Source organism: Sorangium sp. So ce394 (assembly GCF_051474665.1).
GTDB lineage: Bacteria > Myxococcota_A > Polyangia > Polyangiales > Polyangiaceae > Sorangium > Sorangium cellulosum_D.
Genome location: NZ_CP150339.1, coordinates 2479877 through 2535865, shown reverse-complemented (window position 1 = coordinate 2535865; position 55989 = coordinate 2479877). Strand labels below are relative to the sequence as shown.

At 72.5% G+C, this 55989-nt stretch carries 49 protein-coding genes (2 of these 49 only partly in view); 24 read left to right on the top strand and 25 right to left on the bottom strand.

Annotated elements, in window-relative coordinates:
• The 3 genes from WMF33_RS09420 to WMF33_RS09410 all read right to left on the bottom strand — a co-directional run.
• Positions 1-486: the 5' portion of a substrate-binding domain-containing protein gene (locus tag WMF33_RS09420; protein ID WP_437336835.1), read on the bottom strand. Its footprint begins 1626 nt before the window's first position; only the first 486 of its 2112 coding nucleotides appear in the window; it begins with the start codon at positions 484-486; its stop codon lies off the left edge, out of view.
• A 287-nt stretch (positions 487-773) separates the two neighbouring features.
• Entirely contained in the window at positions 774-1469 is a 696-nt protein-coding gene (locus WMF33_RS09415) for a hypothetical protein (RefSeq protein ID WP_437336834.1), read from the bottom strand.
• 102 nt (positions 1470-1571) lie between these two features.
• Complete coding sequence (locus tag WMF33_RS09410; protein WP_437336833.1) at positions 1572-2267, bottom strand: hypothetical protein; 696 nt, start codon at positions 2265-2267, stop codon at positions 1572-1574.
• Between the two features lie 114 nt (positions 2268-2381).
• Between WMF33_RS09410 and WMF33_RS09405 the strand changes: the two genes are divergently transcribed.
• The 4 genes from WMF33_RS09405 (at position 2382) to WMF33_RS09390 (ending at position 10850) form a co-directional block, all read left to right on the top strand.
• A complete protein-coding gene (locus WMF33_RS09405; RefSeq protein WP_437336832.1) occupies positions 2382-7346 on the top strand; it encodes a sigma 54-interacting transcriptional regulator in 4965 nt (1654 codons plus the stop codon).
• 91 nt (positions 7347-7437) lie between these two features.
• A complete protein-coding gene (locus tag WMF33_RS09400; RefSeq protein ID WP_437336831.1) occupies positions 7438-8025 on the top strand; it encodes a hypothetical protein in 588 nt (195 codons plus the stop codon).
• A 250-nt stretch (positions 8026-8275) separates the two neighbouring features.
• Positions 8276-10405 carry a substrate-binding domain-containing protein gene (locus tag WMF33_RS09395; protein WP_437336830.1) on the top strand — a complete coding sequence of 710 codons (2130 nt, stop codon included), beginning with the start codon at positions 8276-8278 and terminating at the stop codon, positions 10403-10405.
• Between the two features lie 151 nt (positions 10406-10556).
• A complete protein-coding gene (locus WMF33_RS09390; RefSeq protein WP_437336829.1) occupies positions 10557-10850 on the top strand; it encodes a hypothetical protein in 294 nt (97 codons plus the stop codon).
• A 15-nt stretch (positions 10851-10865) separates the two neighbouring features.
• Here the strand turns inward: WMF33_RS09390 and WMF33_RS09385 are convergent, their stop codons facing one another.
• Entirely contained in the window at positions 10866-11831 is a 966-nt protein-coding gene (locus WMF33_RS09385) for a LysR substrate-binding domain-containing protein (protein ID WP_061622859.1), read from the bottom strand.
• Between the two features lie 126 nt (positions 11832-11957).
• Between WMF33_RS09385 and WMF33_RS09380 the strand changes: the two genes are divergently transcribed.
• Complete coding sequence (locus tag WMF33_RS09380; protein WP_437339461.1) at positions 11958-15134, top strand: efflux RND transporter permease subunit; 3177 nt, start codon at positions 11958-11960, stop codon at positions 15132-15134.
• On the top strand, positions 15131-16381 hold the full coding sequence (locus WMF33_RS09375; RefSeq protein WP_437336828.1) for an efflux RND transporter periplasmic adaptor subunit: 1251 nt from the start codon (positions 15131-15133) through the stop codon (positions 16379-16381). Before WMF33_RS09380 ends, WMF33_RS09375 begins: the two co-directional genes overlap by 4 nt.
• Before the next feature lie 153 nt (positions 16382-16534).
• Here WMF33_RS09375 and WMF33_RS09370 read toward each other — a convergent pair whose 3' ends face one another.
• On the bottom strand, positions 16535-17128 hold the full coding sequence (locus tag WMF33_RS09370; RefSeq protein ID WP_437336827.1) for a hypothetical protein: 594 nt from the start codon (positions 17126-17128) through the stop codon (positions 16535-16537).
• Positions 17129-17412: 284 nt separating this feature from the next.
• Between WMF33_RS09370 and WMF33_RS09365 the strand changes: the two genes are divergently transcribed.
• Both WMF33_RS09365 and cynS read left to right on the top strand, forming a co-directional pair.
• Positions 17413-17568 (top strand): hypothetical protein, encoded by a 156-nt coding sequence (locus tag WMF33_RS09365; protein ID WP_437336826.1) that lies wholly within the window; start codon positions 17413-17415, stop codon positions 17566-17568.
• 79 nt (positions 17569-17647) lie between these two features.
• Positions 17648-18091: a cyanase gene (gene cynS, locus WMF33_RS09360; RefSeq protein ID WP_437336825.1), complete on the top strand. Its 444-nt coding sequence runs from the start codon at positions 17648-17650 to the stop codon at positions 18089-18091.
• A 27-nt stretch (positions 18092-18118) separates the two neighbouring features.
• On the opposite strand, the gene WMF33_RS09355 is transcribed toward cynS, so the two are convergent.
• Positions 18119-19183, bottom strand: coding sequence for an ABC transporter substrate-binding protein (locus tag WMF33_RS09355; RefSeq protein WP_437336824.1), 1065 nt, complete (start codon positions 19181-19183; stop codon positions 18119-18121).
• A 113-nt stretch (positions 19184-19296) separates the two neighbouring features.
• Entirely contained in the window at positions 19297-20544 is a 1248-nt protein-coding gene (locus WMF33_RS09350; protein WP_437336823.1) for an MFS transporter, read from the bottom strand.
• 261 nt (positions 20545-20805) lie between these two features.
• On the opposite strand from WMF33_RS09350, the gene WMF33_RS09345 reads away from it, so the two are divergent.
• Complete coding sequence (locus tag WMF33_RS09345) at positions 20806-21840, top strand: putative zinc-binding metallopeptidase (RefSeq protein WP_437336822.1); 1035 nt, start codon at positions 20806-20808, stop codon at positions 21838-21840.
• Here the strand turns inward: WMF33_RS09345 and WMF33_RS09340 are convergent.
• Positions 21828-22799 (bottom strand): D-alanine--D-alanine ligase family protein, encoded by a 972-nt coding sequence (locus WMF33_RS09340; RefSeq protein WP_437336821.1) that lies wholly within the window; start codon positions 22797-22799, stop codon positions 21828-21830. The genes WMF33_RS09345 and WMF33_RS09340 overlap by 13 nt on opposite strands.
• Positions 22800-23028: 229 nt before the next feature.
• Here WMF33_RS09340 and otsB point away from each other — a divergent pair, with 229 nt between their 5' ends.
• Entirely contained in the window at positions 23029-23835 is an 807-nt protein-coding gene (gene otsB / locus WMF33_RS09335) for a trehalose-phosphatase (RefSeq protein ID WP_437336820.1), read from the top strand.
• Positions 23836-23899: 64 nt separating this feature from the next.
• Complete coding sequence (locus tag WMF33_RS09330) at positions 23900-24745, top strand: PPK2 family polyphosphate kinase (protein WP_437336819.1); 846 nt, start codon at positions 23900-23902, stop codon at positions 24743-24745.
• A 9-nt stretch (positions 24746-24754) separates the two neighbouring features.
• Here WMF33_RS09330 and WMF33_RS09325 read toward each other — a convergent pair whose 3' ends face one another.
• Positions 24755-25225, bottom strand: coding sequence for a hypothetical protein (locus WMF33_RS09325; protein ID WP_437336818.1), 471 nt, complete (start codon positions 25223-25225; stop codon positions 24755-24757).
• A gap of 771 nt (positions 25226-25996) precedes the next feature.
• On the opposite strand from WMF33_RS09325, the gene WMF33_RS09320 reads away from it, so the two are divergent.
• From WMF33_RS09320 to WMF33_RS09310, 3 genes are all read left to right on the top strand, one after another.
• The gene (locus WMF33_RS09320) at positions 25997-26119 is read left to right on the top strand and encodes a hypothetical protein (RefSeq protein ID WP_437336817.1); all 123 of its coding nucleotides are present in this window, start codon (positions 25997-25999) and stop codon (positions 26117-26119) included.
• A gap of 99 nt (positions 26120-26218) precedes the next feature.
• Complete coding sequence (locus WMF33_RS09315; RefSeq protein ID WP_437336816.1) at positions 26219-27055, top strand: DUF692 domain-containing protein; 837 nt, start codon at positions 26219-26221, stop codon at positions 27053-27055.
• A 42-nt stretch (positions 27056-27097) separates the two neighbouring features.
• Positions 27098-28036, top strand: a complete 939-nt coding sequence (locus tag WMF33_RS09310) for a hypothetical protein (protein ID WP_437336815.1) — start codon at positions 27098-27100, stop codon at positions 28034-28036.
• On the opposite strand, the gene WMF33_RS09305 is transcribed toward WMF33_RS09310, so the two are convergent.
• The 3 genes from WMF33_RS09305 to WMF33_RS09295 form a co-directional block, all read right to left on the bottom strand.
• Positions 28033-28899, bottom strand: a complete 867-nt coding sequence (locus WMF33_RS09305) for an SDR family oxidoreductase (RefSeq protein ID WP_437336814.1) — start codon at positions 28897-28899, stop codon at positions 28033-28035. The two genes, WMF33_RS09310 and WMF33_RS09305, sit on opposite strands and share 4 nt — an antisense overlap.
• Positions 28900-29081: 182 nt before the next feature.
• Entirely contained in the window at positions 29082-29516 is a 435-nt protein-coding gene (locus tag WMF33_RS09300; RefSeq protein WP_061622845.1) for a GNAT family N-acetyltransferase, read from the bottom strand.
• Entirely contained in the window at positions 29516-29659 is a 144-nt protein-coding gene (locus WMF33_RS09295; RefSeq protein WP_437336813.1) for a hypothetical protein, read from the bottom strand. The genes WMF33_RS09300 and WMF33_RS09295 overlap by 1 nt, the downstream gene beginning before the upstream one ends.
• A 139-nt stretch (positions 29660-29798) precedes the next feature.
• Here WMF33_RS09295 and WMF33_RS09290 point away from each other — a divergent pair, with 139 nt between their 5' ends.
• From WMF33_RS09290 to ylqF, 5 genes are all read left to right on the top strand, one after another.
• Entirely contained in the window at positions 29799-30572 is a 774-nt protein-coding gene (locus WMF33_RS09290) for an endonuclease/exonuclease/phosphatase family protein (RefSeq protein ID WP_437339460.1), read from the top strand.
• A gap of 250 nt (positions 30573-30822) precedes the next feature.
• Positions 30823-32598 (top strand): protein kinase domain-containing protein, encoded by a 1776-nt coding sequence (locus tag WMF33_RS09285; RefSeq protein WP_437336812.1) that lies wholly within the window; start codon positions 30823-30825, stop codon positions 32596-32598.
• A 118-nt stretch (positions 32599-32716) separates the two neighbouring features.
• Complete coding sequence (locus WMF33_RS09280) at positions 32717-34414, top strand: rhomboid family intramembrane serine protease (protein ID WP_437336811.1); 1698 nt, start codon at positions 32717-32719, stop codon at positions 34412-34414.
• A 155-nt stretch (positions 34415-34569) separates the two neighbouring features.
• Positions 34570-35283, top strand: a complete 714-nt coding sequence (locus tag WMF33_RS09275; RefSeq protein WP_437336810.1) for a DsbA family oxidoreductase — start codon at positions 34570-34572, stop codon at positions 35281-35283.
• 32 nt (positions 35284-35315) lie between these two features.
• A complete protein-coding gene (gene ylqF / locus WMF33_RS09270; RefSeq protein WP_437336809.1) occupies positions 35316-36224 on the top strand; it encodes a ribosome biogenesis GTPase YlqF in 909 nt (302 codons plus the stop codon).
• A gap of 44 nt (positions 36225-36268) precedes the next feature.
• Here ylqF and WMF33_RS09265 read toward each other — a convergent pair whose 3' ends face one another.
• On the bottom strand, positions 36269-36841 hold the full coding sequence (locus tag WMF33_RS09265; protein ID WP_437336808.1) for an NADPH-dependent FMN reductase: 573 nt from the start codon (positions 36839-36841) through the stop codon (positions 36269-36271).
• Positions 36842-37188: 347 nt separating this feature from the next.
• Between WMF33_RS09265 and WMF33_RS09260 the strand changes: the two genes are divergently transcribed.
• Positions 37189-38112: a DUF808 domain-containing protein gene (locus tag WMF33_RS09260; protein WP_437336807.1), complete on the top strand. Its 924-nt coding sequence runs from the start codon at positions 37189-37191 to the stop codon at positions 38110-38112.
• Positions 38113-38193: 81 nt separating this feature from the next.
• Here WMF33_RS09260 and WMF33_RS09255 read toward each other — a convergent pair whose 3' ends face one another.
• The 6 genes from WMF33_RS09255 to WMF33_RS09230 all read right to left on the bottom strand — a co-directional run bounded on the left by WMF33_RS09255 (position 38194) and on the right by WMF33_RS09230 (position 44537).
• Positions 38194-38622: a DUF3037 domain-containing protein gene (locus WMF33_RS09255; RefSeq protein ID WP_437336806.1), complete on the bottom strand. Its 429-nt coding sequence runs from the start codon at positions 38620-38622 to the stop codon at positions 38194-38196.
• Positions 38603-39487, bottom strand: coding sequence for a HipA family kinase (locus tag WMF33_RS09250; protein ID WP_437336805.1), 885 nt, complete (start codon positions 39485-39487; stop codon positions 38603-38605). The genes WMF33_RS09255 and WMF33_RS09250 overlap by 20 nt, the downstream gene beginning before the upstream one ends.
• Before the next feature lie 676 nt (positions 39488-40163).
• Positions 40164-41363, bottom strand: coding sequence for a hypothetical protein (locus WMF33_RS09245; RefSeq protein WP_437336804.1), 1200 nt, complete (start codon positions 41361-41363; stop codon positions 40164-40166).
• A 311-nt stretch (positions 41364-41674) separates the two neighbouring features.
• On the bottom strand, positions 41675-42115 hold the full coding sequence (locus tag WMF33_RS09240) for a hypothetical protein (protein ID WP_437336803.1): 441 nt from the start codon (positions 42113-42115) through the stop codon (positions 41675-41677).
• Between the two features lie 383 nt (positions 42116-42498).
• The gene (locus WMF33_RS09235) at positions 42499-43680 is read right to left on the bottom strand and encodes a hypothetical protein (RefSeq protein WP_437336802.1); all 1182 of its coding nucleotides are present in this window, start codon (positions 43678-43680) and stop codon (positions 42499-42501) included.
• 386 nt (positions 43681-44066) lie between these two features.
• On the bottom strand, positions 44067-44537 hold the full coding sequence (locus WMF33_RS09230) for a hypothetical protein (protein WP_061625530.1): 471 nt from the start codon (positions 44535-44537) through the stop codon (positions 44067-44069).
• Positions 44538-44708: 171 nt separating this feature from the next.
• Here WMF33_RS09230 and WMF33_RS09225 point away from each other — a divergent pair, with 171 nt between their 5' ends.
• Positions 44709-45206, top strand: a complete 498-nt coding sequence (locus WMF33_RS09225; RefSeq protein WP_437336801.1) for a hypothetical protein — start codon at positions 44709-44711, stop codon at positions 45204-45206.
• Between the two features lie 39 nt (positions 45207-45245).
• Here the strand turns inward: WMF33_RS09225 and WMF33_RS09220 are convergent, their stop codons facing one another.
• Positions 45246-46433, bottom strand: coding sequence for an MFS transporter (locus tag WMF33_RS09220; protein WP_437336800.1), 1188 nt, complete (start codon positions 46431-46433; stop codon positions 45246-45248).
• A gap of 156 nt (positions 46434-46589) precedes the next feature.
• Positions 46590-47135, bottom strand: coding sequence for a dihydrofolate reductase family protein (locus WMF33_RS09215; RefSeq protein ID WP_437336799.1), 546 nt, complete (start codon positions 47133-47135; stop codon positions 46590-46592).
• Between the two features lie 437 nt (positions 47136-47572).
• On the opposite strand from WMF33_RS09215, the gene WMF33_RS09210 reads away from it, so the two are divergent.
• Entirely contained in the window at positions 47573-48598 is a 1026-nt protein-coding gene (locus WMF33_RS09210) for an NADP-dependent oxidoreductase (RefSeq protein ID WP_437336798.1), read from the top strand.
• 27 nt (positions 48599-48625) lie between these two features.
• Here WMF33_RS09210 and WMF33_RS09205 read toward each other — a convergent pair whose 3' ends face one another.
• From WMF33_RS09205 to WMF33_RS09195, 3 genes are all read right to left on the bottom strand, one after another.
• Complete coding sequence (locus WMF33_RS09205; RefSeq protein WP_437336797.1) at positions 48626-49873, bottom strand: outer membrane protein assembly factor BamB family protein; 1248 nt, start codon at positions 49871-49873, stop codon at positions 48626-48628.
• 27 nt (positions 49874-49900) lie between these two features.
• Complete coding sequence (locus WMF33_RS09200) at positions 49901-51133, bottom strand: DNA polymerase IV (RefSeq protein ID WP_437336796.1); 1233 nt, start codon at positions 51131-51133, stop codon at positions 49901-49903.
• A gap of 96 nt (positions 51134-51229) precedes the next feature.
• Positions 51230-51997: an alpha/beta hydrolase family esterase gene (locus WMF33_RS09195; protein ID WP_437336795.1), complete on the bottom strand. Its 768-nt coding sequence runs from the start codon at positions 51995-51997 to the stop codon at positions 51230-51232.
• A gap of 40 nt (positions 51998-52037) precedes the next feature.
• Between WMF33_RS09195 and WMF33_RS09190 the strand changes: the two genes are divergently transcribed.
• Positions 52038-52388 (top strand): hypothetical protein, encoded by a 351-nt coding sequence (locus WMF33_RS09190; protein ID WP_437336794.1) that lies wholly within the window; start codon positions 52038-52040, stop codon positions 52386-52388.
• A 107-nt stretch (positions 52389-52495) separates the two neighbouring features.
• On the opposite strand, the gene WMF33_RS09185 is transcribed toward WMF33_RS09190, so the two are convergent.
• The gene (locus WMF33_RS09185) at positions 52496-53566 is read right to left on the bottom strand and encodes an alpha/beta hydrolase family esterase (protein WP_437336793.1); all 1071 of its coding nucleotides are present in this window, start codon (positions 53564-53566) and stop codon (positions 52496-52498) included.
• A gap of 427 nt (positions 53567-53993) precedes the next feature.
• Here WMF33_RS09185 and WMF33_RS09180 point away from each other — a divergent pair, with 427 nt between their 5' ends.
• A protein-coding gene (locus WMF33_RS09180) for a family 43 glycosylhydrolase (RefSeq protein ID WP_437336792.1) crosses the window boundary here: on the top strand, positions 53994-55989 show its 5' portion. 467 nt of this gene lie beyond the right edge of the window; the window shows 1996 of its 2463 coding nt (coding positions 1-1996); the start codon lies at positions 53994-53996; its stop codon lies beyond the right edge, outside the window.

The following is a 55989-nucleotide window of genomic DNA, read 5'->3' as shown; positions in this document are numbered from 1 at the left end:
GTGGAACTCGGAGAGCAGGTTGAGCTCCGCCGAGAGCCCGCGCGCCCTCATCGCCTCATCGAACGCCTTGCCCCGCTCGACGAAGTCGTCCGATGTCGATTTGCCGATGTAGGCGATCCGGCGATGGCCGAGGCCGACGAGGTGATCGACGAGCCGGTGAATCGAGTCGTGGTTCTCCGCCCGGACGATCGGGTACCCCGGGCCGAACGGGGGCGCGCAGAAGATGACGGCCGGCTTCCCGTCGGAGAGCAGCTCCTCGAGGCCGTCGATGGTGTACATCGAGATCCAGCCGACCACCCGGTCGAGGCCCAGCCCGCGCGCTCGGACCGCCGCAGGAGCCCCGTAGATCATGAGGAGCTCGTAGCCGCGCTCCCGCGCCGCGCGGTGCATGCCGGCGAACACCATGGCGTTGAAGGAGTTGTCGAAGAAGACCGACGCGAGCCCGATCACGTTCCGTGTGCGCTGGTCGACAGGCCTCGTGCTCATCCCGGTCGTGTCCTCCCTCGCATCCAGCGGGAGAGCGTATCACCGACCTCGACGAAATGATTGGGCAACTTCGACGCCGGCGACAGGGCCCCCTCGTTCCGGCGCGGTCCTCCCCCGTGCGCGCATGTAGAACATCGTGGACGGCCCTACCAGAGCGGTGGATATCACCGAGGCTCCTCCGCGACGCGGGGGCGCACGCCGGCCGAGGCTCGTTGTTTGTGGGGAGCCCCACGCAGGGCGCGAGACCGGGCGGAGGAGCTCGTCGCGGCGGGGCGCGCCCTCACGCCTCAGGGGGCGTGGCCGACAGGGAGCTCCGGGCCGATGCAGCCGCACCCGCACGCGTTGGTGAAGAGCCTCTCCGGCGGCGAGCACGCGAAGTCGAGGAGCATGCACTCTTCCGGATCGTGAGAGACATAGAGGACGTTCGTGGTGCCCGGCTCCGGACAGACGACCGTCTCGGGGCTGACGCAGCCGCACCCGCACTCGTCGTAAAAGAGCGTCTGTCCCTCCGCACAGACGAAGTCGATGAGGTGGCACTCCTCGATGTCGTGCGACACGTAGCGGACGCCCGGATCGCTCGGGTCCGGGCAGGTCGCCGGCTCGGGGTCGATGCAGCCGCACCCGCACTCGCCGCCGAAGTACTCCTCCGGCGGCGAGCAAGCGAAGTCGATGAGCGTGCACTCCACCGGATCATGAGAGACATAGCGGACGCCGGGATCGCGCGGATCCGGGCAGGACGCCGGCTCCGGGCCGATGCAGCCGCACCCGCACTCGCCGCCGAAGTACTCCTCCGGCGGCGAGCAGGCGAAGTCGATGAGCGTGCACTCCACCGGATCGTGAGAGACATAGCGGACGCCGGGATCCGCCGGATCAGGGCAGCTCCCGCCGCCGCCGGGCGAGGGGCCGCCGCCGGGCGAGGGGCCGCACCCGAGCTGTCCGACTATCGAAGAGGCCGCAAGGAACAACAAGGCATAGACTCGCATGTTCGTCTCCGTATCTTTCTTCAAGAGGGTTGATCCGTGGAGATGCACCTCCCCTTCGAGGCCCGCCTCGAGCCCCGGGAGGAGATGAGCGTTCAAGCCGGCTCAGGGAGCGTCGCTGACGAAGAGCGTCACCGCCCTCCGGGAGACCTCCGGTGAAGACACCTCGATCAGCAGCACCTCCTCGCGCGTCTCGTCCTCGACCGGCTGGAGCACCACGCGGAGGTCGGTCACCTCCCCGGCCTCGAGGACCACCGGCGCCGTCGCGCCCTCGAGGAGGTACCCGGGCGCCGGCGCGCGCAGGGCGATCGCGTCGATCGCGAGCGGCGCGGCGCAGGTGTGCACGAGCGGGAGGGTCCGGGTGGACACGGCGCCGACGGCGGGCTCGGGCAAGGCGAGCTCCGGCTCGACCCGGAAGCAGTCGGCCAGCGGCCGGGGCGCGGGCTCGAGGACGCCGCTCCGCGCGACGAGGTCCGCCGGCGCGGAGCGGGCCGCGCCGCGCCGCGCCTGGAGGCGCAGCTCGTGCCCGCGGATGGCGTCGATCTGGAGCGCGAAGCTCCCGTCCTCCTCGACCGGCGCGACCACGGGCGCCACGGCCCGGTCGAGGTTCACCGCCCAGACGAGATCGGCGCCCTCCACGCTCCCGGGCCCGCCGGTGACATCCATCAGCGCGCCGTCGCACTCGTCGCACATCGCGCCGACGACGTCCCCCGCGAGCGCAGGCGCGGAGGGCGGCTCCGGGATCGGGTTCACCCCGCACCCGGCGACGCACGCAACGAGAAGAACCGCGAGCCAGCGCATCAAGCCACCATCCTGTCGAACGGTGTCCTGTTCAACCGCCGTGCCAGCGCGCCCCGCGGCGGTTCCCGGGCATCGCGGCTCCCTGCCTGTACCATTCTGTACCATAATGTACCGATGGTACAGGGTGGCCTTGCGCCAGGCGCGATGGTCGACGGCCGCTACGAGGTCGTGCGCGCGCTCGGGCGCGGCGGGCTCGGCTCGGTGGTCGAGGCGCGCGACCGGCTCTTCGAGCGCGACGTCGCGCTGAAGGCGCTGCGCTTCGACTCCGCGGGCGCGGCCGAGGCGTTCCGGCGGGAGTTCTCGCTGCTCTCGGCGTGCGCTCACCCGCGCCTGCCGCGCGCGTACGACTTCGCCCGGACGACGCGCGGGGGCGCGCCGCTCACGTACGCCACGACGGAGCTCATCCGGGGCCGGACGCTCGCCGAGCACGCGCGGGGGCGCGCCCTTCCCGCGGCCCTGCCCGTCCTGCTCGACGCGCTCGACGCGCTCGGGTGGCTCCACGGCGCGGGCATCGTCCACGGCGACTTCAAGCCCGAGAACGTCCTCGTGCGGGACGACGGCGCGGGCGTGCTCATCGATCTCAGCGCGGCGCGGAGGATGCGCGCCGAGGCGGGAGACCTCTCGGGCACGGCGCGGTTCTTCGCGCCGGAGCTCCTCCGGGGCGCCCCGCCGAGCGCGCGCTCGGATCTCTTCGCCGTGGGGCGGACGCTCGAGGCCCTGTTCCCGCTCCTCGCCGGGGCGCCGCCCGCGGCCCTGCGCCGCCTCGCCGAGCGGCTCACCGCGGAGGACCCGGCCAGCCGACCCTCCGGCGTCGACGAGGTGCTGGAGGCCCTCTCCGCCGGCGGGGCGCCGCGGCGCGCGCCCGCCGTCGTGAGCGAGCCGGGCGAGATCGTCGGCCGGGGGCGCGAGGTCGAGGCGTTCGGCGCGGCGCTCGCGGCGCTGCTCCGCGGCGAGCGCGGGCCGCGCGCCGTGGTGATCACGGGCGACGAGGGCGCCGGCAAGTCGCGGCTGTTCCGCGAGCTCAAGTGGCGCGCGCAGCTCAGCGCGCCGGTCTTCGAGGGCGCGCCCCGCGGCGAGGATCCGCTCCGCGCGCTGCTGCTCCGCGCGCTCGGCCGCGCCGCGCTCCCGGCCGGCGTCGACGCGCTGCTCGCCGCCCGCGGCGAGCTCGCGGGCGGGCGCGGGCGCCCCGGCGACGCCGCGCGCGCGCCCGAGAGCCCGCGCGGCCCGGTCGCGAGCGACGCGCCGCACCGGCCGCTCGTGCTCGCCATCGACGACGCCGATCGGCTGCGGCCGCACGACCGGGCGCTGCTCGAGGCGCTCGTGCGATCGGCCGCGCCGACCGACGCCCTCCTCTGGCTCATCGCCTCCGCCGAGCGGCTCGACGTGGGCGGCGGCGCGGTCGTCGAGCTCCCGCTCGGCCCGCTCGGCGAGGCGGCGGTCCGGGTGTGGACGGCGCCCCTGGCCACGGCGGCGCGCGTGTCGGATCTCCTCCGCGCGAGCGGCGGCCGCCCGCGCGCGCTCAAGGAGCTCTGCGCCGCGCTCGGGCAGCGCAGGCTGAGCGAGGCGGAGCTCGATCGCTTCGTGACCACGATGACCACGCCGGAGCTCTTTCGCCGGCGCGTGGCCGCGCTCGCCCCCGAGGAGGCGCGCGCCCTCGCCGCGCTCGCCGTGGCGGATCCGCTCGGGCCCGAGGCCGCCGCGGCGCTCGGCGTGGGGCGCGCGGCGCTCGACGCGCTCGAGGCGGCGGGGCTCGCGCGGCTCGACGGCGAGGGGTTCCGCCTCGGCCAGCCCGGGCAGGCGCGGGCGCTCCTGGCCGCGCTCGACGCGGGCGTCGTGCGCGAGGTCGCGGCGGCGATGGCGGCCCACCTCGCCGGCGAGGGCGAGGCGGCGCTCGCCCCGGCGCTCCGCAGCCAGCGCGCCGCGGACCGGGCGAGGGCGCTCGTCTTCGCGGGCGACCACGAGGCCGCGCGGCGGGCGCTCGCCGCGTCCGAGCCGATGTTCGAGTGGGCGCCGCGCGCCTGGGTGCGCGCGGCGGACGCCGCCTGCGCGGTGCAGCCGGCGCCGCGGACGCTCGTGGCCGCCGCGTCCGCGCTCGAGGCGGCCGGCGATCCGAGGCGCGCGCTGTCGCTGCTCGCCCGGGCGAGGCGCGCGCGGCCGCCGCGCGACGTCGTCGCCGAGCTCTCGTACCGGGCGGCGCGCTGCGACGAGAAGCTCGGCAAGGTCGAGCGGGCGCTCGGGCGGATCGAGCGCGCGCGGGCGCTCGAGCCCGGGCCCGCGGGCGGGCGGCTCGCGAGCCTCTCGGCGCGCTGCCTGCTGCGCCTCGGCCGCTACGACGAGGCGCGGCGCGAGGCGCAGGGCGCCCTCGCGGCGGCCGACGGCGGCGGCGACCTCGCGGCGGCCGACGGCGGCGACCTCGCGGCGGGCCGCGCCGACGCCTCGGCCGCGGCGGAGCTCGCCGAGACGCTGGGCCTCGCGCTCGGCTACCTCGGCGACCAGCAGGGCGCCCTCCAGAGCCTCGCGCGCGCCGTCGCGCTGCGGCCCGCGTCGGACTCGCCCCGCGCCCGCGCCCGCACGCTCAGCTACCACGCGCTCCACGCCTACCGCGCCGGGGACGCGGCCCTCGCGGCGCGCGGGTTCCAGGAGGCGCTCGACCTGGCCGAGGCGGAGGGCCTCGGCGACCTGCTCGCGACCGCCGCGCTGAACCTGGGGACGGCGCGGCACCAGCTCGGCGACTGGGGCGCGGCGCTGCGCTGCTACGAGCGCGGGCTGCGGGCGGCGATCGCCTTCGCCAAGGAGCGGACCGAGGCCACCCTGCGCTTCAACCTGGCCAAGATCCACGCGGACGTCGGCCTGCTCGACCGGGCCGAGCTCGGCCTCGCGCGCCTGCGCGCGCCCGAGGGCGCGAAGGTCCCCGAGGAGATCGCCGCGGCGGCGCTCGGGCTCGCCGCGGAGATCGCGGCGGCGCGCGGCGCGCTCGGCGAGGCGGCGCGGCTGCTCGACGAGGCCCGCGCGGGCCACGCGGCGCGCGGCTCGAAGCGCGAGGCGTGCGAGGCGACCCTCCACGCCGCCGAGGTCGCGCTCGCGGCGCGCGACAGCGCCGCGGCCGGCGCCCGGCTGGCCGAGGCCGCGGCGCTGCTCCGGGAGATCGACGCGGCGGACCTCGCGCTGCGCCACGCGACGGCGGGCGCGGAGCTCGCGCTCTCCCTCGGCGACCCGGGCGCGGCCCTGGAGCAGGTGCAGCGGGGCGCGGGCCTCGTGGCGCAGGTCGCGCAGCTCGAGCTCCACGCGAAGCACGAGGAGGTGTCCGCCGAGGCGCTCCGCCAGCGGTCGGCGACGGCGCTGGCCGAGCGGCACCGCACGGCCGCGATCGAGTGCTGGGAGCGCATCGGGAGCACGCTCCCGGCGGAGCTCGCCGAGGTCTTCTGGCGGCACCCCCGGCGGGCCGCGCTCCGCGGCGGTCCCGCGCGGCCGGCGGCCCGCATGGAGCTCGTGATGAAGCTCCTCGAGATCAACCGGCGCCTGAGCTCGACGCTCGACGCCGAGGAGGTGCTCCGCCTCGCCATGGACGCGGCCATCGAGCTGACCGGCGCCGAGCGGGGGTTCGTGATCCTCACGTCGCGCGATCCACGCGATCCGCGCGACCCGTCCGATTCCCCCGGGCGGCAAGGGAAGGTCAGGCTCGAGGTCGCGGTCGCGCGGAACCTCGATCGCGAGCGCGTCGGCAAGAGCCAGCTCAAGTTCAGCCACGGGATCGCCAAGCGGGTGGTCGAGCGCGGCGAGGCGGTGCTCACGGTCGACGCGCTGGCCGACGCGCGGTTCCACGGGAGCGCGTCGGTGCACGCCCTGCGGCTCCGGTCGATCGTGTGCGTGCCGATCCGCGCGCACGGCGCGGTGCTCGGCGCCGTCTACCTCGACAACCGGTTCCAGCGCGGCAAGTTCGCGGAGGGCGACGCGGATCTGCTCGGCGCCTTCGCGGACCAGATCGCGGTCGCGCTGCACAACGGCCGGCTGATGGACGAGCTCAGGGAGCGCACCCGGGCCCTCGAGGAGGAGCAGCGCCGGGTCGCGGAGCTCATGCGCTCGCAGGCGGACGAGATCGAGCGGCTCTCGCACGAGCTCGAGCGGACCCGCGCGGACGCGCGCCGCGACTTCCCGGAGATCGCGGGGAGGAGCGCCCCGATGCGCGCCGTGCTCGCGCTCTGCGAGCGCGTGGCGGAGAGCGACGTGACGGTGACGGTGACGGGCGAGAGCGGCACCGGCAAGGAGCTCGTCGCGCGCGCCATCCACGCGGGCGGACCACGGCGGGGCGGGCCGTTCGTGGCGGTCAACTGCGCCGCGCTGCCCGAGGCGCTGCTCGAGTCGGAGCTCTTCGGCCACGTGAAGGGCGCCTTCACCGGCGCCGTCCGGGACCACGGCGGCCTGTTCCAGTCGGCGCGGGGCGGCACGCTGTTCCTCGACGAGCTCGGGGAGACGCCGGTCGGCGTGCAGGCGAAGCTGCTCCGCGCGCTCCAGGAGCGCTCGATCCGCCCGGTGGGGTCGGACCGGAGCGTCCCCGTCGCCGACGTGCGGGTCGTCTGCGCGACGAACCGGGATCTGCGGGAGGAGGTCGCGCAGGGGCGCTTTCGCGAGGATCTCTACTACCGGGTCAGCGTCATCGAGATCCGCCTGCCGCCGCTCCGCGAGCGCCCGGACGACATCCCGGCGATCGCGCAGGCGATCGTCGAGAAGCTCTCGGCGCGCCAGGGCCGCCCGGCCTTCCGGCTGTCGCGGGGCGCGCTCCGGCGGCTCATGTCGTACGGCTGGCCCGGCAACGTGAGGCAGCTCGAGAACGTCCTCTCGCGCGCGTGCGTGCTCGCGCCGGGCCCGGAGATCGGCCCCGCCGACATCCAGCTGCCGGCGGCGGCGCCCGCGCCGCGGGCCCGGTCGCGCGCGGACTACCGCGGCGCCGAGGCGGAGCGGATCCGCGCCGCGCTCGATCTCGCCCGCTGGAACGTGTGCGAGGTGTCGCGGAGCCTCGGGATCCCGAGGACGACGCTGTACCGGAAGCTCGCCCAGTACGGGCTCTTGCGGAAGGAGTGAGCGCTGGAGCGCGAGCTACGGCGAGCCGATCCCGGATTCGACGGCGAGCCAGGCACTGTACATCCGTTCATTCATCTGCTAGCCGACAGGCATGCGCTCCCGCAAGGCCGCCGCCATCGTCGTCGAAGACCTGCCGCTCGACGAGGAACCCGTCGACGCGATCCCGCCCGACGACACCGCGGCGGACGAGGCGTTCTCCGCCGCGGGAGGGACGCCCTCGCTCGAGCGGATCTGCGTCGATTGCGGCAGCAGCGGCGGCGCGCACGACGGCTGCGCGCACCGCGAGCGCGCCCGCTTCCACGCGCCGACGCGCGCGGCGCTCGAGCTCGTGGCGCGCCTGCGCCGGGCCGCCGCCGAACACCGCGCCGCCGCCCGCGCCCTCCGGGCCCTGGTCACCGCCGAGCACGCGCGCGGCCGCGCCGAGATCGAGCGGGAGGAGCCGGAGCCGCTCGCGCCCCCGCAGCCCGCCGCCGCGCCGGAGCCGCCCCCGCCCGCCGCGCCAGAGCCGGACGACGCTCCGCCGGCGCTCTGCCCGCGCTGCGCCGAGCCGATCGAGGCAACGCCGGCCGAGCCCGAGGCGCCGCAGCGCCGGCCGAAGCGCAAGGGGCGGGTGCCCCTCGAGCAGCAGGCATTCCCGTTCACGGGCGACGCCGAGCAGCGATCGCCGCACGGCGCCTGAGCCCCGGCCGGCGCGCGGCGCGGGCACAGCGCAAGAGAGCTCGCAGTCATCTCGAATACCGGCGCGACGGCACACAGCACCTTCCGCGATCGGAGGACCGGGAAGTTGACCGGTAAGCCGACGAACTGACACGCTCCCACCGCGCGCGCCGCCGGGCGTCAGGACGCGCGCGTTCCGTGCTACACGGTCCTGTCGATGACAGCGACGCGGCGGGATGCCGGAGCTCTGGACCACCGAGGATTCTGCCACCATGTCGCTCGATAGAGCCATCGGCCTCACGTGCCACGACATCTGGGGGACGTATTTCTGCGAGGTGCTCGGAGGTATCCAGTCGGCGGCAGGGCACTCTGGATATCGCGTGATCGCCGTCAAATCGCCGCCGCGAGACGTTCACAGGCTCAAGCTCGCGCGCGACCAGATCGACGGGTGGATCGCCCTGATCGAGCCGGCGGACATCGAGCTCTTCCTCGACGACGGCCGGCCGGTCGTGACCCTCAGCGCGCGCTCGGCCGACGGGCGCTGCCCGTACGTCTTGCCCGACAACCACGGCGGCGCCCTGGCGGCCGTGCGCCACCTCATCGATCACGGGCACAGGCGGATCGCCTTCGCGGGCCACATGGCGCACGAGGATATCCGGCAACGCTTCCAGGCCTACCGGGACGCGCTCGACGAGCGCGGGATTGCGTTCGACCCCGCCCTCGTCGTCGAGCTCCCGAACAACGAGCGGGCCGGCGGGCGGTTCGCCGCGCAACGCCTCTTCGAATCGGGCGTGTCCTGCACCGCGATGTTCATGGCCACCGACCAGGGGGCGCTCGGGATCATCGACGCGCTCGCCGAGGCAGGCCTCCGCGTCCCCGAGGACCTCGCCATCGTCGGATTCGACGACATCGAGGCGGCCCGGTACGCCTCGCCGCCCCTGACGACGGTCCGCCAGCGGTTCGACTGGATCGGCAGGACGGCCGCCCAGCTGCTCATCGATCGCCTCGCCGGACGGGAGGTCCCGAGCGCGGGGCACATCGCGCCGACGCTCCTCGTCGTGCGCCGCTCCTGCGGCTGCTCGCCCGCGCCGGCCGAGCGCGAGGCGGCCGCGCCGGCCGACGGCGACGCGGACCAGGCCGACGCGCTCGCCCGGGAGCTGGTCGCCCTCGCGACCTTCTCGTCGGCGCCCGACCGGAGCGCGCCGCCGACCGAGTCGTGGCCCGGGGTGACGGAGGTGGTCCGCGGGCTCGAGGCGGCCGCCCAGGGAAAGCCCGGCCCCGCGCCGGCGGCGCTGGAGCGGGCGTGGCGCGAGGCCGCAGAGCAGATGCCCCATATCGATCTGCTCCTCGCCATGATCGACCGCCTGGAACGAGCGGGCCAGTCCATGCTCCGCGGCGCGGAGGACGCCGCGGCCCAGCGGCGCGTCACGGCGTACATCCGGAGGGCGCGCCACGACATGATGCAGGGCCGGGTGGCGATCGAGACGGCCCGCGCCGATTACCTGAACAGCCTCCTCGACATCAACCTCGTTGTCCGGGAGACGCTCTTGGAGCACGCGGACAACGGCGGGAGCAAGCTGAGCTGGCTCTCCGCGGTGCAGATGAGCTGGGGCTGCCTCGCCGTGTGGGAAGAGCCGGGAGACGAGGGGCCGACGCTGCGGATCGTCGAGAGCTCCTGCCCCGGCATGGAGGCCGCCGCGCCGGCGGCGGGCACGCGCGTCGCGGCGGCGGAGTTCCCGCGCGGCGACTGGCTGCCTGCGGCCGTTCAGTACGACGGCGACCACGTCCTCCGGCTCATCCCGCTCCGCAGCCAGGGCGAGGACCGCGGCGTCCTGGCCATCTGCGCTCCGGTGAGCAGCCCGCTCGGGCTGGATCACCGGGACATGGACATGTGGGTCGCGATGCTGACCGCGGCGTTCGAGCGCGCCTCGCTCATCGAATCGCTGATCGAGCAGGAGAAGCGGTCGCGCGCCGCCTACGAGCGCGAGCGCGCCCTCGCCGACGCCGTGCGCCGGCTCGGGTGCCCGGTCATCCCGCTCGACGAGGGGGTGCTGCTCGTGCCGCTCGTCGGGGCCATCGATCCGGAGCGCGCGAGCCACGTGCTCGAGGTGGTGCTCGCGGAGCTCAGCCGCCAGGAAGCCGAGGTGTTGCTGATGGATATCACCGGCGTGCCCTTCGCCGACATGCAGGTCGCGGCGTCGCTGACGAAGACGGCCCGCGCCGCCGTCCTGCTCGGCGCCGAGGTCATCGTCGTGGGGATGCGGCCGCAGGTCGCGCAGGAGTTCACCCAGCTCGGCATCGACCTCGCGGGGATGACGCTTTATCCGACCCTCGGCAGCGCGCTCTCGTCGCTGCGCCGCAGGCGACAGCCGCTCATCGTTCCGCGGCCGCCCCGCGCCTGAGCCGCCGCCGGCGGGGCCCGGCAAAAGCCGGCGCTCGCCGGAAAGGGTCGCCAGCGCGAGATTGGGCCGACCTCGCCTTGCATGGGTCCACATTGCCGTTGACCTGGTCGCGCCGGGTGGACGACGCTGCGCCCGGGAGGAAGAGGAAGCCATGTCGACCCTGGTACGTCTGTCCGCCGCGACGGCGTTCGCGGCCGTCGCGATGCACGTCGGCGTGCTCGTCACCAGCACCAGCGGGTGCGGAGGCGACGAGTGCGACGAGGAGCCCATCGGGTGCAGCACCGTCGACGACTGCCCTCGCTGGGTGGTCCGGTGCAACGGCGGGTTCGCCGCGATCGCTGGGCAGTGCACCGAGGCCGGCTGTTGCCGGCGCGCCGTCGACGTGTGCTTGGAAGTGTGCGACTCGTTCGAGCAAAAGGTCTCGAGCTGCTCCCAGTACGATTGAGGCCCCGCCGCTCCTCTACCCCTCCACGGCCGGCCCCGCCCCGCCGGCCCCCGGGTCGCGCTCGTCTTCGCCGGGAGCGCGGCGCGCCGCGCGCGGCTTGCTCTTGCTGACGCCCACCCGCCGCACGAACGAGAGGAACTGCCCGAGCGTGGGCGAGGCGTCGTCGGCCCGCCACGCGAGCAGGAGGTCCGTGACCGGCGCGCCCACGATCGGCCGCAGCGCGAGCCCCCCGCGCCGGATATTCTTGATGGATTCCGGCAGGATAGAGACGCCGAAGCCCGCCGCCACGAGGCTCAGGATGTCGAGGTGCAGCGCCTCCTGCACGATGCGCGGCGTGAAGCCCGCCTCGCGGCACAGCCCCACCACGAGATCGAAGAAGGCCGACCCGCGCTGGCGCGGGAACACGACGAACGGCTCGCGCGACAGGAGCTCGAGCGGGATGCGCCTGCGCCCGGCGAGCGGGTGATCCGCCGGCAGGGCGACGAGGAGCGGCTCGCGCCGGACGCACTCGGAGGCGAGCCGCGGGTCGTTGAGCGGCGCCCTCACGAAGCCGACGTCGATGCGCCCGTCCTTGAGCGCGTCGATCTGCTCCTGCGGCGGCATCTCGCGCAGCGCGAGCTCCACCGACGGGAAATCGGTGCGGAAGGCGCGGACCAGCTCGGTGATGCCGCTGTAGGCGAGCGACGACAGGTACCCGACCACGAGGCGCCCGGTCTCGCCGACGCTCGCGCGCCTGGCCTCGTGCACCGCGAGGTCGAGCGCGTCGAAGACCCGCCGCACGTGGGCCAGGAAGACCGCCCCCGCGGGCGTCAGCTCGACGCGCCGCCGCGACCTGTCGAAGAGCGAGAAGCCGAGCTCGGACTCGAGATCCTGGATCTGCCGGCTCAGCGGGGGCTGGGCGATGCCGAGCCGCTGCGCCGCGCGGCCGAAATGCCGCTCCTCGGCGACGGCCGTGAAGTACCGGAGGTGGCGCAGGTCCATACCTTGAAGGTATCGTCTGATACGAAATAATAGATTGGACGAACGTCAGGGGCACCCTAAATGCGGAGCCTGCCCTCCGGCGGCCCCGTCCGGGGCGCCCTGGAGGGGGACGGGAATTCGCCGCCCATGTGGCTCGTCCGGATCGCGCTGCAACGCACGTACACGTTCATCGTGATGTCGATGCTCATCGTCATCCTGGGCGTGTTCACCATCACCCGGATGCCGACGGACATCTTCCCCGACATCGACATCCCGGTCCTGTCCGTCATCTTCAACTACGGCGGCCTCCCCCCCGAGGAGATGGAGAAGCGCATCGTCAACAACTACGAGCGCTTCCTGACGACCACAGTCAACGACATCGAGCACATCGAGAGCCAGTCGCTCACCGGCATCTCGATCATCAAGATCTTCCTCCAGCCGGGCGCCAGCATCGAGGCCGCCACGGCGCAGGTGACGGCGGTCTCGCAGACCGCCATCCGCATGATGCCGCCCGGCATCAGCCCGCCGCTCGTCATCCGTTACAGCGCCTCCAGCGTGCCCATCCTGCAGGCCGCGCTGGAGAGCGAATCGCTGAGCGAGCAGCAGCTCTTCGACTACGCGGTCAACTTCATCCGCGCCGACATCGCCACGATCCGGGGCACGCAGATCCCGTACCCCTACGGCGGCAAGCAGCGCCAGATCATGGTCGACATCGACCCGCAGCGCCTCTTCGCGTGGGGGCTGTCGCCGCGCGACGTGAACGCCGCCCTCGGCCTGCAGAACGTCATCCTGCCCTCCGGCACGGCGAAGATGGGGGAGAACGAGTACCCCGTCATCATGAACAGCAGCCCCGAGGCGTTCGAGGAGCTCGGCAAGCTGCCGCTCAGGACCGTGAACGGGAGGACCGTCTACCTCCGCGACGTCGCGAGCGTGCGCGACGGGAACGCGCCGCAGACGAACATGGTGCACGTCGAGGGCAAGCGCAGCGTGCTCCTCAGCATCCTCAAGAACGGGAGCGCGAGCACGCTCGACGTCACGTCGCGCATCCACGCGATGCTGCCGAGCACGCTGGAGAAGCTCCCGAAGGAGCTCAAGGTCTCGCTGCTCTTCGATCAGTCGGTGTTCGTCCGCGCGGCGGTCGACGGGGTCGTGCACGAGGCGCTCATCGCCGCGGGGCTCACCGCGCTCATGATCCTCCTGTTCCTCGGGAGCTGGCGCAGCACGCTCATCGTCGTCATCAGCATCCCGCTCTCGATCCTCGTCTCGATCATCGCGCTCCACGCCCTCGGCCACACGCTCAACGTGATGACGCTCGGCGGGATGGCGCTCGCGGTCGGCATCCTCGTCGACGACGCGACCGTGGCCATCGAGAACATCCACAGGAACCTCGGGCAGCGGAAGCCGTTCATCCGCGCGATCATCGACGGCGCGCAGGAGATCGCCGTCCCGGCGCTCGTCTCGACGCTCTGCATCTGCATCGTCTTCGTGCCGGTGGCGTTCATCACCGGCGCCGCGAAGTCGCTCTTCGTGCCGATGGCCATGGCGGTCGTCTTCGCCATGCTCATGTCGTACTTCCTGTCGCGGACGCTCGTCCCGACCCTCGTGCGCCTCTTGCTCGAGCGGGAGGCCGCGGAGCACGCCCACGGCCCGGAGGGGACGGCGCAGCCGAAGAGCCTGTTCGGGCGCGTCTTCGCCGCGTTCAACCGCGCCTTCGACCGGCTGCGGGCGGCCTACGGGGGCTGGCTCGCCTGGGCGCTCGCGCACCGCGCCGCGTTCGTGGGCGCGTTCCTCGCCTTCGTCGCCGCCTCGGTCGCGCTGATCCCGCTCCTCGGCCGCGACTTCTTCCCGAGCGTCGACGCCGGGCTCATCAAGCTCCACGTGCGCGGCGCGCCGGGCACCCGCCTCGAGGAGAGCGAGCGCCACTTCGCGCAGATCCAGGAGACCATCCGCCAGGTGATCCCGCCGGGCGAGATCCGCACGATGCTCGACACCATCGGGATCCCGGCGAGCGGCATCAACCTGTCGCTGAGCGAGGGCGCGCAGATCTCCTCGGCCGACGGGCAGATCTTCATCGCGCTCGAGGAGCACCATCAGCCGACCGCCGGCTACGTGCGCAAGCTCCGCGACAAGCTGAACGCGGCGTACCCCGACACGACGTTCTTCTTCCTCGCCCCCGACATCTCGACGCAGGTCCTGAACTTCGGCCTCGCCGCGCCCATCAACGTCCAGGTCGTGGGCCCGATCGGCAAGGAGGACGAGACCTACGCGGTCGCGCGGCGGATCAAAGGCCGCATGGAGCGGATCCCCGGCGCGGTGGACGTGCACCTCGCGCAGGTGCCGGCGCGGCCGCAGCTCCGCATCGACGTCGACCGCACCATGGCCGACCAGATGGGGCTCAGCCAGCGCGACGTCGCGAGCGACGTCCTCGTCTCGCTCTCGTCGAGCGGGCAGACGTCGCCGACCTACTGGCTCGACAAGCGCGGCGTGCAGTACCTCGTCGCCGTGCAGACGCCCCAGTACGCGATCGGCTCGATCGACGACCTGAACGCGACGCCGCTGTCGACCGGCGACAGCCGGCCCCAGCTCCTGTCGAACGTCGCCTCGCTGTCGCGCTCGACCGGGCCGGCGAACATCACCCACTACAACGTCGCGCGGACCTTCGACGTGCAGGCGAACGTCGACGGCACCGACCTCGGCTCGGTCGCGGGCGCGGTCTCGCGCGTGATCGACGAGCTCAGGCCCGAGCTGCCGCGCGGGACGAAGGTGACCGTCAAGGGGCAGGCGGAGAGCATGGACTCGTCGTTCACCGGCCTCGGCTACGGGCTGCTCTTCGCGGTCGTGCTCGTGTACCTGCTGATGGTCGTGAACTTCCAGTCGTGGCTCGACCCGCTCATCATCCTGATGGCGCTCCCGGGCGCGGTGGCCGGCATCGCGTGGATGCTCTTCGTGACGCACACGACGCTGAGCGTGCCCGCGCTCATGGGCTCGATCATGTGCGTCGGCGTCGCCACGGCGAACAGCATCCTCGTCGTGACGTTCGCGAACGACCAGCGCAAGCTGGGCCGCGACGCCCCCACCGCGGCGCTCGCCGCGGGCATGACGCGCCTCCGGCCGGTGCTCATGACCGCGCTCGCGATGATCTTCGGCATGCTGCCGATGTCGCTCGGCCTCGGCGAGGGCGGCGAGCAGAACGCCCCCCTGGGCCGCGCCGTCATCGGCGGCCTGCTCGTCGCCACGCTGAGCACGCTCTTCTTCGTGCCGGTGATGTACAGCCTCCTCCGGAGCAAGGCTCCGGCCCGAGACCCGCTCGCTGAGGACCTATGAGCTCCCCCGAACGCCCCGCCCAGACGCCGCCCCCGGGCCCCCCCGCCGACGATCTCGGCTTCGATCTGCCGCCGCCCGCCGCGATGACGCGCACGCGCGGCCTCGCCCTCGGCGTGGGCCTCGCCGTCGCGCTCGGGGCGGCGTTCGCCGCGGCGTACCTGCCCCGCCGGAGCGCCCGCGCCGCGCTCGAGGAGGGCGTGCGGGCCGCCGAGGGCGCCGCGCCGCGCGTCGTGGTCGTCTCGCCGCAGCCGGTGTCGAGCGACCGGGCGCTCGTCCTGCCGGGGAGCATCCAGCCGCTCGAGGAGACGGTCGTCTACCCGCGCGTGAGCGGCTACGTGCGGAAGTGGAGCGCCGACATCGGCGACAAGGTCGAGGAGGGGCAGGTCCTCGCCGAGATCGACACGCCCGAGCTCGATCAGGAGCTCGCGCAGGCCCGCGCGCAGCTCGTGCAGGCGAACGCCGGCCTCGTGCAGGCCCAGGCGAACCGCGACCTGTCGCGATCGAGCGTGCAGCGCTACCAGCAGCTCGTCCCCGCGGGCGTGGCGCCGCAGGAGGAGCTCGAGCAGCGGCAGGGCCAGGCGCACGTCGCCGAGGCGAGCGTCACCGTGGCGCAGGCGGCGATCACCGCGCAGCAGGCGAACATCCAGCGCATCCTGGATCTCAAGAGGTTCGCGAAGATCGCCGCGCCGTTCGCGGGGACGGTCACCTCGCGGACGATCGACCGCGGGGCGCTGGTCACGGCGGGCAACGGGACGCCGCTCTTCCGGATCGCGGCGACCGACCCGGTGCGCGTCTTCGTGGGCGTCCCGCAGGACGTGGCGCCCAGCGTGCGAATCGACGCGCCGGCGAAGGTCACGGTGCGCGAGTTCGCGGCGCAGCCGTTCCAGGGTACGATCGCGCGCACGGCCGGCGCGCTCGACGCGGCGACGCGGACGATGAACACCGAGGTGCGGGTGCCGAACCCCGACGGGCGGCTCCTCGCGGGCATGTACGCCGAGGTCGCGCTGACCCTGCCCACGCCGCACCGCGTGCTCGAGATCCCGGCGACGGCGCTCTACAACGACGCCAAGGGGCTCCGCGTGGCCGTCGTGGATGCCGGGGGCAAGATCCGCTTCGCGCCGATCACGGTCGAGCGCGACACGGGCGCGACGATCCACGTGTCGACGGGGCTCGACGGGAGCGAGCGGATCGTGAAGCTCGCGAGCGCGGAGCTGACCGACGGGATGGCGGTCGAGGTCCTGAAATGACGGGCCGCCGCCGCCCCCGGGCGCGCGGGGCGGCGGCGAACAGGGAGCGAATCGAACGAGGCGTCGAGAGCGCGACGAGAGAGGCCTCGTGTCTCAGGACGCCCCCCGGGCGCCTCGGCGGCTCTTCGGCCAGGGTCGCTGTCGACGCCGGCGCTAGTCTTCGAAATACGCCGGGATGTCGATGAACTCTTGCGTGAACAGCGCCCTGAAGAACTCGGTGTCCGTGCCGGGCGCGAGCTCGAGATACCGGGTGTACTCCAGCACCGTCTGATTGCCGCACTGGGTGAGATCCCCGAGCGCGTAGTACTGCTCCATGCCGAACGCCGGATCCAGGAGGCGGACGAGGATCTGGTGGTGCGCCTCGGAGCGGTAGATGATCTCCTCGTGGAGCGTGACGCCCCCCGAGGTGAACTGGTACGCCGAGGGGATCGTCTCCGGGCCTCCGCCGTTCAGCCACAGGAACGTCGGCGCCACGTCGGGCAGGACCGCCTCCACGAACCACTCGATGTCGCGGAGCACGGGCCAGACCTCGCTGATGGGCGCGTCGATCAGCACCCGCTGATAGCTCAGAACCTGATCCTGTCCGATGCTCTGGAACAGGAAGATGCTCTCGTCGTCGCAGCTCGCGCTGGACGCCACGCCGACGTCGTCGCCGAGCGGGCCTTCGATCGCGGCCGCGCTGCCCGTAGAAAGCAGCGCCGCCAGGCAGCCCGCGAAGAAAGTCGACAAGCTCGTGGTGATCCTCATGATAAGTCACCTCTCTTTACAATCGGGAGATGGCGATTCGAGCGCTGGCGTGGCGCCTGCGGCGTCACGTGCGCACTCCGGTCTCGGATGGCCCTCGCGTTCGCGAGCGCTCGCAGCGCTCACCGGCCAATTGAAGCAGCCTAGCAAATGGGGCCTTATCCGTCGAGCGGAGACGGACGCGATCCCTCGCCTACAACGTTTGTACATGCGAGCGCGCGCTTCAATCACGTCTCATGTCTCACCTCTCGCGTCTCACCTCTCACCTCACCCGATGTGGCGGGGCGGTGAAGTGCCTCGGGGTCCGCGTGATGGCCGCCGGATTCGACCGTCGATGGCTCACGTCGGCTCACGTCCTGGCGCAGCGCGGCGTGGCCCTGAGCGGCATCATCCCCTACAGCACCTTGCAGGCGGGCATCGCCGCCGCGATGAGCGCGAGATAGCCGCCCCCGAACGCGCGGCGCTCCGGAAGTTCACGCTCCCGAGCGCTCCACGAAACCTGCGCCCGCCTACGGTGGCGCCATGACGCGCATGGACCTGGTGGAGCAGATCGTCGCAGCGAAGCTGGAGCGCAAGCTGACCTGGAGGCAGCTGGCCGAGGCGGTGGGGCGCAGCGAGGTGTGGACCACCTCGGCGCTGCTCGGGCAGCAATGCATGAGCGCCGACGAGGCGGCCGCGGCCGGCAACCTGCTCGGCCTCAGCCAGGAGGAGGTGCGCCTGCTCCAGGTGCCGCCGTCGAAGGGCTCCCTCGGCGCGACGCCGCCGACCGACCCGCTGATCTACCGCTTCCACGAGATCGTGCAGGTGTACGGCACGACGCTGAAGGAGCTGATCCACGAGAAGATGGGCGACGGCATCATGAGCGCCATCGACTTCGAGATGAGCGTCGACAAGGTGCCCGACGCCAAGGGCGACCGCGTGCGCGTGGTGATGAACGGCAAATTCCTCCCCTACCGCAAGTGGTAGCGGCAGGGGCGCGCCGGGGCGGCGCCGTCACTGGACCGGTGTCGTCGCGAACGGGTTGAGCTGGTTTGTATACAGGTCCTCGGCCTTGATCTGGCCCGGCTTCAGCTCGCCGTCCTTCACCAGCCAGTCGATCCAGACCTGGTATTCCTTGGACGACAGGAGCCCTCCCTTGCCGGCGACGCCCATGCTTGTCCAGTACTTCACCGCGGACGCGTCCTCGTTGCGGCCCCGCCGCTCGATGATGCGCTGCAGGCGGGCCACCACCTCCTCGCGCGGGGTGCTCCGCGCCCACTCGACGGCGCGCCCCACGGCCTCCACGAACTTGCGGGCGCTGTTCGGGCTCTCCTCGAGGAAGCGCTTCCTCAGCACGTAGCTGCCGGCGGTGAACTCGCCGAACAGCTCGTGATCCGAGAACAGCGCCCGGATGCCGCCGCGCTCGAGCGCCTTGTCGCGCAGGATGTCGCCGAGGACCGCGACGTCGACCTGCTTCTGCCGGAGCGCCTGCTCCGCGCTCACGGGCGGCAGCACCACCAGCGTGACCTGCGCGATCTCGGCGCCCGTCAGCCCGCTGCGCGACAGGTACTCCTTCAGCATGAACTCGTGGTGCGCGCCCAGCGTGTTCATCGCGACCTTCTTGCCCAGGAGGTCGCGCGGCGACCGGATGGCGCTGTCCTCGGTCACGTAGAAGCCGCTCCAGCGCTTCGCGTCGACCCCGTAGCCGCCCACCACCGCCCGGAGCGGCGCCCCGGCGGCGATCAGCTTGATCACCGCGCCGTTGAACGCCTGCCCGAAATCGGTGTCGCCGGTGACCACCGTCTGGATGTCCTGCGGCCCGCTGATCGTGTTGCCGACGTAGCTGAGCTTGAGCGGGGCGAGGTACCCGAGGTCCTCTGCCAGCTCGGGCACCGAGACCACGCCCGCGAACCCCTGATGGCGCAGCTCCAGCACCTCGTAATCGCCCGCGGCCCTGTCGCCCTGGCCGCCGCCCGGCTCGGCCTTCGAGCAGGCCGCGAGCGAGAGCGCGGCAGAGAGCGCCGCCACGAACGCGCGGCGGGTTACGGTGAACGGAGCAGGCGGTTCGAGTTCGCGCATCGGTGCAATGCCTCTGTGTGCGCCGTGGGCCGGCGCGTGATCTGGATCGCCCCTCTCCTGCGGGGACATCGTCGACGGCGCGCGCCGTACCTCTCGGCTGACGCTGATCACGCTTACTCGGCGGCCGCCGGCTCGGTCGGGGCGGGGTGCACCGCGGCCACGGCGCTCGACGTCCTGCGCGCCAGCGCGACGAGCAGCCCGAAGAGCACGGACAGGAGCAGGAACATCGACTGGAGCCCGAGGCTCTTGCCCACGAGGCCGCCCACGGTGCTGCCGAACAGGCCTCCCGACGGGCCCACGAGGGCGTGCAGGCCGGCCACCTTCCCCCGCCCCACGCGCGCGCCGATGCGGGCGATGCGGGTGAGGTTCGCGATCTGCAAGAGGCCGAGCCCGAGGCCGAGGACCAGGCCGCCGGCGCGGAGCAGGTTGAGCTCGCCCGAGAGGCCGAGCAAGAGGAGCGCGATCGGGACGAGGACGAGGCTCGCGAGGTAGATGCGCTCGTGCCCCACCCGGCCGACCAGGCCGCCCAGCGAGAACAGCGCGAAGATGTAGGTCACGCCCTGCCACGCGAGCAGCCCCGAGGCCTCGGCCGCCGTCAGGTCGGCGACGGCGACGCCGATCGGGATGATGAAGAACATGAAGAACGAGTTGACCGACTGGGCCGCGAACTCGATCATGCACACGCCGCGCAGCTCGACGTCCTGCGCGAGCAGGCCGAGATCGGACCGGACGCCGGAGAGGCGGAGCTCCCTCCGGGGGGTGGACCGCGCCGCATAACGACCGAAGACGATCGGCGACATGAAGACCGTGACGAGGAAGCTCGCCCCGATGAGCCAGTAGGTGCCCTGAAAGCCCAGGGCCTTGGTGAGCGCGGCCGCGAGCATGGGGCCCAGCAGGAACATGCCGACCATATGGGTGGCGCGGTACCAGCCGGCCTTGCCCTCGCCCACCGTCTCGAGCTGCTGCATGAACACGGTGCTCAGCGAGACGAAGCGCATCGGCATGAAGAAGCTGATCGCCGTCGTGCAGACCAGCAGGAACACCGGAGACGGGACCGCCGGCAAGGCCATGTAGAGCGTCCCCGCCACGAGGCTCCCCAGCACGAACAGCCGCGAGGGCCCGAGGTGATCGACGAGCAGCCCGATCGGGATGCTCATGAGCAGCACCCCGACGCTCTGCGATCCGGCGATGAGCCCGAGCAGCGCCTCGTTCGCCCTGAGGTCCAGCGCGTAAAGCGTCGTGGTCACCTTGGCGACGCCGACGCTGATGCCCATGACCGAGGACAGCGCCGCGAACACCAGAAGAAAGCGGTTCTTGTCGATGAAGGAACGCAGCTTGACCTCGTGGACGGCTCGAATCACGCCCGTTGATCCGCGCCAGCGATCGGCGGCCGTCACCGCGTGTCGGCGGTGCCCGCGATCGTCGGAAACGGTCAGCAACGAGCAACGCCCGTGCCGCGCCGCCGCGCGCCGCTCGGCGAGGCCGGCCGCGCGCGCGCTGCTGCCCCGGCAGCAACCGGTGGTGATCCGCTGCTCCGGCGCCAGCAGGACCACGCCGTCGCGCGCCCGATCGGCCGCCCGCGACGGCGGGCGCCCGCGCCGGCGCGGCGGTATGCTGGCGCCATGGCCGCCGCCGCTCCCCCCGACGAGCCCGCCTTTCACGAGCCCGCCCTCGGGCCGGTGCCGCTCCGGGAGCTCGGCCTCACCATCGCGGGAACGCGCCTCGAGGCGATCATCGCGGAGTTCACGGCGGAGCTCGAGCTCGCCGGGCTCCGCCGGGTCCGCCCGCGATTCTACCTCTCCACGGAGTGGGGAGTCCCGTTCAACACGATCTCGATCGGCATCCCGTTCTACCTGGCGAGGCCCGACCTGACGGCGCTCCACGGCGCGCGCACGGGGCATGTCGAGGGCGTCTCCCGGGCGGATTGCCTGCGTTACCTCCGCCACGAAATGGGGCACGTCGTCAATTACGCGTATCGACTGTACGGCGAGCCGGAGTGGGTGGAGCGCTTCGGCCCGATCGACGCGCCCTACCACGAGGGCTACCGGCCGATCCCGTTCAGCCGCCGGCATGTCGTCCACCTGCCCGGCTGGTACGCGCAGAAGCACCCGGACGAGGACTGGGCAGAGACGTTCGCCGTCTGGATGACGCCCGGGCGCGCGTGGCGGGTCGAGTACGCCGACTGGCCCGAGGCGCTCGCCAAGCTGGAGTACTGCGATCGCGCCATGGCCGCGCTGCGCGAGCGCGACCCGGTCGTGACCGACGACGCGCTCGACGAGGACGTCGCCGAGCTCGGCACGTCGCTCGACGAGTATTACGGCGCGGCGCTCCCCGGCGACGGCGAGCTGCCGCGGGGCTTCGACGGCGCGCTGCGGGCGATCTTCGACGAGCTCGACGCGCCGGACGAGGCGGGCGCGGAGCGGCCGGCCGCGGCGCTCATCCTGGACATGGAGCGGGAGCTCGTCGCCAGCGTCTACCGCTCGACCGGCCATTTCCCCGAGGCGACGCGGCCGCTCGTGCGCCACCTCGCCGGCCGCGCGGGCGAGCTCGGGCTCGCGTACCGCGCCGCGAACGAGCGGACGGCGGTGATCGCCTTCGCGGCGCTCGTCACGGCGCTCGCGATGAACCACGTGCGCACCGGCAGCTACTTCGCGTAGCGCTGCGTCGCGAGGTCGACGATCCGCTGGACGAGCGCGTCGTACCCGATGCCGGCCGCGGCGGCGGCCATGGCGAACTCCCCCGAGGCCTCGAGGTAGCAGCTCGCGTTGACCTCGATCACGTAGATGTCGCCGGCCTCGGTGAGCCGGAGATCGACCCGGCCGTAGTCCTTCACGCGGAGCGCCCGGTAGGCGTCGAGCGAGACCTTCTGGAGCCTCGCCCGGAGCTCGTCGGAGAGCTCCGCGACGACGGCCTTCGTGCCCTTGTACTCGGCGCTCTGCTCGTCGAACTTCGCCTTCTGATCGAGGATGTGCGGCCGCCCCTCCGGGAAGCCGGTGAAATCGATCTCGATCGGCGGGAGCGCCGTGGGCTGCGCGTTGCCGAGGATCCCCACGTAGAGCTCCCGCCCCTCGATGAACTCCTCGGCGAGGGCCGAGTCGTCGCACTCCTCGTGGATGGCGAGGACCCGCTTCATGAGGGATCGGGCGTCGTGGACGAGGCCGTTCCTGTCGATGCCGATCGACGCGTCCATGCGGAGCGGCTTGACGAACAGGGGCATGTGCAGGTTGCCCCCGGTCTCGAAATCCGCGTCCTTGGAGAAGACGGCGAACTTTGGATAGAGGATGCCCTCGAAGGCGAGGATCTTCTTGGAGAGGCCTTTGTCCTGCGCGAGCGAGAGCTCCGCGGGGCCGGCGCCCGTGTAGCGGAGGCCGAGCATGTCGAGCAGGCCGACCACGGAGACGTCGCCGAGCACGTTGTCGCCGAACATCTCCATGAGGTTGAAGACGAGATCGGGGCGGGCGCGCGAGAGGGCGGAGACGAGCCGCGCGACGTCGCCGTGCTCGGCGACGACCGACACCTCGTGTCCGCCGTTCCTGAGCGCCCGGGCGACCTGCTCGACCACAACATCCGGCTTCTGGTCCGGGGCCTCGATGTACGTGAGCACGACGATGTTCATGGCAGGGCTCGGCGCCGCGTCGACGCACTCGACGCCTTCGATACATGAGCATGAAGCGAGCCAGGCCGGATCTGCGGGGAGAACGAGGGGGAATCGCCCTCGCCAGCGCCTCACCCGCGTGGCGCAACGTCGCAGAGGGGCGATTTGCCGCTCTGGAGCGGAGGCTCTGCCGACCTCTGCAGTTCGATGATCCTCACCGGAGCCTGGCCGCGGTAGAATCTGGAACAGCATGGACGTGAGCCAGCTCATCGAGCGCGCGGCGGCAGCGCCGTCGTTGCTCCTCGCGACGGACTTCGACGGGACCATCTCCGAGATCGCCGCGGTGTCGGGCGGGGCGGTCGCGGAGCGGGGCGCCATCGAGGCGCTCCAGGCGCTCTCCGGCGCGCCGGGGACGACGGTGGCGCTCGTGTCGGGCAGGACGATCCACGACCTCGCGGCGCGCACGGCGGCGCTCGAACCGGCGTGGCGCGTCGGCGAGCACGGGGCCGAGATCGCGGCGCCGGGCGGGGCGCTCGTGTACGAGGCGGAGGCGCCGGCCGAGGCGCTCGACGCGCTGGAGCGGGACGCGGAGGAGATCGCGCGGCGCGTCCCCGCGTTCTGGGTCCAGCGCAAGCGGTGCTCGATCGCGCTCCACTGGCGGCTCGTCTCGGCGGAGGATCGGCCGGCGGCGTTCGACGCCATCGCAGCGTGGTCGGGCGCGGCGCGGCGGAAGGGGCTCGTGGTCATGAAGGGGCGCAGCATCCACGAGGCCAGGGACGCCGCGCACGACAAGGGCGGCGCCCTGGCCTTCCTGCTGGCGCGGCTGCCGCCGGGGACGCTCGTGGTCTACGCGGGCGACGACACGACCGACGAGCCGGCGATCGCCTACGCGCGGGCGAACGGGGGCGTGGGCGTGTACATCGCCTCCGCCGAGCGGCCGGACGCCGGGGTCGAGCCCGACCTGACGCTCGGCGACCCCGGGGCGTGGATCGCCCTGCTCAAGGAGCTCGCGGCGCGGCGCGGCGGCCTGGCGAGCGCGGCGCTGCGCCCGGCGTGAGGGGGCCGCCGCGCGGCGTCGCTCCAGGGGAGGCGCCCGGACCGGATCGTGTACGCTCGCGGGCATGCCCATCACGCGACTCACGAAGCCCGATTCGAAGTTTCGCCTCGAGGACGTCTCGACGGACCCGCCCCGCGACGCGACGAAGCAGGAGGCGGCCGAGCGGCTCCACGAGCTCGGCAAGGAGCTGCTCGAGCTCCAGGAGCTCATGTGGGGCGCGCGGACGCACAGCGTGCTCATCGTGCTCCAGGGCCGCGACGCGGCCGGCAAGGACGGCGCGATCAAGAACGTCGTCGGCGCGCTGAACCCGCGCGGCGTGAGCGTGAGCTCGTTCGGCGTGCCGACGAAGGAGGAGCGGGAGCACGATTTCCTGTGGCGGATTCACCGGCACGCGCCCCGCGCGGGGGAGTTTGCCATCTTCAACCGCTCTCATTACGAGGACGTGCTCGTCGTGCGCGTGCACGACCTGGCGCCCAAGTCGCTGTGGGGCGAGCGCTACGACCACATCAACGATTTCGAGGAGCTGCTCGCCGAGCACGGGACCATCGTGATCAAGTTCTTCTTGCACATCAGCAAGAAGGAGCAGGAAAAGCGGCTCCTGGAGCGCGAGGAGAACCCCTCGACCGCCTGGAAGCTCAACGTGAACGACTGGAAGGAGCGGGAGGTCTGGGACGAGTACACGGAGGCCTACGAGGACGTCTTCCAGCGCTGCTCCTCGCGGTACGCGCCCTGGTGCATCGTCCCGGCCGACGCGAAGTGGTACAGGAACCTCGTCGTCGCCGAGGCCGTGGCCGAGGCGATGCGGGAATACCGCGACGACTGGCTGAAGACGCTCGAGCGGAACGGGAAGGAGGGCCGCGAGGCGCTCGAGGAGTACCGCAGATCGAAGGGCGTGCGGCACAAGGGGTGAGCGGGCAGCTCAGGACGACGCGCGGGGCCCGCCCACGTCGTGGGGGAGCGCGAGCGGCCGGCGCCTGAACCACGGTATCGTGCGCCGGCCCACGCCCTCCCAGGTCGCGACATCGGAATAGGCGTGCGTCATGGTCGCGCCGATCAGGAGGTTTGCGACGTTGACGGCCATCTGCAAGAGCCTGGACCGGATCAGCAGGTGGGCCTCGGCGCGCGGGCAGTTCTTCTTCAGCCACTCGGTCATCTGGTCGCGAAAATCGGTGTCCATCCTGGGCGACTCGAGCGCGTCCACCATGTAGATGCACCGCTGGAATTGCCGGATCTGCCGCTCGCCGTCCTCGATGACGTGGGGCGCGAACTCTCCGATCTGGAGATCGCGACAGACGTAGAGCATCAGGCCCTTGCCGAGCTCGTAGCTCCGCATGACGCCGCGGTAGTCGACGTAAAGCCAGCTCTGCTCCTCGATTCTCTGCTTTTTCATGGGGCACCGCCCGTCCCCGCATACGCGCGGAACCGGCCCACCGCGCCAGTGTAGGCGTTGGATGAGGCTGCGTCATGGACGTTGGCGGCCCGGGGCGCGGGCGGGATGCGTGGCGCTCGGCCGTGGCGAGCCGAGCAGCGCCCTCGCCACGGGCCGCGAACCAGCCGCCTGCGGGTCTGCGGAGGGATCTGCCGAGTTCGCCCGCCACGCGCGGCTGACCCCGAGCGCCGATGGCGTACGGCGCTCTGTTCCCGCGGCGCGGTGGCGCTCCCGGCAGCAGCGGCCGCGCTCGGCGCTCGCGCGGCCCGGGGGCGGCTGCCGCACGCGCGCGCCTCTCCGAGGCCGCCGCGGCGACCACGCTCAGCGGGCCTCCCTCGGCAAGGCTCTGCCCTCACCTGCGGGACTTTGCATTCCCGAGCAAGACGTTGCCCTCCTCGGCGGGGCTCGAACGGGCGAGCTGGTCACGGCGACCCGTCACCTCCGCCCCTGGCTCTCCCGCGACGTCCACCGGTGAGCTCCGCCGATCCAAGCCGTTCCCCGGCCGTTTCACCGCCGCCATCGCCATGCGTGAGCCACGGCGCCGGGCCGATCCTCGCGGCCCTGCATGCACGCCTGGCACGCCGCTCCTCCAGCGGCACGGCGCTTGATTGGGCCTCTGCGCGGACCGAACGTCGGTAGGGGTGAAGCGGCGGGCCTCAGTCCGCACGAGGCGCCTGCCGACCTGTCCGTGACCGAGCAGGACGACCTGCGTCGAACGAAGGAGAGAATGAGATGAACACAGACACCAGCGGATTCGATCTCGAGATGATCACACCTGACGACCCCACCGAGCTGGAGGTGAGGGAGGTCTCGTTGTGTTGTCGTTGCTGCTACGGCCGCGTGAGCGACGAGTGACATGAGCGGCAGGGAGGCGCGCCCCCTGCCGCCGGCGCCCAGGCAGCGCTCGCTGCGCTGCCTGGGCGCCTCCTTTTCCCTGCGCGCGAGGATCTGCTCATGAGTGTGAAGCCGAGATTCGACCTGCCGCGCATCGGCGTTGGGCTCGCCTACCGGCCCTGGTTCGTGCGCGGGCTCAAAGAACACCGCGATCGTATCGATTGGATCGAGATCTGCGCGGACCACTACATCGACCGGACAGAGGGGCGGGTCGCGCGCGCCGTCGAGCTGAGCCAGCGTCTCCCCATAGCGCCCCATGGCCTCGAGCTCTCCATCGGCACCGACGCGCCGCTCGACGTGGATTACTGCCGCGACGTCGCGCGCCTCGCGAAGGCGGTCCGCGCCCCCTGGTACAGCGATCACCTCTGCTTCACGCAGGTCTCCCAGATCGAGCTCGGCCAGCTCACGCCGATCGCGTTCTCCGAGCCCGCCGCGGCGCGCTGCGCGGCCAAGGCACGGCAGTTCCAGGACATGCTCGGGGTCCCGTTGCTCCTCGAGAACATCGCCTATTACCTGGCGATCCCCGGCGGCACCATGACAGAGGCGGATTTCATCAGCAAGGTCGTGAACGACGCCGATTGCGGCATCTTGCTCGATCTCACGAACCTGTACATCAACGCCCAGAACCTCCACTATGATCCGTATGAGTTCATCGACCGCATCCCGCTCGAGCGCGTCGTGCAAGTCCACCTTGCGGGCGGAGCTTACGAAGAGGGGATGTGGATCGACACGCACAGCCACCCGGTCGACAGGCACCCCGAGGTCTGGGACCTGCTCGACTATCTCTGCCGGAGAGCGCCCGTGCGCGGCATCCTCATCGAGCGCGACGCGAATCCGCCGGAGAAATTCGACGAGATCCTGGAAGAGGTCGAGCACGCGAGGGCCGTCTGGGCGTGAGGCGAGGCTCGCGCAGCCGCTGGGTGGACGATGGATCGTGCCATGGATGACGTGACAGAGGGGCGGGCGATGGATACGGACCAATCGGCGTTTCAGACGGCGTTCGCGCGGCTGCTCACCGATCCTGAGGCGTTCGAGCGGTTTTACGACGACCCGGCGCGCTTCGCCGAGGAGAGCGCGCTGAGCGCCGGACAGCTGTCCGCGCTCCAGTCCCTCGACAAGGACCGGCTGCGCTGGATCGCGGGTTCGCTGAGCGTCAAGCGCTTCTTCCTCGTCGAGACGTACTTCCCCGCCACGTTCGCGCTGCTCCGGCGCCGCAAGGCGTTGTCGAAGGTGCAGCGGAGCCTCATCGCGACCTACCGCCCGATCAAGTCCGAAAGGCTGATTCGCGCGTTTCGCGACGCCCTCTGGTTCGCCGAGATCGTCGAGCGGCAACTCGACCGAGGGGAGCTCGATATCCCCTACCTCATTGACGTGATGCGCTGCGAGCGCGCCGAGTTCATGCTGTGGTCCGACGCCGCGAGCGCCGCGAGCGCGGACGATTTCAGGTCGCGGAACGCGTCGAGGCCGAGCGTCACCGAGGAGGAGCTGCTCGACGGCGCCGTGCGCGCGGGCCGGCACGTCGAGCTGCACGAGCTCTCGTGCGACGTCTTGCCGTTCATCCAGGCGCTCGTCGACGGCAAGGCGCCGCTCGATCCGGAGCCCGCGCCGACGCTGATCCTGTTCGGGAGGATCGCGGTGGCCGATCGCGTCCAGAAGGCGCGCGTCGGGCGGTTGATCAAGTCGTTCCTGACCCGCGCCGGCGGCGGAAAGCCCACCCGGGAGATCCTCGCGGAGATCCTCGGACCCGAGACCGATCCCGCCGCGCGGGCCGCCGCCGAGCGAGATTGCTGCCGAGCGCTGCAGAAGCTCTACGCGCTGAACTTCGTGACGATCGAGGAGAGCGCCGGGCCGAGCGCGCGTCGACGATCTCTCGGCTAGCTCCCGCCTGCGAGCGCCTCGAACCAGGCGCGCAGCGGCCGTGTGCCGCGCGCGGGCGCGACCGAGTCGGACGTCATGACGGCCGCCACGAACTCCAGCAGATCCGACAGCCGCGGATGGATGCCCTCGAGCAGCACGCTCGTGGACCGGAGCACCCCCGCGGGGACGTGCACGATGAGCCCCTTCTTGCCGACCGCGTCGAACGCCAGGCGCATCACCTCGTCGCGCGTCATGACGTCGGGCCCGCCCACGGGCACCACGTCAGGCCCCCCGGCGAGCACCTCGGCGAGCGCCTCGGCGACGTCCGCGGGGTGCACCGGGTTGGTCCTCGCGAGGCCGTCGCCGGGCACCGTGCCCACGCCGGCGCGGGCCATCGCGATCATGTCGTTCAGCGCGGAGTAGATGCGGGTCGGGCGCACGAACGAGAACGAGAGGCCGGAGGCGCGAATGCGCTCCTCCATCTGGAGATGGGCGGCCAGATAGCGGGTGTGGGCATAGCCGGGGCCGGGGTGCGCGGAGAGGTAGACGAAGCGCTTCACCCCGGCCCGCTTCGCCGCCTCGAGCAGGTGCGTGTTCGCCACCACGTCGACGTCGTAATAGCTCCTGCGCTCGCGCAGCGTCATCGAGACATTCGCGCCGAGACACGACACGACCGTATCGACGCCATCGAGCGCGCCGGTCACGGCCCCGGGCTCCGCCGCGTCGGCGACGACGACCTCCGAGGCGAGACCGCGGAGGCCCGCGGCGTTGCCCTCGGCGCGAGAGAGCGTGCGCACGAAGTGATCCCGGCCGCGGAGCAAGCGCAAGAGCTCTGAGCCGACCGCGCCCGTGGCGCCGGCGAGGAGGATCCGCTGCACAGTCATCGGGTCACCCGTTCCTTTCGAGCGCGGCGCCCGGGAGCGCCCCGCCCCTCGCCCGCGCGGCCGCGCAGCGACACAAGCCTTGCCAGCATGTCGGCGTCGACGTCAAGGATCGCGCGACCTGCCGCGGACGGGCGCGAGTCACGGCGGCTCCGGCGTGCGCCCGCCGCGACTCCACAGCGGGCTCAGGTCATCCGCCTGACCATCCGGGTGTGCGGAATGCCGGCCTCGTCGAAGATCGGCCCCTCCTCGACGAAGCCGAGCTTGCGATAGAACGGCGCCGCGGCGACCTGGGCGTTCAAGACCAGCGCGCGCGCGCCCTGCGCGGCGGCGACGCGGATCGCCTCCTCGAGCAGCCGCCGCCCGAGGCCGGTGCCGCGAAGATCCTTCCTGACGGCGACGCGGCCGACCTTGAGGGCGTCCCCGTACGGCACGATCCGCATCGTCGCGACGACCTCGTCGCCGTCCAGGACCACGAAGTGCTGCGCGCCCTCGTCGAGCTCGTCGACCTCGATGTCCGCGGGCACGGCCTGCTCGACGACGAAGACCTCGTACCGCAGGCGGAGCGCGCCGACGTAGAGCGGCGAGTCGCTGCGGATCGGGAGGATCTCGCCGGCCATCAGGCGCTCTCCAGGGCCGCGGAGGGAGCCCGGCCCGCAAGGCCCGCGCGCGCCGCGGCGGCCGCCCCGGCGATGATGGCGAGGGCGGCGCGCTGCGCTGCCCACAGGAGGCCTCGTTGCTCGATGCTCATCGTCCTATCCATGAATCCTGCACGTCGAGGCCCGGCCCCGCGCCCGGCCGTGCCGGATTCGTGCGCTGTCGCCGGCGCCGCGTCCACCGGATTCAGCACGCGCTGGAGCTGCTCTGCTCGGACGAGCTAGCCTGATCCCACCGTGAAGATCATGACCTTCAACATCCTCTCCGGCGGTGAGGATCGCTTCGAGGCGATCCTCACGATCATCGCCGCCGCGCGCCCGGACCTGCTCGTCCTCCAGGAGTGCGTCGGCTGGGAGGACGGCGCCCGGCTCCGGGCCGTCGCCGAGGCGGTCGGCGCGCCCCCGGGCGAGCGGCACGCGGTGCTCGGGAGCGCCAACCCGCGGCCGAGCGGCCGGCGGAACCACGTGGCCGTCGTCAGCCGGGCGCCGCTCGTGAAGGCGCGCGTGCACGCGCCCGAGGTGCTGGCCCACTGCCTCGTCGAGCTCGAGCTCGAGCTCGCCGGCGAGCCGCTGCTCGTGCTCGGCACCCACCTCAACGCCGGCAGCGAGGACCGCCGGCTCGCCGAGGCCCGCTGGCTGCTCTCCCTCGTGCCGCCCGCCCGGTTCGCCGCGGGCCTCTGGGCGCTCGCCGGCGACCTCAACGCGATCTCGCGCCGCGACCCCTACCCCGCAGACCTCGACGCGCGCCTCGCGGCCGCGGGCATCGAGAAGTACGGGAGCCCGCCGCGATTCGACACGATGGACACCCTCGAGGCGTTCGGCTGGACCGACGCGCTGCGCCTCCGGCCGCGCTCCCCGCGCTGGGCCACCGCGCTGCGCGGCCGCGCCGGCGCGCAGGTCGAGACGCGGACCGATTACGTGCTGCTCTCACCGCGGCTCTCCGGCCGGCTCGCGCTCGCCGACGTCATCGACGTCGGCGCCGCGTCCGACCACCACGCGGTCGTCGCCGAGATCGCCTGACGCCGCCGGGCGCGCGCGATCCACGCGCCCTCTCGTCCGCGCACGGCAATGGCGGAGCACGGTTCGAGCAGGGCGCGGACCTGCGCGCCGCGCGCCCGTGCGACCCGATTGAATCCGAACAACACCACTGCAAGATCACAGGCACGCTCGCCGTCGCTCGCGCGAGACCAGCGGCCGACGAGGTTGAATCGGCCTGGCCTCGCGTGACAGACCCGGAGCGGTCCGCTAGGCCATCACTTCGGCCCGCGCCATGGATTCACCCTACGGCCTGCACGCTGGCACCCTCATCGGCGGCGATTTCGAGGTCGTGCGCCCCCTCGGCTCGGGCGGCATGGGCAGCGTGTATCTGTGCCGCCAGCACAGCACCGCGCGCGAGCGCGCCGTGAAGGTCATGCACCCGGTGCGCGCCACCGACCCCGAGGAGCGCCGCCGCTTCGAGCGGGAGGCGCGGGCGCCTGGGCTCATCGGGTCGCCGCACATCGTCGAGGTGCTCATCGCCGGCGTCGACGCGGCGTCGGGCCTGCCCTACCTCGCGATGGAGCTGCTCCACGGCGAGACCCTCTCGGCGCGCGTCGAGCAGAGCGGCCCGCTCCCGGTCGCCGAGGCGCGCCGCGTCCTCGAGCAGCTCGGGCGCGCGCTCGAGGCCGCGCACGGCGCGGGCATCGTCCACCGCGATCTCAAGCCCGAGAACGTCTTCCTCGAAGAGGCCGAGGGCGGCGCCGCGCCGCGGGTCAAGCTCCTCGACTTCGGCATCGCCAAGGTCATCGCCGACGCGCGCACCTCGACGACGGGCGCCCTGGGCACGCCGCTCTGGATGGCCCCCGAGCAGGCCCACGTGAGCTACGCGGCGCTCCCCCAGAGCGACGTCTGGGCGTACGGGCTCGTCGCGTTCTTCGCGCTCGCGGGCCAGCTCTTCTGGCGGGGCCGAGAGCTCCCGGCGCTGCTGCGCGAGGTCCTGATCGAGCCCATCCCCGCCGCGAGCCGGCGCGCGGCCGAGCTCGGGCTGCCGCCCCTCCCCGCCGGGTTCGACGTATGGTTCTCTCGCTGCGTCGAGCGCGACCCGTTCGCCCGGTTCACGAGCGCCGCCTCCATGTGGCCCGCCCTCGAGCGCCTCCTCGACGCCGCGCTCGAGGCGCCGGCGGGGGCTGCGGCGTCCCTCGCCGCGGAGGCGCGGCGCCGCGGGTCGTCGTCGCCGCCGGCCGCGTCCGCCGCCGACGTCGGCGCCGAGGAGAGGCCCGCGCCGGTCGACGCGTACGGCAGCACGATCACGTTCCCCGGCCTCCGGGAACGCGACGAGCGGACCATGGAGGCGGCCGAAGGCGAGGCGACGGGCGATCGCCGCGGAGGCGGCGAGGCCCCCGCGGCGGCGCCCGGCGAGCCCCGGGCCGCGGGAGCGCCGCGCCTGGAGGCGCCGCGGGCCGACGCGCAGCGGCCGAGGAGCGCGAGCTCCGTCCCGCCGCCGACGCCTGTCGAGGTCCGGCCGCCCGGCAGCGCCGCGATGCCGCGCGTCCGGGGCGGCGGCGGGACGGAACGGCCGCTCGTCCACGCGCTGGACGACGATCACTGCATCGCTACCTGGAACGGCGTCCTCTTCCAGATCTGGCGCGGGCGCACCACCGAAGCGGCGGTGCGCGGGGTCCGCCGCGTCCTGCGCGAGCACGGCGGCCAGCTCCAGGCGACGCTGGTCATCCTCGAGGAGCACACCATCCCGGCGGGGCCGGAGGTCCGGAGCTCGCTGGCGGAGCTCTCGAGGGAGCTCGCGGCCCACGGGATGTGCGCCGCGCTGGTGTTCGAAGACCACGGCTTCCGGGCGTCGCTGATGCGCAACGTGGCCATCGAGTTCATCCTGCTGAGCCGCACGGGGCTCCGTTACGAGGTGTTCAGCGCCATGAAGGACGCCTTCGCCTGGCTCATGCGCAACCGCCCGCGGCTCGACTGGCTCAGGGAGCTGCCGGCCGTCACCGAGGCGCTCCGCCGCGAGGCGGCGGCGCGCGGGGCGCGGGCCGCGTCGACCTCCCTGCGGTGAGCCCGGGCGCGGCGGCCCAGGGCGCGAGGAGCCGCGCGCCGGGCGCGCTTCGCGACCCAGCGCGCGCCGCCTTTCCGCTACGCTCTCCGCGCGATCGATCGCAGGAGGAGGAGCGAGCGTGGTGGAGCAGCCGAGCATGGACCGCGCGTTCGGGGACGAGACGGTGGATCGGCGCGACCGCCTGCTCGCGGCGCTGCTCCGCGGGCCGGACGCCTTCGTGCTCCTCCGCTGCGACGCGGACGTGGCGGAGCTCGTCGCCGGGGCGGCGCCCGTCCGGCTCCTGCTCGTCAGGGCGGCCGACGACGCCTCGGCCGACGAGATCCGCGCCCGGATCGAGCCCCTGGTGAAGGCGGTGCGCCCCGGCGGGCCGCCCGCGCACTTCGTCGTGGTGGGCGGCGGCGCCGCCGCCGGCCGGGCCGCGCTCGCCAAGGCGGCGCCGCTCGTGCAGCCCGTGCGGATGGGCTTCCACCACCTCGACGCGGCGGGCGCGCTCGCGCGCGTGAAGGGGCCCGCCCTGCCGGCCCTCGATGAGGCCCACAGGCGCCTCGCCGAGGTGGGCCCGCTCGGCCCCGACGGGATCGCCCGGGCGCTCGAGGAGGGGCAGGCGCTGGCGCAGCAGGAGCGCGCGATCGTCGACAGGCTGACGGGCAGCCGCAGCGTCACGACGACGCTCGTGATCGCGTGCGCCGCGCTCCTCGCCGTGAGCTACCTCTTCGGCTCGGGCACCCACGAGGCGGCGCTCTGGCGCATGGGCGCCAACAGCGGCGAGGCGGTGCGCCGCGGCGAGCTCTACCGGCTCCTCGCGTCGGCCTTCCTGCACGCCGACCCGATCCACCTGTTCGTCAACATGCTGGCGCTCTGGTCGTTCGGCCCGATGCTCGAGGCGCTCCTCGGCCCGCGGCGGTTTCTCCTGCTCTACGCGGCGTCGGCGCTGGGCGGGTCGGTCGCGAGCGCGATGCTGGAGGAGCGGTGGAGCGTCGGCGCGTCGGGCGCGATCTGGGGCCTCATGATGGCGGGCATCGGCGTCGCGCTGCGGCCCCACGGGCTCCTGCCCCCGGCGATGATCGCGCAGATGCGCAGCCGCGCGTGGTGGCCGCTGGGGCTGAACCTCGTCTACAGCTTCCAGCCCGGCGTCGACCTGCTCGCGCACCTCGGCGGCGGCGTCGTCGGCTTCGCGCTCGTCGTCACGGTGCTGCCCCGCGGCCTCCTGCCGGTCGAGCAGCGCGCGCGCGCGGCGGACGCGGAGCCGAGGCCGCGCCCCCTCCTCACGGCGGCGGCCGCCCTCGCGGCCGCGGCGATGGCGGCGTCCGTGGCGGTGGCGCTCGTCGCCGGCCGCCCGTGGGCGCTCGGCGCGCCGCCGGCGCTGACGCGCGTCGCGGTCGCGGACACGGGCGTCGCGCTCGACCTGCCGGAGACGCTCGCGAAGGTCACGGCCGTGGAGGACCTGAACGGCATCCCCTTCCACACGTACGGGCGGCTGCCCCAGACGCCGGTCGTCTTCCAGATCGCCATCTTCCCGCTGGACGGCGAGGTGCCGCCCGATCAGGTCGACGCGCTCCTCGAGCAGGAGCGCAAGACGCTCGACGAGCACCGGCCGGCGAACACCGTCAAGAAGGGCCCGGCGGAGCGCGTCGATCTGGGCGGGCGACCCGCGGTGAGCGTCAGGAACGAGCTCAAGAACGGGGTGCAGATGGTGAGCTACATCGTCGTGCTCGGGGGCCGGGAGGTGGTCCTCCAGGCCTACTCGACGATGAACCGGCCGGTGTCCTGGGCGGGGATCGAGGACAAGGTGGCGGCGACGATCGCGCTCCAGTGAGGCGCGGCGCCCCGCGGCCGGCGGCGCCCGCGGCGAGCGGACGATTCAGGCGGAGGCCGCCCCTCGCTCCCCTCGCTCCCCTCGCTCCCCTCGCCCGTCGCGCCCGCGACGAACGCGCCTGGCCGGGGGCGCGGCGGCGACCTACCTTGCTCGCCATGACGAAGAAGCTCCGTGTCGATGTCTGGTCCGACATCGCGTGCCCGTGGTGCTACGTCGGCAAGCGCCGGCTGGAGGCCGCGCTCGCCAGGTTCCCGCACCGGGATGCCGTCGAGGTCGTCTGGCGCGCGTTCGAGCTGGACCCCGCGGCGAAGCGCGTCCTCGGCGCGGAGGTCTCCTACGCCGAGCGGCTCGCGAGGAAGTACGGCGCGTCGGTCGCCAAGGCCGAGGCGATGATCCGGCAGATGACCGAGGTGGCCGCGGCGGACGGGCTCGACTTCCACTTCGAGAAGGTCCGGCCCGGCAACACCTTCGACGCGCACCGCGTGCTGCACCTCGCGGCAGAGCGCGGCGCCCAGGGCGCGGTGAAGGAGCGGCTGCTCCGGGCCTACATGACCGAGGGCGAGGCTATCGGCGAGCCGGAGGTGCTCGCGCGCCTCGCCGGCGAGGCGGGGCTCGACCCGGCCGAGGTCCGCGAGGCGCTCGCGGGCGACGCCTTCGCGGCCGAGGTGCGGGCCGACGAGGCCGAGGCGCGGGCGATCGGCGTCACGGGCGTCCCCTTCTTCGCCTTCGGCGGGCGGTACGGCGTCTCCGGCGCGCAGCCGGCGGAGGCGCTCCTCGGCGTGCTCCAGCGGACGTGGGACGAGGCGGCCGGCGAGCCCGACCCGGCGTTCACCGAGGGGGCGGCCTGCGGCCCGGACGGGTGCGCGTGAGCCGCCGGGCGTGATAGAGAGCTCCGCGGCGAATGGCGATTCAATGGTACCCCGGCCACATGACCAAGGCTCGGCGCCTGATCGCCGAGTCGATGCCGTCGCAGGACGTCATCATCGAGGTGCTCGACGCCCGCATGCCGCGGGCCAGCGAGAACCCCGTCGTGGCCGAACTGCGCGGCCAGAAGCCGTGCATCAAGGTGCTGAACAAAAGCGATCTGGCGGACCCGGCCGTCACGACGGCGTGGCTGCGCCACCTCGAGGCGGAGCACCCGGCGCCCGGTGAGGCGTCGCGCGAGGCGACGCCGGGGGGCAAGGTGCTCGCGATCGCGATCTCCGCGACCCAGTCGTCCGAGGCGCGGCGCCGGATCCCGGAGCTCTGCAAGCGCCTCGTGCCCCCCAAGAACGGCCCGGGCAAGGTGGTGCGGGCGATGATCGTGGGGATCCCCAACGTCGGCAAGTCGACGCTCATCAACACGCTCATGGAGCGCAAGGTGGCCAAGGTCGGCGACGAGCCCGCGGTCACCAAGAGCCAGCAGCTCGTCACCTTGAAGAGCGGCATGGCCATCTCGGACAACCCGGGTATCCTGTGGCCGAAGATCGACGACGAGGCGGCCTCGTTCCGCCTGGCCGTGGGCGGGGCGATCCCGGACACGGCCATCGACTACCAGAGCGTCGCCCTCTTCGCGGCGGGGTACTTCCTGCGGCGCTATCCCGAGCTCCTCGTCGCCCGCTACAAGCTGAAGGAGCTGCCGGAGACGGCCTCCGCGCTGATCGAGGAGATCGGCCGCCGCCGCGGCTGCCTGCGGAGCGGCGGCGCGGTGGACCTGCACAAGGCGTCGGACATCCTGGTCCACGACTTCCGCGCCGGGCGCCTCGGGCGCATCAGCCTGGAAGAGCCGCCGGGGCTGGAGCCGCCGTCGGGCATCGAGGAGAGCGCCTGAGCGGCGGCGCGGCGCTTCTTCAGCCGCGGCGCCGCGGCGCCGCGCTACGCCGCCCGCCCCGCCGCGACCTGCTTCGCCTGGACGATGGCGCTGGCGAACCAGAGGTACTCGTCCAGGAACCGGGCGGTCGACTTCGCGAGCGGCTCGCTCTTCACCTGGAGCGCCTCGTCGAACGCGTTGTGGACCTCCGAGACGAGCAACTTCGTGGGCATCGCGAACGCCCCGAGGCTCAGGACGACGTGCTGCAGCTGGGTCGACGCGTTGATGCCGCCGAGCTTCCCCGCGGAGACCGCGGCCACGCCGATCGGCTTCCGGTTGAACTCCTCCCAGAAGTAGTCGAGCGCGTTCTTCAGCACGCCCGAGAAGCTCCCGTGGTACTCCGGCGTCACGAACACGAGCCCGTCCGCCGCGCGGAGGCGCGCGCTCAGGGCCTGGACCCGCGCCTCCACCTGCGCGCTCCGGGCGGCGTGCCCCTCCAGGATCGGCAGCGGGTCGTCGGCCAGGTCGATCAGATCGGCCGCGACGCCCCGCTCCTTCAGCTCCTTCTCCAGGTGCAGCGCGACCTTGTGCGACTGCCTTCCGACCCTCGTGCTGCCAAGCAAAATGCCTATCTTCATGACGGCTCCTCCAGCCAGGAACATGCCCTCAGGGTAAGCTGGCGTGTCCATTCTGTCAGCCGACCCTCCAACGCGTTGGACAGTGTCCAATCCGTCGTCCAGGCGCGCCCTCGCGGACGGGCGGCGCCGTTCACGGACCGCGCGGCGCGGGTGGACATGGCGGAGAAGGGCGCGTGCGCGGAGCGTCGCCCGGGGAAAGCCGCGCGTGGTAGGCTCGCCGGTCGACGCGAACGGCTAGGTTCTTCGACCGGCGACCGCCGGCGCCGCTACCATGCCCGCCGCGACGGCCGCCTCTCGGCGCCGCCGCGGCGCCGCTCACCCCATCCCCCCGACGAGGACCTCACTCCATGGCCGGAAGCAGCCTGCTCGCCCTGATCGACGACATCGCCACCGTGCTGGACGACGTGGCCGTGCTGACCAAGGTGGCCGCCAAGAAGACCGCCGGCGTGCTGGGCGACGACCTGGCGCTGAACGCCCAGCAGGTGACCGGCGTCACCGCCGACCGCGAGCTGCCGGTCGTGCTGGCCGTGGCCAAGGGCTCGCTGATCAACAAGGCCATCCTGGTGCCGGCGGCGCTCGCGATCAGCGCCCTCGTGCCCGTGGCCATCACCCCCCTGCTGATGCTCGGCGGCGCCTTCCTCTGCTACGAGGGGTTCGAGAAGGTCGCGCACAAGCTGCTGCACGCCGAGCACGAGGAGGAGGCCCGCCACGCCGAGCGCGTGCACGCGCTCTCCGACCCGAAGATCGACCTCGTGGAGTTCGAGAAGGAGAAGATCAAGGGCGCGGTGCGCACCGATTTCATCCTGTCGGCCGAGATCATCGCGATCACGCTGGGCACCGTGGCGGACTCGAAGTTCGGCACGCAGGTCGCCGTGCTGGCCGGCATCGCCCTGATCATGACGGTCGGCGTCTATGGCCTGGTCGCCGGCATCGTCAAGCTCGACGACGCGGGCCTCCACCTGAGCCGCCAGGGCGACGCGTTCCAGCAGTCGGTCGGCCGCGGCATCCTGAGGGCGGCGCCCTGGTTGATGAAGGGCCTCTCCGTCGCCGGCACCGCGGCGATGTTCCTGGTCGGCGGCGGCATCTTGACGCACGGCGTGCCGTGGCTCCATCACCACATCGAGGACATGACCCGCGGCGTCGGCCCCGTGCTCGGCGCGGTGGTGCCGTCGCTGGCCAACGCGGTCGTCGGCATCGTGGCCGGCGCGGTGGTGCTGGGCGTCGTCACCGCGGTGAAGCGGGCGCTGGGCCGCGACGCGCACGAGCCCTGATCGCGCCCCGCGAGGGCGCCCGGCGCCTCGTCGCCGCGGCGGGGAGAAACGCGCCGCGCGAAGAAGGGCGCGCCGCGCGGCTCAGCCCTGTCCCGGCCGCACCAGGGCCGCGAGCAGCCGGTCGAGGGCCGCGGCCGGGTCGGCGCCGAGGCCGGCGTGGACGCGCGAGGGCTGGACGATGGTGCTGGCCGGGGACACCACCCAGCCGAAGCGCTCGGCCTGGGGGAGCCCGGCGACGTACCCGCACGCCGGATCGCCGGCGCAGACGCGGCGGATGAAGTCGAGGTGGCCGCGGACCGCCTCGAGGTCGAGCGCGGGCCAGAGGGCGAGCAGGCGCCGCTCGTCGGGCTCGCTCCGCGCCTCGAGGAAGCCCCGCGCGCGGCAGAAGAGGACCACCCCGACGTTGACGCGCTCGCCGCGCTCCACGCGCGGGACGACGCGCAGCACGGCGTAGTCGAAGGCGTCCGCGGCGTCGCGCGCGCGGGGCGGGCTACCGTCGGGTGCGGGCACCGAGCGCCTCCTCGACGAAGCCCCGCGGGGACGCGAGGCGGTGGGTGAGGTACGCGGCGTACTTCGCGCGCCGCGCGTCGACGCTCGGCACGCTCGGCACGCTCGGCGCGGCCGAGGGCGCCGGAGCGTCGCCCTCGGCGAGGCTGGTGAACGCCGACGCGCGCCGCTCTCCGACCAGCCGGACCGGCGGCTCCGGCTCGACGAGCCACGCGTCCGGGATCGCGGCGACGATCTCCGCGATCCGCGCGGGGGTGAGGCGCGCGCTGAGCGCGGCGTCGGCGGCGGCGATGTCGCGGGCGAACGGGAGCAGCGCGTGGTTCTTGATGAGGGGGAACCGGTCGGGCGCGTCGGCGAGCGGATCGGTCGTGTCGGTCCAGGCGTGGTGGACGTAGAGCGCCGCGCCGTGGTCGATGAGCCAGAGGCGGCGGTGCCACAGGAGCAGGTTCGGGTTCTTGGGGGTCCGGTCGACGTTGCTCACGAAGGCGTCGAACCAGACGACGGCCGACGCGAGCGCCGGGTCGAGCTCGGGGCCGACGAGCGGCTGGAACGCGAGCGACCCGGGCAGGTAGTCGAGCGCGAGGTTCAGGCCGGCGCTCGCCGAGAGCAGGTCCGAGAGCTCCGGGTCCGGCTCGGCGCGCCCGAACTCCGGATCGAGCTCCATGAAGACGATCTCCGGCACGGGCAGGCCGAGCGCGCGCCCGATCTCCCCCGCGACGAGCTCGGCGATGAGCGCCTTCGGGCCCTGGCCGGCGCCGCGGAATTTCAGCACGTAGAGGCCGTCGTCGTCGGCTTCGACGAGGGCCGGCAGCGACCCGCCCTCGCGGAGCGGGGTCACGTAGCGGGTCGTGTGGACGGTTCGGATCATACGGACGTTGGCGTCGCGGCGGACAGCGCCCCTCGGGCCAGGCGGCGGTAGTTGACGACATCTCGGCGCTCTGTGCCAGCGCGTCGCGCTCTCTTTCGGCGGACGGCTGCGGCTGGCCTCCGCTGGCGCGGCGCTCTCCGCAGCAGCGGTGTGCCGGCATGAGCCTTGCCAAGCTGCCGCGGTCGCGCCGCGCGACGGCGGTCGAGCCGGGGGCGCGGATGGCGGCCAGAAGAAAGAGAATCTCATGCATTCACGCATCTGGCTCATCGGGCCAGCGCTGCGTCCCGAGCGCCTGCGCCTCCGACGAGGATTGCCCGGTCGACTTCACCTGCGATATCGAGGCGGGCCAGTGCGCGCGGAAGAGCTGCGCCGCCGACACCGGCTGCGCTGGCTATTGCGTCGATGGGGTTTGCAGGGACGCGCTCGGCACGTGCGAAGTCTGAGAGCGCTCGCCGCGGACAGGCCGCCTCTCGCTCGCGAGACGACGCCGCGGCCTGCACCCGGCAGCTGGGGCGCAGTCGCGTCGGTCACATCGGTCACGTCAGTTGCGTGAAACGGAGCAGCTCGGTGGAGCCGGGTCGCGCCGGAGCGCGCGCCCGCGAGGATCGATCGAAGGCGGGCCGGGCGCCCGCTCCGCGCAGGAAGCGCGGGAGCGGGCGCCGCAGGCCCTCCTGGCTCACTCGGGGAGGTGATCCAGCCGCGAGCCCGTCACGGGCAGGTAGTCGCCGAGCAGGAATTCCTGCAGATCGGTCGTGAACTCGAACGGACCGATCACGTGAACGACCTCGCCGCTCGCGCCGCCGGCGCCGCCCTCGCCGCTCGTGCCGCCGACGCCGCCAGCGCCGCCGTCGCCGGTCGTGCCGCCAGCGCCGCCCTCGCCGGTCGTGCCGCCGATGCCGCCAGCGCCGCCGTCGCCGGTCGTGCCGCCAGCGCCGCTCATGCCGCCGATGCCGCCAGCGCCACCGTCGCCGCTCGTGCCGCCAGCGCCGCCCTCGCCGCTCATGCCGCCGACGCCGCCAGCGCCACCGTCGCCGCTCGTGCCGCCAGCGCCGCCCTCGCCGCTCATGCCGCCGACGCCACCAGCGCCGCCTTCACCGCTCGTGCCGCCGGCGCCGCCCGTGCCGCCACCGGCGCCGCCCTCACCGCCCGTGCCGACGGGCCTCGTGACGGTGATGGAGTCGACATAGACCACGGTCGGGTTGGCCCAGGGCCCCGTGGCGCCCGCATCGACCTTGATGCCGATGCGCCGCACCTGGGTCTTGTCGAACGCCTCGGCACCTTCAACGGCGGCGGCGGCATCGACGTCGATGGTGAGCTCCGTCCAGTCGCCCAGCGCGCTGAGGTCCGTCCACGCCCAGGGGACACCGACCCAGCCCTGGGCCCCCCCGTTCTGCACGTACGTCTGCACGCCACCGCCGGTGGCGGCGTGAGCCTTCAGGCGGTACGTGACCGTCGCGCCGGTCAGGTCGATGAGCCCCGGGAAGTCGAACTGGAACAGCGTCCCCGTGCTCGCCTCGGTGAGGGGCACGGCCAGCCGAGCGCAACCCGAGCAGCTCTCTTCCGGACCAGGACCGATGTCCGGAGCGGCGCCCCCGCCGCCTTCGTTCGTGCCGCCTTGGCCGCCTTCGCCGCCCTCGCCGCCTTGGCCGCCCTCGCCGCCTTGGCCGCCCTCGCCGCCTTGGCCGCCCTCGCCGCCCTCACCGCCGGACCCCGTGGTGGTCGAGCTCGCGCTCGTCGAGCTCCCCGACGTGGTCGTGCTGGACGAGGTGCCCCCGCCGGCGCCGCCGTTGCCGCCGTCGCCATCGTCGCCGCAGCCCGTGATGACGAACGCGCCGAACAGCAATCCACACATCGCCAAAGAAAGAACTGATCTCATCGCATCCTCTCTATCTATACCCATGAGGGGCCACGCGGCTGAGATCGCTGTTCGCCGTACCTGCTCTAGCCGTACCCGAGCTCGCTCCGAACCCGCCGCGCGGGCGCGACGTTATCCCGAAGCCGGAATTTTCTCAACGGCGCATGTGGACATTTCCGAACCGCAGCGCTCGGCGCGCCGAACGAGCTCGATCGTTGGCCGCGCCACCAGCGCGGGAGATCGCCGGAGCACCGGCGCAGAAAACAAGGCAGGAGCACGGACCGGACGCAGCGCGGCGCCTTCTCGGCGACGGCGTCAGGGGCGACGAGCGCTCAGGCCTGCTCGACGTTCTGCATCGGACCGCCGGCGGCGCCGGCCCCGACGTCGACGGCCCCGGCGAGCCCGGCGGCCGGCGCGGAGAAGGCGCCCCGCTGGGCGGCGGGCTGGCCGGGCGGCGCCGCGCCGATGTCCCCGCCGACCACGCCGAGCTCCGCGTCGAGCGCGGCGTCCCGCTGCGCCTCGCGCTCCCGATCGCGCGAGACGACGACCTCCGCGACCGTACCGACGAGCGTGCCGATCACCGAGCCGGCGACGGCCCCGGGCGGACCGGCGATCGCGCCCACCGCCGCGCCCGCCGCGGCCCCCGCGAGGGCCCCCGCAGCGGCCTTCGCGAGGCCGGAGGCGTGCGGCGGGACGCCCGCGGGCAACGGCGCATCGCCCCGGCGGCGCGCCTCACGATCGTTCTCGACAGCATCCAACGCGGTATCGTGCATGGCAATCACCCTCGCGGAGACCGAAGCCTCCCGCTGCGCGGGGGCGGCTCACGGTAGTTCCGTCATCTTGGTTCGTCAGTTCCTCGGTCCTCCCGGGTCAAAGCACGCACCGTGCCGCCGGGGGCCGCGCGCGGCGCCGCGCGCCCCTGCGCCTCCGCGGCGCGCCGCGCGGCGCGCGCGTGGCGCATTTCGCCCCAGCGAGCGCGTCGAGGCGCAGAGCGCGGCGCCCGCTCGAGGCCGCCCGGCGAGAATGGGATTCGGCTGGAAGGCGATCCGGTCGACGTCGCGAGGGAGGGTTCACCCGATCCGAAGGATCGATGCTTCAGCGCGCCTCGCGCGCTTCCGTGGTGAGGAGCAGCGGACGCCGCGGGGCTGGCCCGGGCTCAATCGGCAATGTGGAGCAGCGTCGAGCCTTCCACGGGCATGTAATTGCCGATCACCATCGGCTCCACGCCGGTCGTGAACTCGAACGGACCGACCACGTGAATCACCTCTCCGCTGGAGCCGCCTTCGCCGCCCGTGCCGCCTTCGCCGCCCGCGCCGCCTTCGCCGCCCGCGCCGCCCGCAGCGCCCGTACCGCCTTCGCCGCCGGTGCCGCCGGTGCCGCCGGCGCCAGCCGTGCCGCCTTCGCCGCCCGCGCCGCCGGTCCCGGCCGTGCCGCCCTCGCCGCCGGTCCCGGCCGTGCCGCCCTCGCCGCCGGTCCCGGCCGTGCCGCCCGCGCCGCCGGTCCCGGCCGCGCCGCCCTCGCCGCCCGCGCCGCCGGTCCCGGCCGTGCCGCCTTCGCCGCCCGCGCCGCCGGTGCCGGCCGCGCCGCCTTCGCCGCCCGCGCCGCTGGTGCCCCCCGCGCCGCCGACGCTGCTCGCACCGCCCTCGCCGATCGCGCCGCCCGCGCCGCCCTCGCCGAACTCGTCGCGCGTGCCCCAGGCGCCGCGCGCAGCGCTCGTGCTCCCGTCCTTCGTGACCGTGATGGAATCGACGTAGATGACGGTCGGGTTGGCCCAGGGGCCCGTGTTGCCCGCGGTGATCTGGAGCCCGAGCAACTTGACCTGAGTGGGGTTGAAGAACGGAGACGCCGGGGCCAGGGCGTCGACATCGATCGTGAGGTCCGTCCACTCTCCCAGGCCGGCGACCGGATTCCATGTATAGCCGACGTTCGCCCAGAAGAGCTCGGCCCCATTTTGCACGAACGGCTGCACGCCGCCGTTCGTGCCGGTGTGAGCCTTCACGCGGAACGTGACGACGGCGCCCGTCAGGTCGATCGCCTCGTCGAACCCGATGAAGAACTGCGTCGCCGTCCCCGCGCTCGTGAGCGGCACCGAGAGCCGCGCGCAACCAGGGCAGCTCTCGCTCGGGTCGGTGGTCCCGCCGCCGCCCTCTCCACCGCCGCCGCCGGAACCCCCCGTGCCCGTCGGGCTGCCGTTCCCGCCGGTCAACGTCGACGACGTGCTGGAGCCAGAGGGGCTCCCGCCAGCGCCGCCGCCGCCCGAGCCGTCATCGCCGCAACCCGTCGTGGCGAACGCACCGACCAGCAAACCGGTGACCGCCAAAGAATGAACGGTTCTCATTCAAGCCCCTCCTTGCCTTGAGCCTACGAGGCTGCGTGGCGAAGCCGCCGTTCGCCTTCGCGGCCATCACCGCACCCGAGCTCCTTCGCGGCCATCACCGCACCCGAGCTCCTTCGCGGCCAGCCCCACACCCGGCGAGCGTATCTGGTGCCGAGCGCTTTCTCAACAGCACGGACGGCCAAATCCGTCGTCGAGAACACAGCGCGATCGCGATCGCCGGTGGATCCGCTGCGGGGGCGACAGCCACATCAGACCACCTGCGGAGTCGAGCCCGGAGCGCAGCGCGCCTGCCGGCGCCGGCGGTCGAGCGATCAGGGCTGCTTCACCGTGGCGCGATCGCGCCGAGTCGAGGGCGGCGCCGTTCACGGGCCCCGCGCGGCGCGGGCTCAGCGCCCGCCCGAGGAGGGCGCCGCGGTGGGGTCGAGTAGCATCATGGCGATGGCGATGACATAGAACGAGAGGCCCACCAGCAGGAACGCGATGGCGACGCGGTAGATGGAGGTCTTGCGGTCGCGGTAGGCGAGCGAGACGAGGAGCCAGCCGCGCATGTCGTGGCCGGGCTGCTGGGTGAGCCAGCGGATGTGCTGGACCCCCCAGACGATCAGGGTCGCGGAGAGCAGCACGGTCGCCACGCCAGCGATGATCAGCCCCTGCGCGGCGCGGCTGGTGCCGGCGATGAGGCGCCCCGAGAAGCCGGTCGTGGTGATGACGATGCCGCACAGGCCGATGAGCACCTGGGCGCGGTTATGGAGGACGGCGAACTGCCGCTCAAGGATCCCGTGCACGACCTCCCAGGACTCGGCGCCGACGAGCTTGATGAACCGGTCCGCCTCTTCCTCGCGCGCGACGTTCTTCATGACCGACGCCGTAGCACTCCGGCGCCCGCGCCTCATGCCATCGCGCCGTCCATTCTGAGTATTCCACCCTACCAGCCCAGCGCCGGCCGGCGTGCGCGGCGCAACCATTGCGCGGCGCGGGCACGACCGGGCCTTGCACCCCGGCGAGCGGGCTGGTTAACCTTGGCGGAAATGACCTTGGAGGTCGGGCTGGTCAACGAAATCTGCGCCATGGGCTGGGTCGACCGGCTCTATATCGCCGTGTGGCGAGGAAACGGCGCCACCGAGGCCCACACGTTCTATCGAGAGATGAAGGCCGGTATCGCGCGCTTCGGGTGGGGAATCGGCCACCTCGCCGTCATCGAGCCTGGCACCCCGCTGCCGCCGCCGGACATACGAAAGATCATCGTGCAGGTCTTCGATGAGGTTCCCGGCGCGGTGGGCGGCGTGTCCGTCGCGTGCGAGGGGCAGGGCTTCTTCGGGTCCGCCGTGCGCAGCGTGGCGACCGGACTCATGATGCTGGCCAAGACGCCCGTCCCGTTCCGGCTCAGCGGGAGCGTGGTCGATTCGGCGGAGTTCCTATCGACGCGCGTGGCCGCAGGCGCGACGCCGCTCGAGCCGGCGGCGGTCGTCAGCGCGGTCCAGGAGCTGAGGCACCGGATGCGCACGAGGCACGCCAAGTCGGCTTGATCCGCGCCCGGGCGCGGGGCGGCGCGGGCGGCGCGCCGCTCACGGCTGCTGCGGGCGCGCCGCGCGGGCGCGGAACAGGCAGAACGCCGCGATGGTGAGCGCCGCCATGAGCGCGCCGGAGACCCACAGCACCGGGCGGTGCCCATAGCGATCGACGCCCATCCCGACGACGGGCGCGAGCAGCACGAAGGCGAGGCGGAACAGGAAGCTGCGGAGCGAGACGCAGCTCGCGCGATCGCCGTCGGGCGCGAGCCGCTGCTCTTCGTGGTGGAGCAGCGGCATGTGGAGGCCGCGCACGAACGTGAGCAGGAAGTAGAACGCGAACCCGAGCGCGTGATGGGAGATCGCGAGGCCGAGGTACCCGGCCGCCACCAGGGCGACGCACGCGAGCAGCGTCCCCGTCATGCCGAGGCGGCGGCCGGCGCGCTCGCTCAGCATCGCGCCGAGCGCGGTGGTGAAGCTGGCGACGGACCACATGGGGCCTATCCACGTGACCTCGGCGCCGGACTCGGTGGCGTACAGGGCCATGAGCCAGGTGGGCAGATACGACGCGAGCGCGAGCGCGACGCCGAGCAGCAGCACCGCGCGGAGGTCCGCGCGCTCGAGCAGCGCGTCGCGCACGATGGAGCGCATGCGGCCGAGGTGATCTTCGACCTTGGGCTGGGACCGCTGGGTCTCGCCGAACCGGAGGGCGATGCCGAGGGCGAGCACCCACGCCGCGACCTCGATCACGAACGGCAGGCGAGACCAGCGCGCGTAGAGGAAGCCGGCGACGAGGGCGGCGCTGCCCGAGGCGACCTGGGAGATGGAGCGCATGCGGCCGTACCAGCGGGCGAACTCGTGCTCTTTGCCCTGCTCGCGGAGCGAGTCGTAGAGCAGCGCGGAGTCGGCGCCCGAGATGAGCGAGAACCCGACGCCGAGCACGAGCTCGGCGAGGATCACCGACCAGAGCGCGGGCGCGATCGCGTAGAGGGACCAGCCGAGCAGGACGCTGGAGGAGCCGAGCACGAGGGCGCGTCGATGGCCGAGGCGGTCGGCGATGTAGCCGGAGGGGAACTCGAAGAGCGCGATGCTCAGGTTGAACGAGGCCTGCACGGTCATCATCGTGGCCACGCTCATGCCGATGTCCCTGGTCCAGAACAGCGGGAAGATGGCCGCCGGGAACATCAACGAATGCACGCCGTAGTAGGCGCAGATGAGCCAGGGGTTCCGCTGGACGGACGACATGACGGGAGGGGGGCGAGCTTACGACGCCGAGGCGCCCCGCGCGAGGCGGGTGTTCGTCGCGCGGCGCGGAGGCGTGGCTCCTCGCGCCCGCGCGGATCGTGCCAAGCACGAAAGAATGGCTCGGGCGTCCGACGTCGCGGGCCTGCGCGGAGCGCGCTATGCCGCGCGGCCGTATTTCACGTCGTACCTCAGGAGCTGCGCGCTGTTCGCGTACGGCTTCGAGCCGACCAGCGCCAGCGCGACCTTCCTGGTGCTGCCGCCGAAGAGGCGGACCCCGTGGCCGAGGACGATGGGATTCAGCTTGAGGACGAGCTGATCGATGAGCGCGTGATCCAGGAGGAAGCCGGCGAAGGCGCCGCCCCCGCAAAGGTAGATGTCCGCGCCGGGAGACGCCTTCAGCCCCTCGATGACGGCGACCTCGTCGCGATCGACGACCTGGACCTCGGCCCCCTCATCGAAGCGCAGCGTCCGCGAGAAGATGTGGTGCTCCATGTGCGGGTACGCCCGCTTGCCCGGGACGAGCCCGAAGGGATAACCCCACTCGTACGTCCTCTTCCCCATCAGGACGGTGTCATAGCCCTTCAGGCGCTCGACGTACTCGGCGACGTGCTCTCCCTCCATCAGGAAACCGTCGACCGAGCCGTCCTCATGCGAGATGAAACCGTCGAGCGACACCGCGACGTCGTAAACAATCTTTCTCATTCGATCCTCCTCGTTCTCGGAACCAACCTGCAGCGCGGACGAGCGCGTTCGTCCGCAGGCGCTGGCGGGACAGCGCCCTCACGGCACCACGGGCGTAGCTCCATCGCCGCGAAGAGGGCAACGGGCGGCTCGCCACGGACGGCCGTACGGCAGAGAGATGGCTTCAGCGAGGAGCGATCATCATGGACGCGTGTCAGGCGTCGGTGGCGACCCTAGCATGCACCCGCTCGCTTGCCCAGGGGCTCGAGCCCCGACGATTCTTACGCTCGCCCGCGTCGTACCCCGGGCGCCGTCGCGCCCCCAACGCACGAGAGCGCCTGTACGCCAGCGCACAACGCATGGCGTGGACTTGACCACGGCTGGCCGCGTCGGGGACCCCCCGTTGCCCTGCTGGTGATGCGCTGGTAGCGTCTCCGGCACAGGAAGGAGAAGATAGCATGAGGAGCGATGTGAACCGGTGCTGGCGCCTTGCCTCGCGTCCCGTCGGCCTGCTCAAAGACAGCGATTTCACGTTCAGGGAGGAGCCCGTCCCGGAGCCGAAGGCGGACGGGGACATCCTTGTCCGTACACTTTACCTGTCGGTCGATCCCACGCAGCGGATATGGCTCGCTCGCGACTCGTACATGCCGGCGGTCCCGATCGGCGACGTCGTCCGCGCCGGCGGCGTCGGCAAGGTCGTACGCTCGAACAGCCCCGACTTCGCGCCGGGCGACCTCGTCCAGGGCCTGCTCGGCTGGCAGGACTACGCGATCCTGACGGCCGGAAAGCGAGAGCTGCTCCCGGCCTCGAAGCTGCCGCCCGGCATACCTCCCGAGCTCGCGCTCAGCGTCTTCGGGGTCACCGGGCTGACCGCCTACTTCGGTCTGCTCCACATCGGCCGCGTCAAGGAGGGGGAGACCGTCGTCGTCTCGGGCGCCGCCGGCGCGACCGGGATGATGGTGGGTCAGATCGCGAAGGCGAAGGGCTGCCGCGCGATCGGGATCGCGGGCGGCCCCGAGAAGTGCGCGTGGATCACGGGGGAGCTCGGCTTCGACACCGCCATCGACTACCGCTCCGAGGACGTCGCCGCCCGGCTCCGGGAGCTCTGCCCCTCCGGCATCGACGTCTACTTCGACAACGTGGGCGGCGCGATCCTGGACGCGGCGCTCGCAGAGCTCGCGATGCGCGGGCGCGTCGTGCTCTGCGGCGCCATCGGCGATTACACCGAGTCCGAGTCGCCCCCCGGCCCGAAGAACTACATCAACCTGCTGATGCGGCGCGGCCGGATGGAAGGGTTCATCGTCACCGACTTCCTCGGCCAGGTGAACGAGGCGGTCTCCGACCTCGCCGGCTGGGTGAGCTCGGGCAAGATCAAGAATCGCGTGGACGTGCAGGAGGGCCTCGAGAAGGCGCCCGCGACGCTGAATCGCCTGTTCACCAGCGCCAACACGGGCAAGCAGCTCCTCAAGGTCGCCGATCCGTGAGCGCGCCTCGAGCGAGCGCCGGCCGAGCTAGAACTCGGTCCCGATCACGTACCTGAGCTGCCCAGTCTTCAGCGAGATCACGTAGACGGCCGTCCACGTGGCGAAGAAGACGTCGTTCGCCGACACCGAGATCCCGGACGAGACCTGCGACTTCTTGTGGACCTGCACGTCCCACAGCCGCTTGCCGGTGGCGCCGTCGAAGCAGGCGAGGCGCGTCCCCTGGCTGTGATCGTTCATGTCGTAAGGGACGACCAGGAGCCCGCCCTCGTAGGCCGCCTCCTCGGTCCCCATCGCCCTCGTGGTGAGCGGATCGACGCCGGGCACAACGTCCTTCCAGAGGACCTTCTTCTTGTCGACCGCGGCCACCATCCTGACCTGGCTGCCCTTGCTGCGACGGCCGAGCATGAACCGCGGCCCGGGGCCGCTCGGGACGAGCGCGTGGTGCGCCGACATGCCCTCGATCGCGTGCAGCTCGGGCAACCCGAGCTCGTCGAAGTCGGACCAGCTGACGAGCCGATACCCGGGCGCCTCGTCGGCGTTCGAGCTCGGGGCCGGCTTGCACCCCGCGCCCTTCGGGAGCTCGCGCCGCCTTCCGCTCGCCGGCTCCAGGCCGTGCTTCGCGTCGTCGACCGTCTCGACGACGATCACGCCGTCGCCCTGACACACCCGCCTCGGCTTCTCGCCGAGCGACGCCGACCACGACGGGGCCCCGGTGCGCAGATCGTACGCCTGCGCCTTGCCCAGGCCGTCGATCGAGATCACCCGATCGAAGACGACCGCGCGCCGCGCCTCGTGGCCGGCCGCGTCCTTGGCGAGGGCCCCCGTCTTCCACAGCTGCTTGCCGTCGCGCCCGTCGAAGGCGGCGATCCACTCCTCCCCGGCCGGGACGCCGCTCTTGCCGATCACATCCGGCGCCCCGTCGCCGTTCACGTCGGCGAGCATCGGCCGGTCCTTGAAGTGCACGCTGGGCCCGATGCCGAGGACGGGCCGCGCCCCGGACGCCGCGGGCGCGGGCTGCATGACCAAGGCGGCGACCGCGCCGGCGACGCCCATGGCGACGACCGCCCCCATCACGGCGAACACCGCGACGCCGGAGGACGGCGGCGCGACCCGGACGACGTGCATGCCCTGCGGGACCGGCGCGGTGGTCGGCTTCCTGCCGCGATCGATCAGCGACCGGGCGCCGCAGTACTGGCAGGTGGCGAAGTCCATCGCCGGCTGAACCGGCAGCGGGGCGCCGCATCGCGGGCATCGGGTGTCGACGATCCTTGCCATCGTTCCACTCTACACGAGCTCCGCGGCCTATTTCTTCTCCCGCGCGCCCCCGCGCCCGCTCTCACGCGCGCCCCCGCGCCCGCCCGGCCCGCGCTGGCCCGGCGGCCCGCGCTCCAGGAGGGCCGCGCGCGTGAGCCCCTTCCCGCCGAAGCGCTCGGCCACCTCGGCCACGACGCCCTCGAGCCGCCGGCGGCGCTCGGAGGCGACCGGGAACAGGCTCAGGGTCGCGCCGGCGGTCTCGCCCGTCAGATCGCCCGCGGCGACGCCGACGAGCCGCACCGGCCGCGACAGGTCGAACCGCGAGAGCAGCCCCCGCGCAGAGGCGTAGATCGAGTCCGTGTCCGCCACCGGCTCGGGCAGCTTCGTCTGGCGCGTGCGCAGCGTGAAATCCGAGTACTTGAGCTTCACCGCCACCGCGCGGCACGACAGGCCCGCCTTGAGCAGGCGCCGCGCCACGCGGCCCGACAGCTCGAGCAACCACTGCTCGATCGGCTCCCTGCCCCGGAGATCTTCCTCGACCGTCTCCTCCGCGCCGATCGACTCCGCGACGCGGCCCGGGACCACCGCGCGGTCGTCGACGCCGGCCGCGAGCAGGCGCACGTGCTCGCCCCACGCCGGGCCGAGGAGCTCGGACAGGCGCGGCGCCGGGCAGCGCGCGAGGTCGCCGATGGTCGCGAGCCCCGCCGCGCGGAGGCGCTCGGCGGCGCGCGGGCCCACGCCCCACATGCGCTCGAGCGGCAGCGGCGCGAGGAACGCGGCGACGCCCTCGGGCACCACGACGAGGCCGTCGGGCTTCTGCAGATCGCTCGCGATCTTCGCGGCGAACTTGCACGGCGCGACCCCGGCCGAGGCGGTGAGCCCGAGCTCGCCCTGGATGGCGCGCTTGATCTGCGCCGCGATCGCGGCGCCGTCGCCGAAGAGCGCGCGGCTCGCGGTCACGTCGAGGAAGGCCTCGTCGAGCGACAGCCCCTCGACGAGCGGGGTGAAGCGGCGGAAGATCGCGAAGACCTGCGCGCTCACCTCGGCGTAGCGGGCGTGCCGCGGCGGCACGACGATCGCCTGCGGGCAGCGGCGGAGCGCCTCGACCATCGGCATCGCCGAGCGGGCGCCGGAGGGGCGCGCCTCGTAGGAGGCGGCCGCCACGACGCCGCGCCGCGAGGCGCCGCCGACGAGGACCGGGCGGCCCCGCAGCGACGGGTCGTCGAGCTGCTCGACCGACGCGAAGAACGCGTCCATGTCGATGTGGAGGATCTGGCGCATCGCGGGGGAGCGATCGCACCCCGGGAGCGCGCCGGGATCAACCGGCCGCGACGCGCCGGCGCCTGCCCGGGCGATCTCCCCGGCGGCCGCGCCGGCTCACTCGAGCGACTGGAAGAAGCGCCAGGCTCGCCCGCCCGCGCCGGACGGCACGGAGTGGCCGCCGGGGTGCGTGCAGTACACGAGCGGCAGGCCCTCGTTGCAGCCTTGGTACTCGACGCACCCGTTGCCGAAGGTCGCCGACGGCATCGACTCCGCCTCGCAGCCGTTCCGGGCGCGCCAGAAGTCGCGGGTGGATTGTCCCAGCGCGGGGGTCACGGTCCCGTCGGTGTCGCCTTGCGTTTGAATCACCGCGTGCGCGGCGCTCGCGTCGCCGCAATTGGGCTGGGAGCCGTTGGGGCCCCACCCGGCGACCGGAGCGAGCCCGCGGAACACGGAGGAGCGCTCGCAGCCGAGCGTGTTCGTCATGAAGCCACCCTGGCTGAACCCGACCGCGAAGACGCGCTTCGTATCGACGCAGTAGTTCGACTTGGCGTGCTCGATCATGGCATCGAAGAACGCGAGGTCGGCGTCGAGGCGCGCCCGATTGGCGTTCGGCGGCTGACCGCCCCAGTTCGAGTCCGCGTCGCCCCACTGCGATTGGGTGCTCGGAGGCGTGGACCGCCCGTTCGCCGGCAGCCCCTGCGGGTAGATGAGCAGCGCTTGGTCGTCGGTCTCCTGGATGAGCTGGAATCCGCTGCCGTCGTGCGCGGCCCACACGTTGTTCATGTTCAGGCCGTGGATGCCGAAGACCAGCGGCAGCGGCTTGCTCGGGTCGTAGTTCTCCGGCACGTACATCAGGAAGTAGCGCGTCACGCCGCCGACCATCAACGTCTGCTGCGCGCGAGGATCGGGGCGCGTCGCCGCCTTGCCGCAGCCCGCCGACCCGCCGGGGGTGGCGCCGCCCGAGCCGCCGCCGCCGGCCGACTCGCCGCCCGTGCCGCTGGAGGTGTCCGCGCCCCCGCTCCCCCCGTCCCCTCCGCCCGACGTCGCGCCCGAGGACGTCGCTCCCGAGGACGTCGCTCCCGTGGACGTCGCTCCCGTGGACGTCGCTCCCGTGGTGGAGCCGCCGCTCGTGGCGGCGCTAGAAGACCCAGACGGGCCGGGATCGACGGGATCCGACTCCGACGAGCACGCGGACAGCCCCATCGCCACGCCCACGGAGAAAAGAACGCTCACGCCCAGTGCAGATCGACTCATCGAGACATCACCTCTCTAACGGACCGAGGATCGCCGGGGCCCGGACGATCACGGGTCGTCCGCCACGCTCCCGCGGCTGGTTGATGCAGACATCGTGCGCCGGGCGCACCGGGCCAGGCAGGGCTCTCAATACGTCGAGAACAGGCTCCAGAGGAACTTGGGCGCGAACGCGGGCCAGCCGTGATTGGTGCCGTTGTAGTTCGGGTCTTTGTGCTGGCACCAGTAGACCGGATAGTCCTGGTCGCAACCCTGGTACATGACGCAGTTCGAGCGCTCGTCCGTGTACCCTTCGACGGGCACCGTGCTCGCTTCGCAGTGGTTCAGCTTGGTATAGAAGTCGCGCGTCTTCGGGCCGTTCTCCGTCCCGACCACCGAGTCGTTCGCTCCGTGGATGACGACCGACGTGACCTGTCCGGTGCACCGTCGGGTGCCGGCGTCGAGCGGATAGTCCCGTACGTTCTTGGTAGCGCACGGGCCCACCGCGCGCAGCTTGTCCGCGTGCTCGCAGCCCAGGATGCTCGAGAAGTCGCCGCCCGAGCTCTCGCCCGCCGCGAACACGCGGGCCTCGTCGATGCAGAAGTTGTTCGTGATCTCTTCGTAGAACGGCTCGAAGAAGGAGACGTCGTTCGCCCCCCAGCCCGAGTTCGAGTTGGCCGGATGGGGGTAAACGCGGATCCAGGCCTCCTTGGGGCCGGTCGCCTCGAAGCCCGCGTTCTGCTCTGCCCAGTTGATCGGGTTGTTCGTCGGGTTGAACATGATCATCGCCGGATACGGCTTGCTGGCGTCGTAGCCGGTCGGCAGCTTCACGTAGTACTGGTGACCCGAGACGGTGAGCGGGCTCTGCGCGCTGCCCGTCTGCGGGTTCGCCTTGTTGCAGCCGGCGCTCGGCCGCGGGGGGACCTTGCCGTCCGTCGACCCGCCCGAGCCGCCGTCTCCCGGCGAGCCGCCGCTTCCGCCCGTCCCTCCCTCGCCGCCCGCTCCACCCGAGGACGCGCTGCCGGCGCCGGCGCCGGCCGTGGTGGTGCTGCCGCCGGTCGTGGCGCCACCGCCGCTGCCTGAGACGGCGGCCCCGCTCGTTCCGGCTTGAGGGTCGTCCCCCGACGAGCCCGTGCCGTCATCGCTGCACGCCGAGAGAGCGAAAGAGGCGACCAGGGCCGCGCATCGTGTGATTCGAGCGATAGCAGATTTGTTGGTCATTTGAATACCCAGGTGCGGCCTTGCCCTCGCTGGCAGCGTTCCACGAAAGCGCGTCCTCAGCGTGAGGTGGGCCATTGTGAGCGCTCACATCTCCGGTGTCAATACTTGTCGGTGGGACCGTGGATATCATCGATCCCGAGGGGAGAACAAGGCTGGCGGAGCTCCCCCGGAGCGGCGCGTCAAGAGAGCGGGCGCCGGACCGCGGTGGCGACCGGGTGTGCCGGACCGCCCGACGGGCATCTCGTCGGTGATGGAGACGCACGGCGCGCCGCCGAGATCGGACTTCCACTCCGGCGGCAATCCCATTAACATCTACAAACATCTACAGTGTGAGCGTTCACACCCGACCGTGGCCTGATCCTGCCGGGGCGACGCAAGGCGCTCCCCAGCACGAACCGGCTCAGCGCAGAACTAGGACATGACAACAATGAAGAGACCTATCTTTTCCATGACGGCGGTGTTCCTCATCGGCGCCCTGCCCGTCTCCTGCGGGATCGACGAGCATGTAGCGCCCCTCTCGTATCCGCTCACGATCGAGGCGACGGGCGACGGGACGACCGACCCGCCGCCCGGGACCTACCTGCACGCGCCGGGCACCGTGATCACCGTCACCGCGACGCCCGCTCCGGGGCAGAACTTCCTGGGCTGGAGCGGCGCCGATACAGGGCTGGACAACACGGCGACGTTCACCATGGGCATGGGCGGGACGCTGACGGCCACGTTCGGCGCCGCGTTCAGCCCGACGACGTACCAGAACCCGGTGCTGCCCGGCGATCACCCGGACTTGAACCTCTACCGGGAAGGCGACACGTTCTACGTGGTCGGGTCGAGCTTCCACACGATGCCCGCGTTCGAGATCCTGCGCTCGACGGATCTCGTGCGCTGGGAGCGCGTGACCCGGGTGGTCTCTTCGACCGCCGCCGCGCTCGACGAGCAGACCGGCCCTGGCAAGGGCACGTGGGGCGGCTTCATCGTCAAGGCCGGCGATGTGTACCGGGTCTACTACGCGATCGGCGCCACGCAGCATTTCTCCTCGGCGAAGAGCCTCGAGGGCCCCTGGTCGGAGCCCAAGAAGGTCGATATCTTCCCCTACACGCCGCCGGGGAGCGAGATCGCGTACGAGCGCAATACCGGCTCCGATAACTCGGTGTTCATCGATCCCGAGAGCGGCAAGACCTTCATGGTCATCAAGAACGGCCTGTGCAAATGGGACGCCGAGCACCCGAACGACTTCGGCATCAACCTGCTCACGGAGATCGATCCGGAGACCGGGATGCTGATTCCGGAGTCGACCGTCGATATGAGCTTCGTCAACTGGGACCAGGAGACCGGGGGCTGCGGGGACTTCACCAACCCTGACTGGAGCAAGTGGACCGAGGGGCCGACGATGGCCAAGCGCGGCGACTGGTACTACTACTTCGTGTCGACGCACACGGCCTGCGGCGGCCAGCTGCACGCCTGGGCGTCGAAGAAGCTGGTCGGCAGCACCGCCGAGGACTGGCACTGGCTCGGCTATGTGCTGACCGGCAAGGAGCCGTACGCCGGCTTGCAGCACGCCACCGCTCCGATCGAGCTCGAGGACGGCACCTGGTGGGCGCTCGCCCACTCCTACGACTGCACCGGGGTGGGCACCCAGGACTGGAAGAACGGCGAGTGGCAGGGGCTCGGCCGCGAAGGGCTGCTCCTGCAGGTGACCTGGGAGGAGCAGCAGGTGGATGGGGAGACGATCCCGGTCCCGAAGTTCCCGAGCGAGGTGCGCGATCTGCCGGCGCCCAAGCTGCCGCCGAGCGACGTGCCCTTCCTCGTGCCCGTGAACGACGAGTTCTCGTCGGACACGATCAACCCGGCCTGGACCACCTACGGAAGGTCGGAGGACAAGTACTCGGTGACCGACCGCGCTGGCTGGCTGCGGATCGAGCCGGGCGCCGGGAACACCACGCGGGTGGTGCAGAAGGACGCGCTGCACTCCAGCAGCATGACGGTGAAGCTGCAGTTCAAGCCCAAGGCGAACGGCGACGCGGCCGGCCTCCACGTGGGCAACGGCTACTGGGAAGACGAGCAGGTGATCGCGGCGCCGACGTGGATGACCAGCGGAGAGGGCTTCATGCTCCCGGCCATCCTGGAGGTCTCGGTGGCGCGGGTCATGGAGGACAAGAAGGACCGGATCCGGTTCTCCTTCCGCTCGCGCTCGGTGAAGCCTCCGGTCGAGGAGGGGGGCGCGTACACCGAGCTCGATGAGCCCGTCGTGGTGGGCGCGTCGGCCCCGGCGCCCGAAGGCGATACGGTCTGGCTGAAGCTTGTCCGCACCGGCCACAAGGCCACGGGCTGGTTCAGCGCCGATCGGCTCGAGTGGACGCAGGTGGGCGACGAGATCGACATCTCCACGCTCGACAACTTCTACGCCATGGCCCACACCTGGATCG

Excerpts from the sequence above, each read along its gene's own strand:
- WMF33_RS09415 (WP_437336834.1), bottom strand. The coding sequence starts at position 1,469 with ATGCGAGTCTATGCCTTGTTGTTCCTTGCGGCCTCTTCGATAGTCGGA.
- WMF33_RS09410 (WP_437336833.1), bottom strand. The coding sequence starts at position 2,267 with ATGCGCTGGCTCGCGGTTCTTCTCGTTGCGTGCGTCGCCGGGTGCGGG.
- WMF33_RS09405 (WP_437336832.1), top strand. The coding sequence starts at position 2,382 with ATGGTACAGGGTGGCCTTGCGCCAGGCGCGATGGTCGACGGCCGCTAC.
- WMF33_RS09400 (WP_437336831.1), top strand. The coding sequence starts at position 7,438 with ATGCGCTCCCGCAAGGCCGCCGCCATCGTCGTCGAAGACCTGCCGCTC.
- WMF33_RS09395 (WP_437336830.1), top strand. The coding sequence starts at position 8,276 with ATGTCGCTCGATAGAGCCATCGGCCTCACGTGCCACGACATCTGGGGG.
- WMF33_RS09390 (WP_437336829.1), top strand. The coding sequence starts at position 10,557 with ATGTCGACCCTGGTACGTCTGTCCGCCGCGACGGCGTTCGCGGCCGTC.
- WMF33_RS09385 (WP_061622859.1), bottom strand. The coding sequence starts at position 11,831 with ATGGACCTGCGCCACCTCCGGTACTTCACGGCCGTCGCCGAGGAGCGG.
- WMF33_RS09380 (WP_437339461.1), top strand. The coding sequence starts at position 11,958 with ATGTGGCTCGTCCGGATCGCGCTGCAACGCACGTACACGTTCATCGTG.
- WMF33_RS09375 (WP_437336828.1), top strand. The coding sequence starts at position 15,131 with ATGAGCTCCCCCGAACGCCCCGCCCAGACGCCGCCCCCGGGCCCCCCC.
- WMF33_RS09370 (WP_437336827.1), bottom strand. The coding sequence starts at position 17,128 with ATGAGGATCACCACGAGCTTGTCGACTTTCTTCGCGGGCTGCCTGGCG.
- cynS (WP_437336825.1), top strand. The coding sequence starts at position 17,648 with ATGACGCGCATGGACCTGGTGGAGCAGATCGTCGCAGCGAAGCTGGAG.
- WMF33_RS09355 (WP_437336824.1), bottom strand. The coding sequence starts at position 19,183 with ATGCGCGAACTCGAACCGCCTGCTCCGTTCACCGTAACCCGCCGCGCG.
- WMF33_RS09345 (WP_437336822.1), top strand. The coding sequence starts at position 20,806 with ATGGCCGCCGCCGCTCCCCCCGACGAGCCCGCCTTTCACGAGCCCGCC.
- WMF33_RS09340 (WP_437336821.1), bottom strand. The coding sequence starts at position 22,799 with ATGAACATCGTCGTGCTCACGTACATCGAGGCCCCGGACCAGAAGCCG.
- otsB (WP_437336820.1), top strand. The coding sequence starts at position 23,029 with ATGGACGTGAGCCAGCTCATCGAGCGCGCGGCGGCAGCGCCGTCGTTG.
- WMF33_RS09330 (WP_437336819.1), top strand. The coding sequence starts at position 23,900 with ATGCCCATCACGCGACTCACGAAGCCCGATTCGAAGTTTCGCCTCGAG.
- WMF33_RS09325 (WP_437336818.1), bottom strand. The coding sequence starts at position 25,225 with ATGAAAAAGCAGAGAATCGAGGAGCAGAGCTGGCTTTACGTCGACTAC.
- WMF33_RS09320 (WP_437336817.1), top strand. The coding sequence starts at position 25,997 with ATGAACACAGACACCAGCGGATTCGATCTCGAGATGATCACACCTGAC.
- WMF33_RS09315 (WP_437336816.1), top strand. The coding sequence starts at position 26,219 with ATGAGTGTGAAGCCGAGATTCGACCTGCCGCGCATCGGCGTTGGGCTC.
- WMF33_RS09310 (WP_437336815.1), top strand. The coding sequence starts at position 27,098 with ATGGATGACGTGACAGAGGGGCGGGCGATGGATACGGACCAATCGGCG.
- WMF33_RS09305 (WP_437336814.1), bottom strand. The coding sequence starts at position 28,899 with ATGACTGTGCAGCGGATCCTCCTCGCCGGCGCCACGGGCGCGGTCGGC.
- WMF33_RS09300 (WP_061622845.1), bottom strand. The coding sequence starts at position 29,516 with ATGGCCGGCGAGATCCTCCCGATCCGCAGCGACTCGCCGCTCTACGTC.
- WMF33_RS09295 (WP_437336813.1), bottom strand. The coding sequence starts at position 29,659 with ATGGATAGGACGATGAGCATCGAGCAACGAGGCCTCCTGTGGGCAGCG.
- WMF33_RS09290 (WP_437339460.1), top strand. The coding sequence starts at position 29,799 with ATGACCTTCAACATCCTCTCCGGCGGTGAGGATCGCTTCGAGGCGATC.
- WMF33_RS09285 (WP_437336812.1), top strand. The coding sequence starts at position 30,823 with ATGGATTCACCCTACGGCCTGCACGCTGGCACCCTCATCGGCGGCGAT.
- WMF33_RS09275 (WP_437336810.1), top strand. The coding sequence starts at position 34,570 with ATGACGAAGAAGCTCCGTGTCGATGTCTGGTCCGACATCGCGTGCCCG.
- ylqF (WP_437336809.1), top strand. The coding sequence starts at position 35,316 with ATGGCGATTCAATGGTACCCCGGCCACATGACCAAGGCTCGGCGCCTG.
- WMF33_RS09265 (WP_437336808.1), bottom strand. The coding sequence starts at position 36,841 with ATGAAGATAGGCATTTTGCTTGGCAGCACGAGGGTCGGAAGGCAGTCG.
- WMF33_RS09260 (WP_437336807.1), top strand. The coding sequence starts at position 37,189 with ATGGCCGGAAGCAGCCTGCTCGCCCTGATCGACGACATCGCCACCGTG.
- WMF33_RS09250 (WP_437336805.1), bottom strand. The coding sequence starts at position 39,487 with ATGATCCGAACCGTCCACACGACCCGCTACGTGACCCCGCTCCGCGAG.
- WMF33_RS09245 (WP_437336804.1), bottom strand. The coding sequence starts at position 41,363 with ATGAGATCAGTTCTTTCTTTGGCGATGTGTGGATTGCTGTTCGGCGCG.
- WMF33_RS09240 (WP_437336803.1), bottom strand. The coding sequence starts at position 42,115 with ATGCACGATACCGCGTTGGATGCTGTCGAGAACGATCGTGAGGCGCGC.
- WMF33_RS09235 (WP_437336802.1), bottom strand. The coding sequence starts at position 43,680 with ATGAGAACCGTTCATTCTTTGGCGGTCACCGGTTTGCTGGTCGGTGCG.
- WMF33_RS09230 (WP_061625530.1), bottom strand. The coding sequence starts at position 44,537 with ATGAAGAACGTCGCGCGCGAGGAAGAGGCGGACCGGTTCATCAAGCTC.
- WMF33_RS09225 (WP_437336801.1), top strand. The coding sequence starts at position 44,709 with ATGACCTTGGAGGTCGGGCTGGTCAACGAAATCTGCGCCATGGGCTGG.
- WMF33_RS09220 (WP_437336800.1), bottom strand. The coding sequence starts at position 46,433 with ATGTCGTCCGTCCAGCGGAACCCCTGGCTCATCTGCGCCTACTACGGC.
- WMF33_RS09215 (WP_437336799.1), bottom strand. The coding sequence starts at position 47,135 with ATGAGAAAGATTGTTTACGACGTCGCGGTGTCGCTCGACGGTTTCATC.
- WMF33_RS09210 (WP_437336798.1), top strand. The coding sequence starts at position 47,573 with ATGAGGAGCGATGTGAACCGGTGCTGGCGCCTTGCCTCGCGTCCCGTC.
- WMF33_RS09205 (WP_437336797.1), bottom strand. The coding sequence starts at position 49,873 with ATGGCAAGGATCGTCGACACCCGATGCCCGCGATGCGGCGCCCCGCTG.
- WMF33_RS09200 (WP_437336796.1), bottom strand. The coding sequence starts at position 51,133 with ATGCGCCAGATCCTCCACATCGACATGGACGCGTTCTTCGCGTCGGTC.
- WMF33_RS09195 (WP_437336795.1), bottom strand. The coding sequence starts at position 51,997 with ATGGTCGGCGGCGTGACGCGCTACTTCCTGATGTACGTGCCGGAGAAC.
- WMF33_RS09185 (WP_437336793.1), bottom strand. The coding sequence starts at position 53,566 with ATGACCAACAAATCTGCTATCGCTCGAATCACACGATGCGCGGCCCTG.